At 71.6% G+C, this 57,137-nt stretch carries 46 protein-coding genes and 1 pseudogene (1 of these 47 cut by a window edge); 22 read left to right on the top strand and 25 right to left on the bottom strand.

Going from position 1 to position 57,137, the window contains the following annotated elements; all coding sequences use genetic code 11:
* Positions 1-2,956, bottom strand: a 2,956-nt coding sequence (locus tag ACFVYF_RS24885) for a tetratricopeptide repeat protein (RefSeq protein ID WP_389458704.1), incomplete at its 3' end; no start/stop codon positions are given.
* Between the two features lie 376 nt (positions 2,957-3,332).
* Here ACFVYF_RS24885 and cyc2 point away from each other — a divergent pair.
* From cyc2 to ACFVYF_RS24905, 4 genes are all read left to right on the top strand, one after another.
* Positions 3,333-5,516 (top strand): germacradienol/geosmin synthase Cyc2, encoded by a 2,184-nt coding sequence (gene cyc2, locus ACFVYF_RS24890; RefSeq protein WP_389458706.1) that lies wholly within the window; start codon positions 3,333-3,335, stop codon positions 5,514-5,516.
* Positions 5,517-5,709: 193 nt separating this feature from the next.
* Entirely contained in the window at positions 5,710-6,393 is a 684-nt protein-coding gene (locus ACFVYF_RS24895; RefSeq protein WP_389458708.1) for a PDZ domain-containing protein, read from the top strand.
* A 253-nt stretch (positions 6,394-6,646) separates the two neighbouring features.
* Positions 6,647-7,762, top strand: a complete 1,116-nt coding sequence (locus ACFVYF_RS24900) for an aminopeptidase P family protein (RefSeq protein ID WP_389458710.1) — start codon at positions 6,647-6,649, stop codon at positions 7,760-7,762.
* Positions 7,763-7,817: 55 nt separating this feature from the next.
* Entirely contained in the window at positions 7,818-8,759 is a 942-nt protein-coding gene (locus ACFVYF_RS24905; RefSeq protein ID WP_389458991.1) for an aminoglycoside phosphotransferase family protein, read from the top strand.
* Between the two features lie 151 nt (positions 8,760-8,910).
* On the opposite strand, the gene treZ is transcribed toward ACFVYF_RS24905, so the two are convergent.
* Positions 8,911-10,668: a malto-oligosyltrehalose trehalohydrolase gene (treZ, locus tag ACFVYF_RS24910; protein ID WP_389458712.1), complete on the bottom strand. Its 1,758-nt coding sequence runs from the start codon at positions 10,666-10,668 to the stop codon at positions 8,911-8,913.
* 170 nt (positions 10,669-10,838) lie between these two features.
* Here treZ and ACFVYF_RS24915 point away from each other — a divergent pair, with 170 nt between their 5' ends.
* The 3 genes from ACFVYF_RS24915 to ACFVYF_RS24925 all read left to right on the top strand — a co-directional run bounded on the left by ACFVYF_RS24915 (position 10,839) and on the right by ACFVYF_RS24925 (position 13,355).
* Positions 10,839-11,390: an FHA domain-containing protein gene (locus ACFVYF_RS24915; RefSeq protein WP_389458714.1), complete on the top strand. Its 552-nt coding sequence runs from the start codon at positions 10,839-10,841 to the stop codon at positions 11,388-11,390.
* A gap of 226 nt (positions 11,391-11,616) precedes the next feature.
* Positions 11,617-12,942, top strand: a complete 1,326-nt coding sequence (locus ACFVYF_RS24920) for a M14 family zinc carboxypeptidase (protein ID WP_389458993.1) — start codon at positions 11,617-11,619, stop codon at positions 12,940-12,942.
* Positions 12,939-13,355, top strand: coding sequence for an SSI family serine proteinase inhibitor (locus tag ACFVYF_RS24925; protein ID WP_389458716.1), 417 nt, complete (start codon positions 12,939-12,941; stop codon positions 13,353-13,355). Before ACFVYF_RS24920 ends, ACFVYF_RS24925 begins: the two co-directional genes overlap by 4 nt.
* A 446-nt stretch (positions 13,356-13,801) precedes the next feature.
* On the opposite strand, the gene ACFVYF_RS24930 is transcribed toward ACFVYF_RS24925, so the two are convergent.
* Both ACFVYF_RS24930 and ACFVYF_RS24935 read right to left on the bottom strand, forming a co-directional pair.
* Entirely contained in the window at positions 13,802-15,052 is a 1,251-nt protein-coding gene (locus ACFVYF_RS24930; RefSeq protein WP_389458995.1) for a M14 family zinc carboxypeptidase, read from the bottom strand.
* 264 nt (positions 15,053-15,316) lie between these two features.
* Positions 15,317-15,822 (bottom strand): annotated as a pseudogene (locus ACFVYF_RS24935) (dihydrolipoyl dehydrogenase); the annotation flags it as partial.
* 1,138 nt (positions 15,823-16,960) lie between these two features.
* Here ACFVYF_RS24935 and ACFVYF_RS24940 point away from each other — a divergent pair.
* On the top strand, positions 16,961-17,365 hold the full coding sequence (locus ACFVYF_RS24940) for a hypothetical protein (protein ID WP_389458718.1): 405 nt from the start codon (positions 16,961-16,963) through the stop codon (positions 17,363-17,365).
* On the opposite strand, the gene treY is transcribed toward ACFVYF_RS24940, so the two are convergent.
* Positions 17,325-19,715 carry a malto-oligosyltrehalose synthase gene (gene treY / locus ACFVYF_RS24945; RefSeq protein ID WP_389458719.1) on the bottom strand — a complete coding sequence of 797 codons (2,391 nt, stop codon included), beginning with the start codon at positions 19,713-19,715 and terminating at the stop codon, positions 17,325-17,327. The genes ACFVYF_RS24940 and treY overlap by 41 nt on opposite strands.
* Before the next feature lie 81 nt (positions 19,716-19,796).
* On the opposite strand from treY, the gene ACFVYF_RS24950 reads away from it, so the two are divergent.
* Positions 19,797-19,928 (top strand): hypothetical protein, encoded by a 132-nt coding sequence (locus ACFVYF_RS24950; protein WP_389458721.1) that lies wholly within the window; start codon positions 19,797-19,799, stop codon positions 19,926-19,928.
* Between the two features lie 328 nt (positions 19,929-20,256).
* Here the strand turns inward: ACFVYF_RS24950 and glgX are convergent, their stop codons facing one another.
* Positions 20,257-22,365, bottom strand: coding sequence for a glycogen debranching protein GlgX (glgX, locus tag ACFVYF_RS24955; RefSeq protein ID WP_389458723.1), 2,109 nt, complete (start codon positions 22,363-22,365; stop codon positions 20,257-20,259).
* A 180-nt stretch (positions 22,366-22,545) separates the two neighbouring features.
* On the opposite strand from glgX, the gene ACFVYF_RS24960 reads away from it, so the two are divergent.
* From ACFVYF_RS24960 to ACFVYF_RS24975, 4 genes are all read left to right on the top strand, one after another.
* Positions 22,546-23,352 (top strand): Tat pathway signal sequence domain protein, encoded by an 807-nt coding sequence (locus tag ACFVYF_RS24960; RefSeq protein ID WP_389458725.1) that lies wholly within the window; start codon positions 22,546-22,548, stop codon positions 23,350-23,352.
* A 107-nt stretch (positions 23,353-23,459) separates the two neighbouring features.
* A complete protein-coding gene (locus ACFVYF_RS24965; protein ID WP_389458727.1) occupies positions 23,460-24,779 on the top strand; it encodes a copper amine oxidase in 1,320 nt (439 codons plus the stop codon).
* A 115-nt stretch (positions 24,780-24,894) separates the two neighbouring features.
* Positions 24,895-26,133 (top strand): SAV2148 family HEPN domain-containing protein, encoded by a 1,239-nt coding sequence (locus ACFVYF_RS24970; protein ID WP_389458729.1) that lies wholly within the window; start codon positions 24,895-24,897, stop codon positions 26,131-26,133.
* Between the two features lie 168 nt (positions 26,134-26,301).
* The gene (locus tag ACFVYF_RS24975; RefSeq protein WP_389458731.1) at positions 26,302-27,024 is read left to right on the top strand and encodes a 3'-5' exonuclease; all 723 of its coding nucleotides are present in this window, start codon (positions 26,302-26,304) and stop codon (positions 27,022-27,024) included.
* 271 nt (positions 27,025-27,295) lie between these two features.
* Here ACFVYF_RS24975 and ACFVYF_RS24980 read toward each other — a convergent pair whose 3' ends face one another.
* The gene (locus tag ACFVYF_RS24980; protein ID WP_389458733.1) at positions 27,296-28,159 is read right to left on the bottom strand and encodes a phosphotransferase enzyme family protein; all 864 of its coding nucleotides are present in this window, start codon (positions 28,157-28,159) and stop codon (positions 27,296-27,298) included.
* A 372-nt stretch (positions 28,160-28,531) separates the two neighbouring features.
* On the opposite strand from ACFVYF_RS24980, the gene ACFVYF_RS24985 reads away from it, so the two are divergent.
* From ACFVYF_RS24985 to ACFVYF_RS25005, 5 genes are all read left to right on the top strand, one after another.
* Positions 28,532-29,467 (top strand): carbohydrate ABC transporter permease, encoded by a 936-nt coding sequence (locus ACFVYF_RS24985; RefSeq protein ID WP_389458735.1) that lies wholly within the window; start codon positions 28,532-28,534, stop codon positions 29,465-29,467.
* Between the two features lie 35 nt (positions 29,468-29,502).
* The gene (locus ACFVYF_RS24990) at positions 29,503-30,336 is read left to right on the top strand and encodes a carbohydrate ABC transporter permease (RefSeq protein WP_383285996.1); all 834 of its coding nucleotides are present in this window, start codon (positions 29,503-29,505) and stop codon (positions 30,334-30,336) included.
* Positions 30,336-31,619 carry an ABC transporter substrate-binding protein gene (locus tag ACFVYF_RS24995; RefSeq protein WP_389458737.1) on the top strand — a complete coding sequence of 428 codons (1,284 nt, stop codon included), beginning with the start codon at positions 30,336-30,338 and terminating at the stop codon, positions 31,617-31,619. Before ACFVYF_RS24990 ends, ACFVYF_RS24995 begins: the two co-directional genes overlap by 1 nt.
* Before the next feature lie 337 nt (positions 31,620-31,956).
* Complete coding sequence (gene mgt / locus ACFVYF_RS25000) at positions 31,957-33,165, top strand: macrolide-inactivating glycosyltransferase (RefSeq protein WP_389458739.1); 1,209 nt, start codon at positions 31,957-31,959, stop codon at positions 33,163-33,165.
* 525 nt (positions 33,166-33,690) lie between these two features.
* The gene (locus tag ACFVYF_RS25005) at positions 33,691-34,794 is read left to right on the top strand and encodes a CDP-alcohol phosphatidyltransferase family protein (protein ID WP_389458741.1); all 1,104 of its coding nucleotides are present in this window, start codon (positions 33,691-33,693) and stop codon (positions 34,792-34,794) included.
* A gap of 58 nt (positions 34,795-34,852) precedes the next feature.
* Here the strand turns inward: ACFVYF_RS25005 and ACFVYF_RS25010 are convergent, their stop codons facing one another.
* On the bottom strand, positions 34,853-37,126 hold the full coding sequence (locus ACFVYF_RS25010) for an MMPL family transporter (protein WP_389458743.1): 2,274 nt from the start codon (positions 37,124-37,126) through the stop codon (positions 34,853-34,855).
* Between the two features lie 338 nt (positions 37,127-37,464).
* Here ACFVYF_RS25010 and ACFVYF_RS25015 point away from each other — a divergent pair, with 338 nt between their 5' ends.
* Positions 37,465-38,010: a DUF1697 domain-containing protein gene (locus tag ACFVYF_RS25015; RefSeq protein ID WP_389458745.1), complete on the top strand. Its 546-nt coding sequence runs from the start codon at positions 37,465-37,467 to the stop codon at positions 38,008-38,010.
* Positions 38,003-38,386 carry a DUF4440 domain-containing protein gene (locus tag ACFVYF_RS25020; RefSeq protein ID WP_389458747.1) on the top strand — a complete coding sequence of 128 codons (384 nt, stop codon included), beginning with the start codon at positions 38,003-38,005 and terminating at the stop codon, positions 38,384-38,386. Before ACFVYF_RS25015 ends, ACFVYF_RS25020 begins: the two co-directional genes overlap by 8 nt.
* On the opposite strand, the gene ACFVYF_RS25025 is transcribed toward ACFVYF_RS25020, so the two are convergent.
* Positions 38,358-39,221, bottom strand: coding sequence for a transglutaminase-like domain-containing protein (locus ACFVYF_RS25025; RefSeq protein WP_389458748.1), 864 nt, complete (start codon positions 39,219-39,221; stop codon positions 38,358-38,360). The two genes, ACFVYF_RS25020 and ACFVYF_RS25025, sit on opposite strands and share 29 nt — an antisense overlap.
* Positions 39,222-39,254: 33 nt before the next feature.
* Positions 39,255-40,115, bottom strand: coding sequence for an aldo/keto reductase (locus ACFVYF_RS25030; protein ID WP_389458750.1), 861 nt, complete (start codon positions 40,113-40,115; stop codon positions 39,255-39,257).
* Between the two features lie 38 nt (positions 40,116-40,153).
* On the opposite strand from ACFVYF_RS25030, the gene ACFVYF_RS25035 reads away from it, so the two are divergent.
* Positions 40,154-41,167, top strand: a complete 1,014-nt coding sequence (locus ACFVYF_RS25035) for a ketopantoate reductase family protein (protein ID WP_389458752.1) — start codon at positions 40,154-40,156, stop codon at positions 41,165-41,167.
* A gap of 79 nt (positions 41,168-41,246) precedes the next feature.
* On the top strand, positions 41,247-41,855 hold the full coding sequence (locus tag ACFVYF_RS25040; protein ID WP_389458754.1) for a TIGR03086 family metal-binding protein: 609 nt from the start codon (positions 41,247-41,249) through the stop codon (positions 41,853-41,855).
* 109 nt (positions 41,856-41,964) lie between these two features.
* On the opposite strand, the gene ACFVYF_RS25045 is transcribed toward ACFVYF_RS25040, so the two are convergent.
* The 15 genes from ACFVYF_RS25045 to ACFVYF_RS25115 form a co-directional block, all read right to left on the bottom strand.
* Positions 41,965-42,714 carry a sirohydrochlorin chelatase gene (locus ACFVYF_RS25045; RefSeq protein ID WP_389458756.1) on the bottom strand — a complete coding sequence of 250 codons (750 nt, stop codon included), beginning with the start codon at positions 42,712-42,714 and terminating at the stop codon, positions 41,965-41,967.
* A gap of 6 nt (positions 42,715-42,720) precedes the next feature.
* Positions 42,721-43,635 (bottom strand): ABC transporter permease, encoded by a 915-nt coding sequence (locus ACFVYF_RS25050; protein ID WP_389458758.1) that lies wholly within the window; start codon positions 43,633-43,635, stop codon positions 42,721-42,723.
* A complete protein-coding gene (locus ACFVYF_RS25055; RefSeq protein WP_389458759.1) occupies positions 43,622-44,413 on the bottom strand; it encodes an ABC transporter ATP-binding protein in 792 nt (263 codons plus the stop codon). The genes ACFVYF_RS25050 and ACFVYF_RS25055 overlap by 14 nt, the downstream gene beginning before the upstream one ends.
* 41 nt (positions 44,414-44,454) lie before the next feature.
* On the bottom strand, positions 44,455-45,570 hold the full coding sequence (locus tag ACFVYF_RS25060; protein WP_389458761.1) for an aliphatic sulfonate ABC transporter substrate-binding protein: 1,116 nt from the start codon (positions 45,568-45,570) through the stop codon (positions 44,455-44,457).
* Positions 45,571-45,802: 232 nt separating this feature from the next.
* Positions 45,803-47,158 (bottom strand): sulfate adenylyltransferase subunit 1, encoded by a 1,356-nt coding sequence (locus ACFVYF_RS25065; RefSeq protein WP_389458763.1) that lies wholly within the window; start codon positions 47,156-47,158, stop codon positions 45,803-45,805.
* A gap of 2 nt (positions 47,159-47,160) precedes the next feature.
* Complete coding sequence (gene cysD, locus ACFVYF_RS25070) at positions 47,161-48,096, bottom strand: sulfate adenylyltransferase subunit CysD (RefSeq protein ID WP_389458765.1); 936 nt, start codon at positions 48,094-48,096, stop codon at positions 47,161-47,163.
* Entirely contained in the window at positions 48,093-48,692 is a 600-nt protein-coding gene (cysC, locus tag ACFVYF_RS25075) for an adenylyl-sulfate kinase (RefSeq protein ID WP_389458766.1), read from the bottom strand. Before cysC ends, cysD begins: the two co-directional genes overlap by 4 nt.
* Entirely contained in the window at positions 48,689-49,432 is a 744-nt protein-coding gene (locus tag ACFVYF_RS25080; protein ID WP_389458768.1) for a phosphoadenylyl-sulfate reductase, read from the bottom strand. The genes cysC and ACFVYF_RS25080 overlap by 4 nt, the downstream gene beginning before the upstream one ends.
* Entirely contained in the window at positions 49,429-49,608 is a 180-nt protein-coding gene (locus ACFVYF_RS25085) for a hypothetical protein (protein ID WP_383285858.1), read from the bottom strand. Before ACFVYF_RS25085 ends, ACFVYF_RS25080 begins: the two co-directional genes overlap by 4 nt.
* Complete coding sequence (locus ACFVYF_RS25090) at positions 49,605-51,296, bottom strand: nitrite/sulfite reductase (protein WP_389458770.1); 1,692 nt, start codon at positions 51,294-51,296, stop codon at positions 49,605-49,607. Before ACFVYF_RS25090 ends, ACFVYF_RS25085 begins: the two co-directional genes overlap by 4 nt.
* A 132-nt stretch (positions 51,297-51,428) precedes the next feature.
* Positions 51,429-51,512 carry a putative leader peptide gene (locus ACFVYF_RS25095; protein WP_316944184.1) on the bottom strand — a complete coding sequence of 28 codons (84 nt, stop codon included), beginning with the start codon at positions 51,510-51,512 and terminating at the stop codon, positions 51,429-51,431.
* 128 nt (positions 51,513-51,640) lie between these two features.
* On the bottom strand, positions 51,641-52,213 hold the full coding sequence (locus ACFVYF_RS25100; RefSeq protein WP_389458772.1) for a GNAT family N-acetyltransferase: 573 nt from the start codon (positions 52,211-52,213) through the stop codon (positions 51,641-51,643).
* A gap of 64 nt (positions 52,214-52,277) precedes the next feature.
* Entirely contained in the window at positions 52,278-53,681 is a 1,404-nt protein-coding gene (locus tag ACFVYF_RS25105) for a hypothetical protein (RefSeq protein WP_389458774.1), read from the bottom strand.
* A gap of 222 nt (positions 53,682-53,903) precedes the next feature.
* Positions 53,904-55,226, bottom strand: a complete 1,323-nt coding sequence (locus tag ACFVYF_RS25110; RefSeq protein WP_389458776.1) for a GAF domain-containing protein — start codon at positions 55,224-55,226, stop codon at positions 53,904-53,906.
* 287 nt (positions 55,227-55,513) lie between these two features.
* On the bottom strand, positions 55,514-57,137 hold the 3' portion of the coding sequence (locus ACFVYF_RS25115) for an acyl-CoA dehydrogenase family protein (RefSeq protein ID WP_389458778.1). It continues 11 nt past the right edge of the window; the window shows 1,624 of its 1,635 coding nt (coding positions 12-1,635); its start codon lies beyond the right edge, outside the window; its stop codon occupies positions 55,514-55,516.

Below are 57,137 nucleotides of genomic sequence, written 5' to 3' on the forward strand. Positions count from 1 at the left end.
GTACCTCGGTTTCGGCCTGGTCGGTGCGGCCGCGCAGGTGCAGGACGTGGGCGGCGCCGTGGCGTACGGAGAGGGTGAGCAGGTGCTGTTCGCCGAGCACGGTACGGCGGGCCTCGTACACCACCCTGAACTCCTGCTCGGCGGACTCCAGTCGGCCGCGGTCCATCAGCAGGTCGGCGAGGTTGTGGCGGACGGCGAGGGTACCGGGGTGGCGGGGGCCGAGCGTGTCGACGCAGTCGGCGAGGACGGTGCGGTACTCGGTTTCGGCCTGGTCGGTGCGGCCGCGCAGGTGCAGGACGTGGGCGGCGCCGTGGCGTACGGAGAGGGTGAGCAGGTGCTGTTCGCCGAGCACCTCGCGCCGCGCCTCGTACACCTCGCGGAACTCGTCCTCGGCGGCTTCGAGCTGGCCCCGCTCCTTCAGGAGGTCGGCCAGATTGTGGCGGACCACCAGGGTGTGCGGATGCATGTCCCCGAGCAGCCTGCGGCGGACCTCGAACACCTCGCGGAACTCCAGCTCGGCGTCGCCCGGCCAGCCCCGGTCGCGTAAGACGGTGGCGAGGCCGTAGCGCGCCGCGACCGTCTCCGGATGGTCCTCGCCGTAGGCGTCCCCGCGCAGCCGCAGCACCGTGCGGAACTCGTCCTCCGCCTCCGTGAGCAGGCCCCGGTCGCGCAGTACGTCGGCCAGGTCGTGGCGGACCGCGAGCGTGTCGGGATGGCGCTCGCCGAGCACCTCCACACAGATCCCGAGGGTGTCCCGCAGCTCCTCGTCCGCCCGGCGGAACATGCCCCGTTCGTGCCGGAGCCGGGCGAGGTCGTGGCGGGTGGCCAGGGTGTCGGGGTGCCGGTCGCCGAGCTCGTCCCGGTAGGCGTCGAGCAGCAGTCCGTACTCCTCCTCCGCCTCGGCGAGCAGCCCACGCTGCTGCTTCATCCGGGCCACGCCCTTGCGCGCGGCGAGGGTCAGCGGATCGCCCTCGCCGAGCAGCGTGCGGCGGGTCGCGTACACCGTGCGGTACTCCGCCTCCGCCTCCGCCGGCCGGCCCCGGTCGCACAGCAGCTCCGCCAGTGCGTACCGGGCGTCGGCGGTCTCACCGGCCGCGTCCCCGAAGAGGGACCGGGTGTCGTCGAGGACCGCCCGCACCGAGGTCTCGGCGGCCGCGAGACGGCCGCGCAGCTGGAGCAAGTGCGCTGCCGCGGAACGGACTTCGAGCGCGTCCGGGTCCCGGGGGCCGCAGGCGAGGACGACCGGCTCGCAGGCGTCGAGGACCGCTTCCGCCCGGTCCAGCCAGCCGACCTTGAACAGATGGCGCGCCCCGGCCGCCGTGGCCCGCAGCGCCTTGGAGACCAGCTCGTCGTCGGCCTCGTAGGGATCGTCGATGAGCGCCAGCGGGGCGTCGCAGTGCGGCAGCAGCAGTCGCCAGCGCGGCCAGTCCTGCGGGTCGCCCTCGCTCAGCTCGGCGGTGGCCGAGACCACCAGGTCGGCGACGACCGAGGCGTACTGCGCCAGGTGCTCGGTGAGATCCCGCTGGTGGCGGCCCGCGTCCCGGACCAGCGGATGCAGCAGCAGCGTGCGCGCGGCGTCCCCGCCCCCGCGCGGGGTGTGCAGCTCGATCAGACCGAAGTCCGCCAGTGAGGTGAGCGCGGTGAACACCTCCTGCGCGGTGACGCCCGGCAGCAGCGACGACTCGGCGAGCCGGTCGGGACGCAGCAGCCCGACGAGCGGGACCGGCGCCTCGCCCAGGCAGCACAGCAGCCGCATCAGCGGCCGGGCCTGGTCGATGCCACGCCGTTCCAGCAGGTCCAGCGAGAGCTCCCAGGTGCGGCTCACCTGGACGGCCGAGGTGGTGCCCGGCTGCCCGGGCGGCTCCTCGTCGAGGAGTTCCGTGAACCGTTCGTCGAGGGCGGCCCGGTACTCGGCGTACGTCCGGATCGTCTGCGTGCCCGGCCAGGCGGGGAACGCGGAGGCCGCCGCGAGGTGCGCGCCCGCGATCCGCAGCGCCAGGGGCAACCCGCCCAGCCTGCGGGCGAGTTGCTCCGCGTCCGCCCGCGGCCCCGACCGCTCACCGGCCAGATCCAGGAGTACGTCGGTGGCGTCGCCCTCGTCCAGGGCGTCCACGGGGTGCAGTGTCGCCCAGGGCCCCCAGGTCGCGGGGCTGCTGTCACGGCTGGTGATCAGCACCAGGCCCGGCAGCTCGGCGGCCGGCCGGATCCAGCCGGTGCCCTCCGCCAACCGGCCCTGCGGCGCGAGGTGTTCGGGCTCGTCGGCGTTGTCCACGATCAGCAGCCAGGGGTACGCGGTGTCGCGCAGCCGCCGCCACAGCAGATCCGTCGCGCTCGAACGCCCCGACCAGGCACGGTCGATGAGATCCGCAGGTGTGCCGAGCGCGGCGACCACCTCACGCATCCCGGCGCTCAGCGCGGCCGGGTTGCCGGCGGTCACCCACCACACGTCCACGCCCAGCGCGGCGGCGTACGCGGCGATCTCCAGCGCCACCGTCGTCTTGCCGCTGCCGCCCATGCCGTGCAGCACGCGCACGCCCGAGGTCGGCTTGCCCACCAACTGCTTGAGCGTGTCGAGGAGAACCTCCCGGCCACGGACGCGGCGGTCGAGGCGGCCCAGCGGCGGAGCCACGGTGAGGGCCCCGGGCGGACGCGGCGGAGCGGCGGCCGGGCCGAGCTGGAACCGCGCGTCGGGCGCGTGAATGACGGTCACGGACGGCACCGACGACCCGAACTCGGCGACGAACGCGCCGAGGTGATCGCCGAGCGACGGGTCACGCGCGAGCAGGTCGCGCAGCGTGGCGTGCCACTGGTCCTGCTGTTCGCGCAGCACCAGCTCCCGCCGGTCGGCGGGCGCCGCGTCGATCGCCGCACGGGCGCGGTCCAGCTCAGCCACGCTGCCCCGGCCCAGAATCCGTGTGAGTCTGCGCCGGGCGGCCGACCACGCGTCGGTGGTCATCAGCCCGACCATCGTGCCCGCGGCAGCGGCGGCGGTCTGAGCGAAGAGATCAGCCCCGAACAACGAGGACCCCCTGTCGGCACACCCCTCGACGGCTCTGTCCGAACTGTCTTCAGGTTCTCATGTCGCCTGCGGAAAAGGCGACTTGAGACCATTTTGGCCACTGGGCCGTTCCTCGCGACCGCGTGCGGGAACGCGGTGGGCCGTCGGTCCAGGCGCCGGCCGGCGTACGGCACCGGACCGGGGCCGGCGCGAGGTCGGCCCGGGAAGGACCTCTCCGGAGCCCGTGCAGGCCCTTTACGTCCGAATTCACGCGATGGTGTGATCATGTCCGGGCCCGCGGATGCCCCCGGGAGGCCCTGGGTAGGGCCCGGCCATGACGCAGCCGTTCGTACTCCCGCACTTCTACATGCCGTATCCCGCGCGGCTGAACCCCCATCTCGACGAGGCCCGCGCGCACACGACGGAGTGGGCGCGCGGGATGGGCATGCTGGAGGGCTCCGGCATCTGGGACCAGTCCGACCTCGAGGCGCACGACTACGGCCTGTTGTGCGCGTACACGCACCCCGACTGCGACGGGCCGGCGCTCTCGCTCATCACCGACTGGTACGTGTGGGTGTTCTTCTTCGACGACCACTTCCTGGAGACCTTCAAACGCAGCCAGGACCGCGAGGGCGGCAAGGCCTACCTGGACCGGCTCCCGCTCTTCATGCCGCTCGACCTCGCCACGCCCGTGCCGGAGCCGCAGAACCCCGTGGAGGCCGGCCTCGCCGACCTCTGGGCGCGCACGGTGCCGGCGATGTCCCTGGAGTGGCGCAGGCGCTTCGCCGTCTCCACCGAGCACCTGCTGAACGAGTCGCTGTGGGAGCTCTCGAACATCAACGAGGGACGGGTCTCCAACCCCGTCGAGTACATCGAGATGCGCCGCAAGGTGGGCGGCGCCCCCTGGTCCGCGGGGCTCGTCGAGTACGCGACCGCCGAAGTGCCCGCCTCCGTCGCCGAATCGCGGCCCCTGCGGGTGCTGATGGAGACGTTCTCCGACGGGGTGCATCTGCGCAACGACCTGTTCTCGTACCAGCGGGAGGTCGAGGACGAGGGCGAACTGAGCAACGGCGTCCTCGTCCTGGAGACGTTCTTCGGCTGTACGACGCAGGAGGCCGCGGAGACGGTCAACGACATCCTCACCTCACGGCTGCATCAGTTCGAGCACACGGCGCTCACCGAAGTGCCCGCGCTGGCCGTGGAGAAGGGGCTCACCCCGGACGAGGTGGGGGCGGTAGCCGCGTACACGAAGGGGCTCCAGGACTGGCAGTCCGGCGGCCATGAGTGGCACCTGCGGTCCAGCCGTTACATGAACGAGGGGGCCCTGTCGCAGGGAGAGCCCTTCGGCGCCGCCGGGTTCGGGACGTCCGCCGCCGACATCGGCGCGCTGCTCTCCGCGGCCGGGGCGGAGCGGCTGCGCTCGTACACCCATGTCCCCTTCCAGAAGGTCGGGCCCTCTCGACTCCCCGACTTCTACATGCCGTTCCAGGTGACGCTCAGCCCGCACCTGGACGGGGCCCGGCACCGTCTCACCGGCTGGATGCACGACATGGGCATGCTCCAGGAGGGCGTCTGGGACGAGGACAAACTCCTCGCCTACGACCTGCCGTTGTGCGCGGCGGGCATCCACCCGGACGCCGCGCCGGAGGCCCTCGACATGAGCTCCCAGTGGCTGGCCTGGGGCACCTACGGCGACGACTACTACCCGCTCGTCTTCGGCAACCGCCGCGACCTGGTCACCGCCAAGCTGGTCACCGCGCGGCTGTCGGCCTGCATGCCCATCGACGGCGAAGAGGTCCCCGTCCCGGTCAACGGCATGGAGCGCGGTCTCATCGACCTCTGGCAGCGCACCGCCGCGGACATGACCCCGGACGAGCGGCGCCAGTTCCGGGCCGCGGTCGACGTGATGACGGAGAGCTGGCTGTGGGAGCTGTCCAACCAGATCCAGCACCGCATCCCCGACCCGGTCGACTACCTGGAGATGCGCCGCGCCACCTTCGGCTCCGAACTCACCATGAGCCTGTGCCGCATCGGCCACGGCCGGAAGGTGCCGCCGGAGGTCTACCGCAGCGGCCCTGTCCGCTCGCTGGAGAACGCGGCCATGGACTACGCGATGCTCCTGAACGACGTCTTCTCGTACCAGAAGGAGATCGAGTACGAGGGGGAGGTGCACAACGGCATCCTGGTCGTGCAGAACTTCTTCGGCTGCGACTACCCGACCGCGCTGAACATCATCCACGACCTGATGACCCAGCGCATGCAGCAGTTCCAGCATGTCGCCGCCCATGAACTGCCCCTCCTCTACGAGGACTTCAAGCTCTCGGAGGAGCTGCGGGGAATCATGCAGGGCTATGTCCTGGAGCTGCAGAACTGGTTGGCGGGCATCCTGAAGTGGCACCAGGACTGCCGTCGTTACGGCGCTGCGGACCTGGCCCGCCGTGCCCACGGTTTCGTGCCGGACCAGGCACCGGCCCTGCCCTTCAGCCGGCCGGCGACCGCGCTGCCCGCGTCCGCCTGAGTGCCGCCCGGGCCGCCTCGGAGAGCTCCGCGAGGAGCCCCGAGGCGGCTTCGGCGACCCACGGGCCGTCCCTGGTGGTGGTGCGTGGACGGCCGATGTGGGGACAAACCTCTCGAACGTGGATAACAGTCTCACTCGTTAGGGAATCGTCGCGCGCCGGAGCGCCGGGTAGAGCATCTGCCGGAGGCGATCCATGGAACAGACTGCGTTGCGTCCCAAGCCGATGCCGGGCCGGGAGCCGGACGACGGCCGGAAGCCGGGCGGCGGCCCCCGGCGCCCCCATGCCGCGCGCCGGCGCGGCCGACGGCTCATGACCCTGCTCTTCGGCCTGTTCGTCGGGACGGTCCTGGTGCTGGCCGGGGTCGGACTCGGCACCGTGGGCGCCACGGTGATCGGGATGAGCAAACTGGCCGACCTGCAGAAGCAGGCCGGAGCGGGAGCGCCGGGACTGCCCGCGCCCCCCGGGAAGCCGGGAGCGTCCGGAAAGCCGGGGTCCTCCGGGCAGTCGGGGCGAACGGGGCGGCCGGGGCAGCCCTCCGGGCCGGTGCCGTCCACCGGCTCCAAGTCGGCTCCGGGCAGCGGGAGTCCGGTTCCCGGGAAGGACACGGCCCGGTCCACGCTCGGCATCGAGGCCGTCGACGCCCCCAAGGGCGCCGGAGCCGTCGTCGTCGGTGTCCACGTGCCCGGCCCGGGCTACACCGCCGGCCTGGTCCGCGGTGACGTCCTGGTCGCGCTCGGCGCGACCCGCGTCGGCTCGGCCGCCGACCTCGCGCGGGCGGTCGCGGTCGCGTCCCCGGGTACGGCCGTCACGCTCACCGTGCTGCACGCCGACGGCAGCCGGCAGCGGCTGTCCACGACCCCGGGCGTGGTCACGTAAGGGGCGGGCAGTCGGTGAGCGGCACCGACGGGACGGATCTCCGCGACCCCGTGGCGGGCTCTCGGCGCCGGACCTCCCCGGGAGCCGGCAACGGCACAAGGACCTGTCCTGCGGATCAGGCCGCGGACGCGGGGTCCGGCACCGGCCGGCCCGATCCGCCGGACAGGCCCCAACCGGCTCGCGTACGCCCCGGCGGAGGGGCAGGATGCTGCCCGGAGCCCCACCGGGGAAGTCCGGACCGACGGAGGTACGCATGACCGGCACACCCGAGCCTTTCACCGCAGGTGACTACGAGGCCCGGATGCGGCAGGCCGCGGAGGCCGCCGCGCACGCCGGACTCGACGGTGTACTGGTCGCGCCCGGGCCCGATCTGGTGTGGCTGACCGGGTACCGGCCCGTGGAGACCGAGCGGCTCACCGTGCTGGTGCTGCGGCGCGGGCAGGATCCCGTGCTGGTCGTGCCCACCCTGGAGGCCCCGGACGCGGCAGCGGCGGCCCCCACCCTGGCGCTCCGCGACTGGACCGACGGCCAGGACCCGTACGAGGCGACCGCGTCCCTCCTCGACGCGAGCGGTGGCTTCGGGGTCAGCGACAACGCCTGGGCCATGCACCTGCTCGCCCTCCAGAAGCGGCTGCCGGACACCCGGTACATCTCCCTCACCGAGGCCCTGCCGATGCTGCGCGCCGTCAAGGACCCGGCGGAACTCGAGCGTCTGGCGGCCGCCGGAGCGGCCGCGGACGCGACGTACGAGGAGATCGTGAAGGTTCCCTTCGCCGGCCGCCGGGAGACGGAGGTCGCCGCCGATCTCGCCGATCTGCTGCGCCAGTTCGGGCACTCCCAGGTCGACTTCACGGTCGTCGGCTCCGGTCCGAACGGCGCCAACCCGCACCACGAGGCCGGCGACCGCTTCATCGAGCGCGGAGACATGGTCGTCCTCGACTTCGGCGGTCTCAAGCACGGCTACGGCTCCGACACCTCCCGCACCGTCCACGTCGGCGAGCCCGACGACGAGGAGCGCAGGGTGCACGACATCGTGCGCGCGGCCCAGGAGGCCGGGGTCGCGGCGGTCACCCCGGGGATCCCCTGTCAGGAGGTCGACCGGGCGGCCCGCGCGGTCATCGAGGACGCCGGATACGGAGACCGCTTCATCCACCGCACCGGCCACGGCATCGGTGTCACCACCCACGAGCCGCCGTACATGATCGAGGGCGAGGAGCAGCCCCTGGTACCCGGAATGTGCTTCTCCGTGGAGCCGGGCATCTATCTTCCCGGCCGCTTCGGGGTACGGATCGAGGACATCGTGACGGTGACCGAGGACGGCGGGCGCCGTCTCAACACCACCTCCCGCGAACTGGTGGTCGTCGACTGACCGGCGGACCATGAGGAGAGGCACCCACCACGTCCCCGACGGCAACGGCGCGACCATGACCCAGGCATCGACACCGACCGCGGACACCGTCCGCCGACTGGTCCGCTCCCTGCTGGCCGAGGGCGGCCGGGCGGCCCCGGGACCGGACGTCCGGCCCGTCTCCGAGAGCGGCGGGCACACGACCTGGTGGGTCGGCACACACCATGTGCTGCGGCTCGCCCCCGACCGTGACGCCTCCCTGCGCCGGCGCCGCGAACTGCGCCTGCGCGACCTGCTGCGCCCGCACCTGCCCGTCGCGGTCCCGGCGAGCATCGCGCAGGGCGAGTGGACCACCGGCCTGGCCTACACGCTCGACACCAGGCTGCCCGGCGCCAGCGCCGAGGAGCAGACCGTCTCGGCCGCGGGTGAGGCGGATCTGGCGGGGCTGCTGACCGGGCTGCGCGAGGTTCCCGCGCGGCAGGCCGAGGCGCTCGGCGTCCCGGCCGTCGCGCCGCGCTCGCTGGAGACCCTGCGCGCGGCCGCCACCCAGGCGGCCCAACGCCTCGCCGCCGCCGACGAGTTCGACCCCGCCCGGCTCGGCCGGCTCACCGCGCCCGCGGCGGTGCAGCTCGCCGCGCAGGCGGCCACCCCGGTCCTCGTGCACCACGACCTCAGGGGCGAGCACCTCATCGTCAGCGCCGACGGCCGGGTGCGGGGTGTCCTCGACTGGACCGGCGCGGTGACGGGCGACCCGGCCGAGGACATCGCCGGGCTCGCCCTCGCCGTCGGGGCGCCCGCGGCCGCACGTGCGGCGACCCTCGCCGGGTACGGGGCACGCCCCTGCCTGCGCGGACTGTGGCTGGGCCGCTGCGACACCGTGATCCGTCTCGCGGACCGGCTCCGGGGCACCGACGACAGCTCCCTGCCGCTGCTGCGGACCCAGCTGCGCCGGGCCTGGGAGCCGATCCTGCTGGAACGCGTCACGGACCTGCGGGAGGAAGCGGACGAGACGCCTTGACGGCCTCTCGCACCCGGGACCTCACAGGGCTCGCCGTAAACGGCCCCTCACGGTGCGCCCGGGGCCCCCACAGGGCTCGCCGCAAACGGCCTCACGCCTGCGTCAGCTAACCGTGCGCCCCGGGCCCCCACAGGGCTCGCCGCAAACGGCCTCACGCCTGCGTCAGCACCACGCAGGACTCGCCCGGCAGGTTCAGCAGTCCGTCCGTGCCCGGCGCCTCCACGGGCTCCCACGCGGCGAGCACGCGCACGTGCTGGATGCCGAGGGGGATCACCGCCCGCTCCTTGCCGAGGTTGAGGGCCACGCGCACGTCACCGCGCCTGAGGGCGAGCCAGTGGCCCGCCTCGTCGTACGCCACCTTGACCGCGGCGAGGTCGGGGTCCGAGAGGTCGGCGTGACGGTGACGGAGAGCGATGAGATCGCGGTACCAGGCCAGCACGCGCGCGTGGAGCCCGTCGCCGTGCCCTGGGTCGGGCTCGGACCAGTCGAGGCACGAGCGGTCCCGGGTCGCCGGGTCCTGCGGATCGGGGACGTCCTCCTCGGCCCAGCCGTGCGCCGCGAACTCCCGCCGCCTGCCCCGGCGTACGGCCTCCGCCAGCTCCGGGTCCGTGTGGTCCGTGAAGAACTGCCAGGGCGTGCCCGCGGCCCACTCCTCGCCCATGAACAGCATCGGTGTGAAGGGGCCGGTGAGCGTCAGCGCGGCCGCGCAGGCCAGCAGCCCGGGGGAGAGGGACGCCGAAAGCCGGTCTCCCTGGGCGCGGTTGCCCACCTGGTCGTGGGTCTGGGTGTAGCCGAGCAGGCGGTGGGCCGACACGCGTGTGCGGTCCAGGGGGCGGCCGTGGTGGCGTCCCCGGAAGGTCGAATACGTCCCGTCGTGGAAGTAGCCCGACGTGAGCGTCTTCGCGAGCGCCGCGAGCGGGGCCCGCGCGAAGTCCTCGTAGTAGCCCTGCGACTCACCGGTCAGCACCGTGTGCGCACAGTGGTGGAAGTCGTCGTTCCACTGCGCGTGCAGGCCGAGGCCGCCCTCCTTGCGGGGGGTGATGAGCCGCGGGTCGTTCAGATCCGACTCCGCGATCAGGAAGAGGGGCCGGCCCAGGTCGGCGGCGAGCTCGTCCACGGCCGTCGACAGCTCCTCCAGGAAGTGGCACGCGCGCGTGTCCACCAGCGCGTGCACGGCGTCCAGACGCAGTCCGTCGAGCCGGTAGTCGCGCAGCCAGGCCAGCGCGCTGCCGATCAGGAACTCCCGCACGTCGTCCGAACCCGGGGCGTCCAGGTTCACGGCCGAGCCCCAGGGTGTCTGGTGCGTGTCCGTGAAGTACGGTCCGAAGGCGGGGAGATAGTTGCCCGAGGGGCCCAGGTGGTTGTGCACGACGTCGAGCACGACTCCCAGGCCGAGCTCGTGCGCCCGGTCGACGAAACGCTTCAGTGCCTCGGGACCGCCGTACGGCTCGTGCACGGCCCAGAGCGAGACCCCCTCGTACCCCCATCCGTGCCGCCCCGGGAACGGGCACAGGGGCATCAACTCGACGTGGGTGACGCCCAGTTCCGCGAGATGGCCGAGCCGCTCGGCGGCCGCGTCGAGGGTCCCCTCGCGTGTGTACGTGCCCACGTGCAGTTCGTACAGCACCGCACCCGGCAGCGCGCGCCCCGCCCATTCCCCGCGCCAGTTGTAGCGCTCCTGGTCGACGACCGCGCTCAGCCCGTCCGGGCCGTCCGGCTGGTGCCGGGAGCGCGGGTCGGGCAGCACGGGCCCGTCGTCCACCGCGAACCCGTACCGCGTCCCGTCCTGCGCGTCCGCGTCTCCCGCCCACCACCCCACGCGCTCGGGATCGCGCTCCAGCGCACGCGTGGCGTCGCCCCAGTGGAGCGTCACCCGGTCGGCCTGTGGTGCCCACACCTCGAACTGCACGGACGGTTCTCCCTCGTCTGCTCAGCGTGACGTAGCCCGTCCATCCTGCGGCATCCGAGATCAATTCGCTTTTGAATCCACCCTTTTGCCGCGCCGAAGAGCCCTGTCGCCCGTTTCCCCGTTGACCCGTTTTCTGGACACCCTGCCCCCGCTGTCCGACAATCACCACTGTGACGTCGTCTTTCGAGTTCCACACGTACCCCGCGCGGTTGTCGGACGCCGAGCGTGACAGGGCGCTGAAGGTGCTCCATGACGGCGTCGCCCTGGGGCGCCTCTCGCACGACACGTTCATCCGGCGCATGGAGCTGGCGCTCGCCGCCCGCCGGTCCGACGAACTCGCCGTGCTCACCGCCGACCTGCGACCCGAGAGCCGCTGGTCGCGGCTGGTGTTCGGCAGTGTCGAGGCCGTCTCCGGCTTCGGGGTACGGCTGCGCAGGGCCTGGTGGGTTGAGCGGCTGCCCAAGCTGCTGCTGCCGCACCCGGAGAGCGGTTATCCCCTGCGCATCGGCCGCGATCCCGCGAGCGGTCTGCGGCTCAACCACGAGACGGTCTCCCGCGTGCACGCGGAACTGCGCCGCCAGGGCGGCCTGTGGGTGCTGCGCGACCTCGGCTCCACCAACGGCACGACCGTGAACGGGCGGCGGGTGATCGGCGCCGCCGTCGTCCGGGACGGCGACCAGGTGAGCTTCGGGCGGATGGACTTCCGGCTCTCCTCGGACTGACGCGAGCGGTGGTACGGCGTCCGGGGTGAGCCGTCGTGCAAGCGTGCCCGCCGGCCGAGCTCTGGCCTGGGTTTTACGCTGCGAGGTTGCCAACTTCCGGGTCCTTCCACGGTGTTGACGTACCCCTGGAGCCGTGACTGACTGTGCGTACACCAGGCACACCAGGTGAACCGACGGCACCACCCAGGGGAGGTGTGCCCTGCCGCCACTCCTCCGCTATCCGACCCTGGACGAACTGAGCGCCCGCGCGGCCGCGCTCGTCGCCCGCCAGCCGAGGGACGCCAGGCTGCGCCGCGCGGGAACATCACGGGCAGGCAAGCCCCTGTGGCTGCTCTCCGTGGGACACGGCAGCCGGCAGGCCCTCGTCGTCGCCGGACCGCACGCCAACGAGCCGGTGGGCGGCGCCACCGTCCTGCGGCTCGCCGAGCGGGCCCTGGCCGATCCCCGGCTGTGCGAAGGCGCCGACGCCACCTGGAACCTGCTGCTCTGCCTCGACCCGGACGGCGCGCGCCACAACGAGCGCTGGCTGTCGGGCCCGTACACCCTCGGTCACTACTTCCGGCACTTCTTCCGCCCCGGCTTCATGGAACAGCCCGAGTGGCTGCCCGAAGGCGCGGAGGGCGCAGCCCTGCCGGAGACCCGCGCCCTCCTGGAGCTCCAGGACGAGCTGCGGCCCTTCTTCCAGTGCTCCCTGCACGGCGTCGACGTGGGCGGCGGCTTCGTCGAGCTGACGCGTGACCTGCCCGGCCTCCCGCAGCGCGTCGCCCACACCGCCGCCCGGCTCGGCATCCCGCGCGAACTCGGCCCGTACGACACCCTGTACTGGCCGACGCTCGGTCCCGCCGTCTACCGCATCCCGCCCCCGCGCCGGGGCGACCTCGCCGCCGCCATCACCGAGGCCGCGGTGGAGTCCACGTGGTTCCACCCGCATCCGTACGGCACGGTGACGGCCGTCGTCGAAGCGCCCATGTGGGGCGTGGCCGCCGTGGAGGACGCGCGGCCGGCCGCCGACGGCGACGCGGTGCTGCGCACCGTGAGCCGGGCACTGCGTCACGACACGGGGCTGCTGGAGGGCATACTCGCGCGGCTGCGGCCGTCGGTGGGCGCCGCGCCGGACGCGGCCCGCCTCCTCGCGCCGGTCGACGACTATTTACTGGTCGGCCCCGGGCTCGCCGACTCATGGGACCCCGACACGCACGCGGCCGGCACGCGGTCTCTGCCCCCGCTCAACACCGCCCGCCTCACGGCCCTGGGCATCTCGGGGCGCCGGGTCGCACTGCGTACCGCGGGACTGCTGCACCAGCTGGCGAGCGGCGCCGGGCCCGACGCGGCCGGTGTGCTGCCGGTGCTCGACCGGCTGATCGACGCCTGGTGCGCCGACTACCACGACGGTTACGGGGCGCGCTGGGTGCCGGTCGCCCGCCAGGTCGAGTTCCAGGCACGCGTGGTGCTCGCCGCCTTCGAACTGGCCGGGCGGTACGCGCCCGCGCACTCCCGTTCGGGTGAGCCCGAGTGGGGTTCGGGGGCCGCCGTGCCGATGCACCGGGAATGACAAAAAACACTCAGGCGGTACGTGGCGCACTGCTGGCGGCGACGGCCCTCCTCGCCGTGGGTCCCACTCCGGCCCATGCGGCGCCCCGGGAGGCGGTCCCGGGCAACTGGCTGTACCTCACGGTCACCACCGGCGACACCCGCTCCGGTGACACCCGCGGCACGCTGCTGCTCTGCGACCCGCCCCAGGGCCACGTCCGCGCGGCACAGGCCTGCGAGGAGCTCCGGGCGGTGCAGGGCGACATCTCCCGCATCCCGCTCAGCGCCGACGCCGTCTGCCCCATGGTCTACGCGCCGGTGACCGTCTCCGCACGCGGCGCGTGGTCCGGCCACCGCATCGAGTACGGCCGCACCTTCGCGAACTCCTGCGTGCTGAGGGCGGAGACGCGGGCGGTGTTCGCGTTGGCGGGGTGAAGGGTGCCCCGGGTGCGCGCCTGGCTCTGGGTGCGCGCCTGGTGTGTTCGATGAGCATGGGTTTTCGGTGTGCGTGCTTGGCGGGGTGAGGGGTGCCCCGGGTGCGCGCCTGGCTCTGGGTGCGCGCCTGGTGTGTTCGGTGAGCATGGGTTTCCGGCGTGCGTGCGGGGACGTGCGGGCGGGTGGTGCACGCGGGGCGTGTGTGCCGGTGTTTCGCGCCGGGCGTGATCATCGTGGTGTGCGCCGGGCGTGTGCTGCGGTGGCTGGCGCGGGGCGTGCAGGACGTGCAGGACGTGCAGGGCGTGCGGAGCTTGCGCGGGGCGCACCCCGACCGCCCCGCGCCCCCTACGGTCTCGTACGCCCCCTACCGGCCCCGTACGCCCCCGGCCCGCCCCTCACGCCGGCCCGTCACACTGCCTCCTCACGCCGGCCCGTCACACTGCTCCTCACGCCGCCCTGTCGCGGGCGTGGCGCGCCGCTGCGATCACTGTGCGGGACTGGTGCTCGACCTGGTTCTCCAGTGGCACCCAGCGGGCGCGGAAGCGTTCGGCGAAGGCCTCGCTCCAGAGGGCGACGAGCTCCTGGAGACGCGGGGCGGCGAGGTCGTCGGCCTCCTGAAGCACCCGCAGCAGCATCGCCGCGGCCCGCAGCGGCAGCCGTCGGCCGAACGCGTCGACGCTCCCGATGTACGCCATCGTGCTGTCCGGAGGCGGGCCGTGGACCCAGTCCCCGGCCAGCCCCGGGACCAGCTCCAGCGCCCACTTGGCGGCCCGCAGCAGCGGCCCCTCGGGACCTGGCAGCCGCGGCAGCGCCTCGGCGAGGATCCGCTCCACCTGCGTCGCGTCCCGCGTCAGCCGTCGCGCGAGGTGCCTGAGCGCGGCGGCTGGGGCGGGATGCGGGGCCGGATCGTCCACGAGGTCGCTCGCCCACATCGGCACCTCGACGACCGCCGTGAGACCGCCGTACCGGTGGGCGTGGTACCAGGTGCTGTGCCGGGCGTCGTCGGGCATGCTCGGGTACGCCGCGTCCGAGCCGGGCGCCGGCATCACATGCACCCCTGGCCCCGAGGCGGGCCAGCCGGCCGCGTCCGAGGCGCCCGTCTCCACGGGGATGTGCAACTCCGCCGCGGACTTGGCGAACGGCTCGGCGAGCCCGGGAATGTCCTTGGTCAACTGCACCCAGCTGCCGCCCAGGTCGGTCCCGTGCAGGGTCACCTGGAGGTAGGGCCGCAGCTCGTCGATGACCCGGGTGAGGGCGCGTGTCTCGGGCGGCAGCCGGTCGGGCGGCAGCACGGAGGGCGACCACTCCGGCTGCTCGGGCCCCGCCGGGCGGAAGAAGCCGAGGTGGTAGTCGAGCAGGGTGCGCGGCGCCGGCGTCACGTGCAGGCTCGCACCGTCCGGGTCCGCGCAGAGCAGGAAGTGCCACGACGTCTCGGCCCGTAACTCGCGCTCCTGGACGACTCGTTCGGCCAGCGCCAGCAGCGTCGAGCCGCCGGTGGGCTCATTGGCGTGCGCGCCGGCGACGACGAGCACGGCTCGGGACGCATGCCCTACGGACAGCAGATGCAGCGGCCGGCCCGCGCGGGAGACGCCGATCTGTTTCAGCCCGCACAGCGCGGGACGGTGAGCCGTCAGCGCCCGTGCGGACGCGACGAGTTCGGTCACACTGGGGTAGCGATGCTCCGGCAGGAGACTCACCCCCGACTTGTCCGCCCGACGTCGCATCCGCAGTACTCCATGCATTGGATGAACTGTCAAGGAGTCGCCGGGGCGGCTCCAGGGGGCGCCAGGGAGCATTTACCGCCAGCGGGGGGTACCGCACTGCCGCTACCGCTACTCCGCGCCCCGAACCACTGCCCAATGGAGCCCGGCGAGGTAGGGAGGCGCGGGTTCACCGCCGATGTAGGCATCCCCTCGCCGGGTTCCCGTTCAGGCCGACGCGGACGCGGCCCCCCGTACCGCTTACTGCTGGTGCAGACTGCGCCCCGCGAGCGTGAGGAAGGCCTCGCCGACCGCCTCGGACAGCGTGGGGTGCGCGTGGATGTGCCGGGCCACGTCGGACGGTTGCGCGTCCAGCCGACGATCAGCTGGCTCTCCGCGACCATCTCGGAGACGTTCGGACCCACCAGGTGCACCCCGAGCACCTGCCCGCCGCCCTGCTCCGCGATCACCTTCACCATGCCGCCCTGGCCGTGCACCATGCCCTTCGCGACGGCGGTCAGCGGCATCGTGTTGACATCGGCCTCATGCCCACGCGCGCGTGCCTCCGCCTCGGTCAGCCCCACCGACGCGGTCTGCGGAGACGAGTACGTGACCCGGGGCACCGCCGCGTAGTCGACCGGCGCGGACGGCACCCCGGCCAGTGTCTCCGCCACCAGCAGGCCCTCGGCGAACGAGGCGTGGGCCAGACCGAGCGACGGCGGGGGCAGCAGATCGCCCACCACATGGATGCCGGGTACGGCCGTCCTACGGGACGGTGCCGACGTCACCCGTACGGGGGTACGCGGACTGCGCTCCGCCGTCCGAGGTGGTCGGCTGAGCACAGCCGCGCGCGAATCTCCGCGCGCAGACACCGAGGCGGGAGGCCGGCGGTGCTGTGCCCTCACGGACTGCCTGGCGGTGCCACGCCCCTGGCCCCGGCGCTCGAGAAGCCGCCCCCGCGCCCGGCCCCGGCGAGTCTGCGGGCGCCCGGGACCGAGGCCGACCCGTACCCGCTCTACCGCAGGCTCCGTGAGAGTTCGCCGCTCGTGTACGACGCGGCCTTCGGCGCCTGGCTCATCAGCCGGTACGCGGATGTTCGCGCCGCTCTCGCGGACCCCCGGCTCGTCACGCCGGGGGAGCGGCCGCTCGCGCACGCCGAGGGCGCGGAAGCGCTGCTGTACTCGGCACTCCAGGAGGGTGCCCTCACCGCCGGGATCGGGCGCGTCGCCCATGTGCTCGCCAGCCGGCTGTCCGCGCGGCAGGAGGCCGACCTCGTCACCGAGTTCTGCCAGTGGCTGCCGGCCGCCGCGGTGGTCGTGGCGCTCGGTCTGCCGCGCGATGCCACCGCACGCGTCCGGGACTGGTGCCTGCGGGGTGGCGGCGCCCCGCACGTGACGGCTGCCGTGCACGGCGGTGCGAAGGGGACGGGGAGCCCCGGAGGGGACGGGCCCCGCCAAGCCCCCGGCGGCCCCTGGGACGCCCTGCTGCGCCCGCTGGTGGCCCGCCGCCGGACGCATCCGCGCGCCGATCTGCTCTCGGTGCTGTGCACCGCCCGGATCGACGGCCGTCCGCTGCCGGACGCGACCGTGACGGGCCTCGCCGGGACGCTGCTCGACGCGACCGCGGGGACCGCCCACGCCCTCGCGTCGTTCGTGGCCAACCTCCTTGATCATCCGGGGCAGTTGGAGCTGATCCGAGCGCATCCCGGGTTCATCTCGGGAGCCTGGACGGAGTCACTGCGCCGCGACCCGCCGCTGCACATCGTCCTGCGCCGGGCCGCCGAGCCGGTCGGCGCGATACCCGCGGGCGCGACCGTCGCCTGTCTGCCGGGTCGCGGCGGGCCGCGACCCGGCCCGCTTCACCGACCCGGACCGCTACGACGCCTTCCGGGCCGACGCCGCGGACTTGGCGTACGGCGCCTTCCGGGCATCCACCGAGGAACCGGCGTACGGCGCCTTCCGGACCGACGCCGAGGCGCCGGCGTACGGCGCCTTCCGGACCGACGCCGAGGCATCGGCGTACGGCGCCTTCCGGACCGACCCCGAAGACCTCGCGCACGGCGCCATCCCCGCCGACCCCAGGGCGTCGGCCGGCCCCAGGGCGTGGGCCGGCCCCAGGGCATCGGCGTACACCCCCCTCCTGACCCGCCCCGGCGACCCCGGCGCAGCATTGGCCCGCCGTACCGCCGAGCACGGGCTGTGTGCCCTGCTCGACGCGCTGCCGCAGCTGCGCTGGGCGCCGGGCTTCCGGCCCAGGCCCGAGGGTCTGGTCAGCCGCTCACCCCGGACCCTTCTGGTCCGCCTTCGCTGACGTCGGCGATCCGCTCCAGCAGGACCACCGGCAGTTGCGCGAAAAGCTCCTCCACGCGTGCGTGCCCGGTGAACTCCCGCCCCGGGACGAGCACATCGGCCCACCGGCCGTACGGCAGCTCCAGACGGGTGTCGCGCCAGCCACCCGCCTCCGCCAGCCGCAGTGACAGCCGCGTGACCGCCGTGATCACCTCCCCGGAGCGGACGAACGCCACACAGTGCCCCGCTCCCGGACCCGTGGCCGCCAGGGGCGTGTACGTCCCCGCGTCGCCGAAGACGTCGGGGCGCCGCCTGCGCAGCCGCAGGGCGGCCGTGGTGAGCGCGGCCTTCGCGGACGGCAGCTCCTGCGGCGCGAAGGGCTGTCGGTTGTCCGGGTCGACGAGGGCCCGGTACTCGCCCTCGGTGCCCTGGTAGAGGTCCGGTACGCCCGGCATCGTCAGGTGGAGCAGAGCGGCCCCCAGGACGTTGGCCCGGATCCACGGCTCCAGGGTGCCCCGGAAGTCGTGCACGCGTTGTCCTGGAGCCCCGCACGGGCCTTCCTCGACGAATGCCGCGACCTCCTCCTCGTACGTCTGGTTCTGTTCGGTCCACGAGGTGTGCAGCCCGGCCTCCCGGACGTGCTTCAGCAGGGCCCCCTGCACCCGGTCCCCGTCCGCGGGGCCGAGCCCGAAGACCGTCTGCCAGGCGGCCCACGCGAGCTGCGGGTCGGGCACTCCGGCCCCGACGCGGGTCACCTCGGCCAGTACGTCGGCCCACCGCTGCGGGCACTCGGTCAGCACGGAGAGGGCCGCGCGCACGTCGGCGCTGCGTTTCGTGTCGTGTGTCGACAGCACGGTGCCGGTGCCGGGCCAGTCGCGCTGCACGCGCGCGCAGTAGGCGTGGAAGTCCTCCGGGGACACGGCGGGACTCCCCGGGTCTCCGCCCACCTCGTTCGTCGACAGGAGCGGCACATAGCGGTAGAACGCCGTGTCCTCCACGGACTTGGCACGCAGCGCGGACGCGGTCTGCGCGAACCGGGCCCGGAACTCCGCGTGCCCCGGCTCGTCCCCGGCCCGCCCGAGCACCAGGTTCCGTACGACCTCCACGGCCTGTGCCTCCTCGGGGACCGTGAAGACCGTGCGGGCCTCGGCCGCGGCCTCCTCGGTGACGACGGACGCCGCGTCCCCGGAGGTGTACGGCCGGTACACCTCCAGGCGGACCAGGAGCTCGCGCAGCGCCGTGCGCAGGGCCCACGGGGCGCGGTCGCGCAGGACGGGGTCCGGCGAGGCCGCGCACAGCCGGCTCGCCGCACGGGTGAGGCGGTCGACCTCGGCGGCCAGCTCGTGCGTGACGACCTTGTACGCGGCGCGCCGCACCGTCGCTTCGTAGTGGCCGCCCCGGTCGGCCTGAGGCGCCGCGAACCGGCGGTACTGGCCGAGGAGTTCACCGGCGCCCGCCGGGTCCGTGAAGAGGCCGTCCAAGTGCCGCAGGGCGTCGTATCCGGTGGTGCCGGCGACGGGCCAGGCCGCGGGCAGCGGCTCCCCGTCGGCGAGGATCTTCTCGACCACCGTCCAGCGGCCGCTCGTCGCCTCGTGCAGCCGGCGCAGGTACGCGTCGGGGTCCGCGAGGCCGTCGGGGTGGTCGATGCGCAGCCCGTCGACGACGCCCTCGTCGAGGAGCTCCAGGATCTTCCCGTGGGTCGCGGTGAAGACGTCCGGGTCCTCCACCCGCACCCCGATGAGCTCCGAGATGGTGAAGAACCGCCGGTAGTTGAGCTCGGTGCGGGCCAGCCGCCACCACGCCGGGCGGTACCACTGCGCGTCGACGAGCTGCGGCAGCGGCAGCTTCTCGGTGCCGGCCCGCAGGGGAAAGACGTGGTCGTAGTAGCGCAGGACGTCGCCGTCGACCTCGAACTGCTCGATCTCCGTACCGAACGGCTGCCCGAGCACCGGGAGCAGTACCCGGCCGTCCTGGGCCTCCCAGTCGATGTCGAACCAGCGCGCGTACGGCGACTCGGGGCCCTCGCGCAGGACCTCCCACAGCGCGCGGTTGTGCCGCGGGGACATCGCCATGTGGTTCGGCACGATGTCGACCACCAGGCCCAGGCCGTGCTCCCGCGCGGTGCGGGCCAGAGAGCGCAGGCCCTCCTCGCCGCCCAGTTCCTCCCGCACGCGCGCGTGGTCCACGACGTCGTAGCCGTGCGTCGAACCGGGGACGGACTCCAGGACGGGGGAGAGGTGCAGATGAGAGACGCCGAGCGAGGCCACGTACGGCACGGCCGTCTCGGCGTCCCGGAAGGTGAACTCCGGCTGCAGCTGCAGCCGGTACGTCGCCGTGGGAACCACCATCGGGTCAGGACGCTCAGATGTCATGGGAACCTACGTACCCGCCCGGCCGCCTTTCGTGTCATCGACGCACGCGCGGGCACGCTCGCGGGTGGTTGGTTTCGACCGATGGGGACCTCCGGGCAGCACGGCGCGCTGAAGACGTACCGCACGGTGATCGGGCTGACGGGCCCGTCGCTGCCCGTCGTGTCCTTCCTCGGCCGGCATCCGACCGCCACCGTCCACGGCTCGCGGAGGTGACGGCCTTCGCGACGAGCGCGCTCGTCGGCGGCCCGGCACTCGCCGTCGCCGTCACCGGCCACTTGGCCGAGTCGTACGGACCCGCCGCGGCCTTCGCCCTGGGCAGTACGGCCGCGGCGTTCACCCGTGTGATCGCGCTGACGGCGCGTCCCGCGACGTACCCGCGACAGCCGCGCGGAGCGGGCGGTACGACGGAAGGGCACGCCACGGACAGGGCGACCACGGAAAACGCCCTCCACGCGCGCGTGCCCTCCGGCACCGATCACCTCCCCGGCCAGGCGGACCGCTCACTCACCGGCCGGGCGACCTCGTCCGGCAACGACCCCTGTCAGGCCGGCCGCTGCAGCACCGTCATGCTCCGGTCCACCAGGGTCAGCCGGTCCCCGGCCTGGATCTTCGGGCCGGTCTCCGGGGCACCCCCGTCCGCGCGTGCGGTGTCGACGACCACCTGCCACTGCCGCCCGTGATTGACCGGAATCACGAACTCCAGTGTCTTGGGCGAGGCGTTGAACATCAGCAGGAACGAGTCGTCGGAGATCCGCTCGCCGCGCGGACCCGGTTCGGAGATCGCGTTGCCGTTGAGGAAGACGGTCAGCGCCCGCGCCTGCGCGGAGTCCCAGTCGCGCTGGGTCATCTCCTTGCCTTCCGGTGTGAACCAGGCGATGTCCGACAGATCGTCGTGGGTGCCCTCCACCGGCCGCCCGTGGAAGAAGCGCCGGCGCCGGAGGACGGGATGGTCGCGCCGCAGCCACACCATCGCGCGCGTGAAGTCCAGCAGCTCGCTGCCGTCCTCGGGCCACGGCACCCAGGACAGGTCGCCGTCCTGGCAGTAACCGTTGTTGTTGCCGCGCTGGGTGCGCGCGAACTCGTCGCCGTGGCTGAGCATCGGCACACCCTGGGAGAGCATCAGCGTCGCCAGGAAGTTGCGCATCTGCCGCGCTCGCAGCTCCAGCACGGCCGGATCGTCCGTCTCGCCCTCGACTCCGCAGTTCCAGGACCGGTTGTGGCTCTCGCCGTCGCGGTTGTCCTCTCCGTTGGCGTCGTTGTGCTTCTCGTTGTAGGAGACGAGGTCGTGCAGGGTGAAGCCGTCGTGACAGGTCACGAAGTTGATGGAGGCCAGCGGGCGACGGCCGTCGTCCTGGTAGAGGTCGGAGGAACCGGTGAGCCGGGACGCGAACTCCGCGAGCGTGCGCGGCTCGCCGCGCCACATGTCCCGCACGGTGTCCCGGTACTTGCCGTTCCACTCGGTCCACAGCGGCGGGAAGTTGCCCACCTGGTAGCCGCCCTCACCGACGTCCCAGGGCTCGGCGATCAGCTTCACCTGGGAGACCACCGGGTCCTGCTGCACCAGGTCGAAGAACGACGACAGCCGGTCCACCTCGTGGAACTGCCGGGCCAGCGTCGCCGCGAGGTCGAAGCGGAACCCGTCGACGTGCATGTCGGTCACCCAGTAGCGCAGCGAGTCCATGATCATCTGCAAGACGTGCGGGGAGCGCATGAGGAGGGAGTTGCCGGTTCCCGTCGTGTCCATGTAGTAGCGCGGATCGTCGGTGAGCCGGTAGTACGACGGGTTGTCGAGCCCCTTGAAGGACAGCGTCGGGCCCAGGTGGTTGCCCTCGGCCGTGTGGTTGTAGACGACGTCCAGGATGACCTCGATGCCGGCCTCGTGCAGCGCACGGACCGCCGACTTGAACTCCAGGACCTGCTGTCCGCGGTCGCCCCAGGAGGCGTACGCGTTGTGCGGGGCGAAGAAGCCGATGGTGTTGTAGCCCCAGTAGTTGTTCAGGCCCATCTCCACCAGACGGTGGTCGTTCACGAACTGGTGAACGGGCATCAGTTCCAGCGCGGTGACGCCCAGTTTGGTCAGGTGTTCGATGATGGCGGGGTGGGCCAGCGCCGCGTAGGTGCCGCGCAGCTCGTCGGGCAGCGCCGGGTGCTTCATCGTGAGGCCCTTCACATGGGCCTCGTACAGCACGGTGTGGTGGTACTCGGTGCGCGGCCGCCGGTCGTCGCCCCAGTCGAAGTACGGGTTGACCACGACCGACGCCATCGCGTGCGGCGCCGAGTCCAGGTCGTTGCGCTTGTCGGGCGCCCCGAAGTGGTAGCCGTAGACCTCCTCGCCCCACTTGATCTCGCCGCTGATCGCCTTCGCATACGGATCGAGCAGCAGCTTCGCCGAGTTGCAGCGCAGCCCGCGCGCCGGCGCGAACGGACCGTGCGCACGGAAGCCGTACCGCTGCCCGGGCATGATCCCCGGCAGATACGCATGCCGTACGAACGCGTCGGTCTCCCGCAGCTCCACCGCTGTCTCCGAGCCGTCGTCGTCCAGCAGACACAGCTCGATCCGGTCGGCGGCCTCCGAGAAGACCGCGAAATTGGTTCCGGCGCCGTCGTACGTCGCGCCGAGTGGATACGCCTCTCCAGGCCAGACCTGCATGGATACGACTCTTCCAGTAGTGCCTTGCCCCTGGGGGCGACTCCGGGCCGAGTCTCCCCGAAAGTAAGGGAACCTCGTAGGACTTACGTCCCTCTTACCCAGTGACCGGGGCATACGCGGTATGCCGAACCAGTGGGGCTCCAAGGACCACAAGCGACACAGGGGGAGTAGGGGGAGAATGTGCGCAAGATAGCGCAGCGCCATCTCGGCAAGGTGGTGGCGGGAGCGGCCATCGCGGTGGCCGGGACGGCGGCGATGGTCGCGGTCACGCTGCCGGGAGCGGCGGGGGCCGACGACTCCGGGGGCACCAAGGGGGCGGGCCGGACCTCCCAGGGGGCGGGGCAGGAGCAGGGGGCCGCGCAGCCGGGCGTCGTGGAACAGGCGCCGGCCGAGGGCGACAAGGGCAAGGGCCGCGACCCGCTGACCGACGACGAGTTGAAGCGGGTCGAACAGATCGCGCTGAACCGGCAGCTGTTCTCCTCCAGTGAGAACGTCGAGGGCGACCGCGGTCCGCAGCGCATCGGCGCCGACCTCGCCGAGCCCGAAGCGGACGAACTGGACAATCCGAACGCGCCGCGCCGCGCCGACGTCCGGTTCTACGACTACAAGGACGACACGCTCGTCACCAAGACCGTCAACCTCGACACCGGGAAGGTCGAGCAGACGGACACCCAGCGCGACGTCCAGCCGCCCATCAGCCACGACGAGATGGTCGAGGCCGCCCAGCTGCTGATCGCCGAACCGCTCGGCGCCGGTCTGAAGGCGGACTACAAGGACGCCACCGGCAAGCAACTGACCTCGCCCGACCAGCTGATGCTCAACAGCATGGTCTACCGGGCGACTTCGGGTGCGCAGCCCGCCGTGCTGGCCGACTGCGGCAAGCACCGCTGCGTACGGCTGTTCCCCAAGGTCAAGAACGGGCCCTGGATCGACAGCCGTGACCTCGTGATCGATCTGAGCGCCCGCAAGGTCGGCAAGCTCGGCTGAGCCGCGGCGCGGCTGACCCCCGCCCGCCGGCACGCCGGCCCGTCTTTCCGGCTCCGTCCGTCTTTCGTGCTCTTCTTTCGTGCTTTCTGCAAGGGAGTCCCTTCTTCATGCGCGTCAACAGAATCAGCCGTGCCCGCAGCCGGACGGCGGTGGGCCTCTCGGTGGCCGCGCTCGCCGTCGGCGCGACGACCGCCGCGGGGCCGGCCGTGGCCCAGCCCAAGGCCGCCCCCACGGCGGCCGCCGACTGCAGCGCGGCGTACAAGATCGAGCAGACGCTCTCCACCGGCACCACCTGGCGGATGTGCTGGCACTACGAGAGCGAGGCCGGGCTCGTCCTGGAGAACATCTCGTACCAGCCCAAGGGCGAGGCCCAGCCGATCAAGGTCCTCACCAGCGCCAAGCTCGCGCAGATCCACGTGCCCTATGACGACGGCAAGGCCGAGTACAGCGACCTCACCGGCGCCGGCTTCGGCCAGGGCCTGATGAACATGGCCCCGGGCGAGTGCCCCGGCGGCTCCATCAAGACCGTCAAGGTCCCCGAGGCCTGGGACCCGGCGCACGCCAACGTCAAGGGCCTGTGCGCCACGACGCGTTCGCGCGGCCACGCCTACCGCATGCAGGGCGACACGGCGAACAAGGTCTGGCAGACCCAGGGCAAGGACCTGCTCGTCTACACCGTCAACCAGGTCGGCTGGTACGAGTACATCACCGAGTGGCGCTTCCAGGACGACGGCACCCTCCACATGAACGTCGGCGCCACCGGCAGCCTCTCGCCGGGTGACTACAACGCCGGTGACGGCCGTGGCTGGCCCATCGGCAAGAACGCCACGTCGTACGCCACCAGCCACAGTCACAATGTCTTCTGGCGGCTCAACTTCGGCCTGGACGGCTCCTCCAAGAGCAAGGTCGAGCAGTACGACTCCACGGTCAGCCCGCCCGCCAACGGCAACGAGGGCCCGACCAACAAGACCACCCGCACCAAGGTCACCAAGGAACTCGCCGGCGACGCCAAGAACATGCGCTGGTGGCGCGTGGTCAGCAACTCCGGCAAGAACAAGGACAATCACGCGCGTTCGTACGAGATCGTCCCGGGTGCCACCACCAAGTACCTCGGCCGTCCGTACACCAAGCACGACATCTACTTCACCGAGTACAAGAAGTGCGAGCAGTTCGCCAGCGACAACCTGCGCAACTGCGGTACCGGTGGCGGAAAGTCCGTCGACAAGTGGGTCAACGGGCAGACCCTCACCCACCCCATTGTGTGGATGAACGTGGGCTTCCACCACGTCGCCCGTGACGAGGACCAGCAGCCCATGCCGGTCCACTGGCAGGGATTCTCGATCGCCCCGCGCGATGTCACCGCTATGAATCCGCTCACTCCCGCCGACCTCGCGGACCAGAACGGACAACCCAGAGAAGGTAGTTGAGAAACGACCTGTCCATCGGGCTGCACCGCCGACCGGTCCCGGAGTACCCTTCCTTGATCGTTGATTGGGGCCTGGCCCCTGGGGAGAGCTCGGGGGAGCGGAAGGCGGTGCGCGGGTGGGCTCGGGAGGGCTGGAGTTGCCTCCTGGTGACGAGGGTCACGAGGGGAACTCCACAGATGTCCCGCCCGGCGCGGTGTCCCTGGCACGGCCGATGGAAATGGGATCCATTGGACCGGAACTGGACTGGGGCGCCGACGCCTGGCGCGAGGTGCGCACACGCGCCCAGCGCGCCGGCCGGGCGTACATCTGGCTGAATCTGGTCGAACAGCGGCTGCGCGCGGTCGTGGCCGCCGTTCTCCGCCCCATCTACGAACCAGTCCACGGCGACGAGTGGGTGGTCGCCGCGGCCGGACCCGCCGGACAGGAGTGGGTGCAGCGCGCTGTCGCCGTACGCGAAGTGAGCCGCCGCAAGGGCTACTTGCTCGACCCGGCCGACGACAACGTCCTCAGCTTCCTCACGCTGCCCCAGCTGCGCGAGCTGATGGTGCAGCACTGGCCGTGCTTCGAGCCCTACTTCGACGAGCGCCGGGACGTCGAACTCGCCCTGGACGAGCTCGAAGTCACCCGGAACGTGGTCTCCCGCAACCGCGCCCTGTCCGAGGCCGTACTGGCCCAGGCGGAGCGCGCCTCGGCCCGGCTCCTGGAGATCCTCGGCGCGGGCAGCGACGTCCCGTCCGCCCGCCGGCTGCCCGTCGACGCGGTCGAGAATCTGGTGGGCGACCGGTACGCGGACGTCGTCGCCGTCCACTCGGACCGGGTGCGGCTGCTGCGGCAGTTCCCCGCGGAGGACCTCTTCGGCGGCGCCCGCCGGCTCGACGCCATCGGCATCGGCCTGAACCTGCTGGTGCAGAACTTCTCCGGGCGGCGCCTCGTGCGGCTGGCCGAATCGGGCTGCCGGGTACGGCTGCTCTTCCTGAACCCCGCCTCCAGCGCGATCAAACGGCGCGAGCGCGAACTGGGCATCAAGCGTGGCGAATTGGGCCGGGCGGTCGAGATGAACATCCTGCACATGCGCCGGGTCAGGGCACGGCTGCGCGATCCCGACGCCTTCGAAATCCAGGTCTTCGACGAGACGCCGCGCTTCACCGCCTACCTCGTCGACGGCGACGGCTCGGACGGTGTCGCCGTCGTGCAGTCCTATCTGCGCCGGACGCGCGGGATGGAGGCGCCGGTGCTGGTACTGCGGGGCGGCGGCCGAGTGGTCAAACCGGATGAGACCGGCGAAGAGGGTCTTTTCCCGACATACCGCGAGGAGTTCGAGGTCGCCTGGGCGGACTCGCGGCCGGTGTCCTGAAGCGGGTGTCCTGCGGCCGGTGGCCCGGAGCGCCAGGCTTCCGCATGTCAGGGGCCGGGGCGGGCGGCCGTGGTCCGGGTGAAGCGGAACGCGCTCCTCGGATTGTCAGTGGTGCATGGGATCGTGGAGACCACTGGGGGAAAGCACCACAAAGAAGGGGGGCCGCCCATGGGCTGGCACCGGGAGCTGCTGATCGGCTTCGACCTGGAGACGACCGGCACGGACCCGCGCGAGGCGCGCATCGTCACCGGGGCGGTGATCGAGCTCAGAGACGGGGAGCCGGTCGGACGCCGTGAGTGGCTGGCCGATCCGGGCGTGGAGATTCCGGCGGACGCCGTGGCGGTGCACGGGATCAGCAATGAGCGGGCGGCGGCCGAGGGCCGGCCGGCCGACCAGGTTGCCGACGCCATCGCCGCCGTCCTCGTGGGCTACTGGCAGTCGGGCGTTCCGGTCGTCGCGTACAACGCGGCCTTCGACCTGACCCTGCTCTCCGCCGAGCTGCGGCGCTACGGACTGCCCTCGCTGCGCGACCGCCTGGGGGGCATGGACCCGGCCCCGGTCATCGATCCGTACACCATCGACCGTTCTGTGGACCGCTATCGCCGCGGCAAGCGGAATCTGGAGGCGGTCTGCACGGAATACGGGATCGCGCTCGATTCCGCCCATGACGCCATGGCCGACGCGCTGGCCGCGGCCCGGCTGGCCAGTGCCATAGCCGGCCGCCACCCGAAGGTCGCGTCCCTCGGCCCGGCGGAGCTGCACCGCCGTCAGATCGAGTGGTACGCGGAATGGGCGGCGGACTTCCAGAGCTTTCTGCGCCGCAAGGGGGACCCGGCGGCGGTGGTGGACGGGGTGTGGCCACTGCGGGACCTGGCGGACGAGACGGTCTGAGAGCCGCCTCTCGCCTACGCGTTCCTCGGCAGAGACGACCGTCGGGAGACGCGACTGCCCGGAGCTGGTCGCCTCGACCAGGCCGCGCACCCCCACCGGGCCGGTCATCTCGACCAGGCCGCGCATCCCCACCGGGCCAGGTCATCTCGTCCAGGCCGCGCACCCCCACCGGGCCGGTCATCTCGACCAGGCCGCTCGCCCCGGACACGCCCGTGCCCGGCGCGGAAGGGGTGTCTCCGGAGCAGTGCGTGCTCTCCGGAGAACCCCGTCCTCAGAACGGATACCAGCGCACGGTCTCGTCCCCGTCCCGCAGGGACGCCACCCGGCGCTCGAACTCGGCAAGGGCCTTCGGATTGGCCGGCGCGTGCTGGGCGACCCAGGCGCAGCTGGCCGTCTCGCGGGCGCCGCGCAGCACACCGCAGCCCTCCCACTCGCGTACGTCCCAGCCATAGGTCCCCGTGAAGGAGTCGTACGCCTCGGCGGGAAGTCCGTAGCGGTCGCGGGAGAGGGCCATCACCACCAGGTCGTGCTCGCGCAGATCGGCCGAGAAGGTCTCCAGGTCGACCAGGACCGGTCCGTCGGGTCCGGCGTGGACATTGCGGGGCAGCGCGTCGCCGTGGATGGGGCCCGGCGGCAGATGCGGGCGGAGTGCGGCCGCGGCGGTCGCGAAGCCGTCGCGCCGCTCCCGCAGATACGCCGCGTCCGCGGGGTCGATCGCGTCGCCCGCCAGGCGCAGCCAGCGCTCGACACCGTCCAGCAGGTCGCGCGGCGGCAGGGTGAAGGGAGGGGAGGGCAGCGCATGGACCACCCGCAGCAGTTCCGCCAGGTCCCGCGGTTCGGCGGGGCGTACGGGATCGGGCAGCCGGTGCCACACCGTCACCGGATGGCCGTCCACCAGCAGCGCCTTCGGCTCGGCGGCCCGCACCGCGGGTACGCCTTCCTCGGCGAGCCAGGCCGCGATGCCCAGCTCCCGGCGGGCGCGGTCGAGGAGTTCGGCGTCGCGTCCGACCTTGACCACCAGGTCTCCGGCGGCGAAGACCGCGTTCTCGCCCAGGGCGAGGAGCTCCGCGTCCCGTGCCGGACCGGGCAGCACCCCCGCGGCGGCCAGCACGTCCCGCGCCCCTGCCTCGTCCATCCTTCGCCTCCGTGTCGTCGTGCTCATGGCGTATCGATCGCGCCGTGTCGTCGTGTGTACGGCGTGTCGATCGCGCCGTGTCGTCGTGTGTACGGCGTGTCGATCGCGCCGTGTCGTCGTGTGTACGGCGTGTCGATCGCGCCGTGTCGTCGGGCGGGCGGCGTCGCGCTCACGCCGTGTCTCCGGACGTGCCGGAGTGCGTCCGCGTACGGCGGCGCGTTCCGGCCATCCGTCGGCCAGTGTCGCATTTGCACTGGTCGGACCGGTCACAAGGGTGTGCGCGCTGCCTTGACGCCGTGTCAGTCCGTCAGGACCATGACGGGGGCCGCCGGGTCGGCCGGATCCGCACGAGCCGCCCAAGGAGCCGAATCCGTGACAGTGGCGACCGCGACGAAGCGGTCAACGAAGCGCGCGCCGCGAGACGGCGGGAGTCCGCCGCCCGCCGACCACGGCGCCTGGTTCCTCGTACTGCCCGCGCTGATCCCCATCCTGGTGCTCAGTGTGGGGCCGCTGCTTTACGGGATCGCGCTGGCGTTCACCGACTCACAGTCGGGCCGGACCGTGCCCACGCGGTGGATCGGCGCGCTCAACTTCCGGGATCTGGCGCACGACACGCTGTTCTGGGACTCGTTCCGGATCGGCCTGGTCTGGGCGTTCGGGGTGACGGTGCCGCAGTTCCTGCTCGCGCTGGGGCTGGCCCTGCTGCTCAACCAGGACCTGAGACTGCGCTGGCTGGCCCGGGCGCTGGCGATCGTTCCGTGGGCGATGCCCGAGGTCGTGGTCGGCATCATGTGGCGGCTCGTCTACAACCCGGACGCGGGCATCCTCAACGAGACCCTGCGCGATCTGAGCCTCGGCGACGGGCGTGACTGGCTGTCCGGACTGGGCACGGCCCTGTCGGCAGTGATCGTCGTCGGCATCTGGGCCGGGATGCCGCAGACGACGGTCGCTCTGCTCGCCGGTCTGCAGAACACCCCGCGCGAGCTGCACGAGGCGGCCGCGATGGACGGGGCGGGTGCCTGGCGCCGCTTCCTGACGGTCACCTGGCCGGCTCTGCGACCGGTGGCGCTCGCGATCACGGCCCTCAACTTCATCTGGAACTTCAATTCCTTCGCCCTGGTCTACGTGCTCACCAACGGCGGGCCGGGCGGCCGGACGCGGCTGCCGATGCTGTTCGCGTACGAAGAGGCGTTCCGTTACGGGCAGTTCGGCTACGCGGCGGCGATGGGATGCGTGATGGTCGCGGTGATCTCGGTGATCCTCGCCCTCCAGTTGGTGGGCCGGCTGAGGGGAGGCGACGACCAGTGAGCGCCGTGCCGCGGGCGAGCAGGCGTGCCTCGGGTCTGCGTACCAGCGGACAGGCCCGCGCGGGGCAGTACCTCGCGCTGCTCGCGTATCTCGTCTTCCTCGCCTTCCCCTTCCTGTGGCTGATCTCCACGGCCTTCAAACCGCCGCGCGAGCTGGCCGGCCTGCACCCGACGTGGATCCCCAAGGACCCCACCCTCGCCAACTTCCGGCAGGCCTTCGACGAGCAGCCGCTGCTGCACGCCGCCCTCAACTCCCTGATCGCGGCGCTCGGGGCGGCGGTGATCGCCGTCCTGATCGCGACCCCGATGGCCTATGTGATGGCCCGCCGCCGGACGTTGCTCGCGAAGGCGGCCACGGGGTGGGTGGTGGTCAGTCAGGCGTTCCCGTTCGTGCTGGTGATCATCCCGCTGTTCCTGGTGCTGAAGAACCTGCGGCTGATCAACTCGGTGCCCGGACTGATCATGGTGTACGTGGTGTGGGCGCTGCCGTTCGCGCTGTGGATGCTGGTCGGGTACGTACGGGCCGTGCCCACCGAGCTGGAGGAGGCGGCGGCGGTCGACGGGGCGGGGAAGGTGCGCACGCTGGTCTCGATCACCGCGCCGCTGCTGGCGCCGGGGATCGTGGCCACGGCACTGTTCGCCTTCATCAGCGCGTGGAACGAGTTCTTCTTCGCGCTCGTGCTGCTCAAGACGCCGGAGAAGCAGACGCTGCCGGTCGTGCTCACGCACTTCATCGGCGCGGAGGGTGTCGCGGACCTCGGCCCGCTGGCCGCGGCGGCGTTCCTCGCGACGCTGCCTTCCCTCGTCATCTTCGCGGTCATCCAGAAGCGGATCACGGGCGGCATGTTCGCCGGGGCGGTGAAGAGCTGATGCGGCGCAGGCGCTGGATCCCGGTCCTGGCCGCGTTCGGGCTGCTGCTCGCCGGCTGCTCAGGCGACGGGTCGAAGAGCGGTGGCCCGGTCACTCTCCACTTCCAGTCGCTGGCCTGGCAGCAGGAGTCCGTCACCGCCAACAAGGAGCTGGTGAGGGAATGGAACGCCACACATCCGGACGTCAAGGTCGAGTACGTGCAGGGGAGTTGGGACAGCGTCCATGACCAGCTGCTCACCTCCTTCGAGGGCGGCGAGGCGCCGGACATCATCCACGACGCCTCGGACGACCTCGCGGACTTCGCGTACGGCGGCTATCTCGCCGACCTGAGCGAGCTGCTGCCCGACCGCCTGAAGTCCGACATCCCGCAGCGCAGTTGGGCCACGACGACGTTCGGGAGCGGGATCTACGGCGTGCCGTTCCTCCAGGAGCCGCGGGTACTGATCGCCAACGCCAAGTGGCTCAAGGAGTCGGGTGTGCGGATTCCGACGCCCGAGAAGCCGTGGACCTGGGAGGAGTTCCGGGAGATCGCGAAGCAGCTGAGCGGCAAGGGGACCTACGGGGTCGCCTGGCCGCTCAAGGAACCGGTCTCGGCGACACTCAACCTCTCCTTGTCGGCGGGCGGCCAGTTGTTCCACCGGGGTGCGGACGGCAAGGTCACGGTCCGCTTCGGGGCCGCCGACGCGGTGGTGCCCCGGACCGTCCGCGACGAGGTCAACACGGACAAGAGCGCGTCGGGCACCACGCTGGGCATGGGCGGCTCCGACACCCTGCCCGGGTTCTTCGGCGGCAAGTACGCGATGGTCCCGCTCGGCTTCTCCTACCGGCAGCAGCTCGCCCAGCAGGCGCCCAAGGGCTTCGACTGGCAGGTGCTGCCCGCCCCCGCCGGCGACGAGGGACTCGCCCAGGGGGTCAGCCCGCAGACGCTCTCCGTCGCCGAGGACAGCCCGCACAAGAAGGAGGCCGCCGAGTTCATCGACTTCCTGCTGCGGCCCGCGAACATGGTCCGGCTCGCGCTCGGCGACTGGATGCTGCCGACGGGCACGGAGGCCCTCAAGGACCCGGCCCTGCACACCACCAAGGACGACTGGGCGACCGGCACGGCGCTGACCGCGCAGCTGCGCTCGGCGCCCGCCCAGTCCGTCCGCGGCTACGCCGAGTGGAAGGACAAGGTCGCGACGCCCGCCTTCCAGGAGTACTACAGCGGAGCGATCGGCCTGGACGAGCTGAGACACCGGCTGGAGAAGGACGGAAACCTGGTGCTGGCGCGCTATCAGCGGTGAGTTGATCCGGGGTGGGGGGCGGAGTCGTACGGCGCACGCAGCCGCACGGCACGGGCGGAGCCGTACGGCGCACGCAGCCGTACGGCGCACGCAGCCGCACGGCACGGGCGGCGACACGGCACGCGCAGTCGAACCGCACGCGCGGCGATATCGCACACCCAGACGCACGGCGCACAGCAGCCGCATGGCGTACGCAGCCGTACGGCGCACGCAGCCGCGCACCCCCTCTGGACCGGGCCGGGGCGGGACGGCCGACGTGCGGGTGGCCCGGGTAGAAACCCGTGGGGCACCCTCAAATAAGTTGCACGAGACGTATCGTCTCGCCTAGCCTCGCGTCATGACCACTCCACGCGCCCATATCGCCATGTTCTCCATCGCCGCCCACGGTCATGTGAACCCGAGCCTCGACGTCGTGCGGGAGCTCGTGGCCCGCGGGCACCGCGTGACCTACGCGATTCCGCCCTCCTTCGCCGAGAAGGTCGCCGAGACCGGGGCCGAGCCCAGGCTCTGGAACTCCACGCTGCCCACGGACGAGGATCCGGACGCATGGGGGACCGAGCTGATCGACAACATCGAGCCGTTCCTGGCGGACGCCCTCCAGGCCGAGCCGCAGCTGGCCGCGGCGTACGCGGGGGACGAACCGGACCTCGTGCTGTACGACATCACGGCGTACCCGGCCCGGGTCCTCGCCCACCGCTGGGGCGTCCCGATCATCCAGCTCTCCCCGAACCTGGTCGCCTGGGAGGGATACGCGGAGGAGGTCGGCAAGCCGATGTTCGAGCCGCTGAAGCAGACCCCGCGCGGCAAGGTCTTCTACGACACCTTCGGCCGCTGGATCGCCGACCACGGCATGGAGCTGAGTGTCGAGGACTTCATGGGCCGGCCGGACCGCTGTCTCGTCCTGATTCCCAAGGCGCTCCAGCCGAACGCCGACCGGGTCGACGAGACGCGCTACACGTTCGTCGGCGCCTGCCAGGGCGACCGGTCCGAGCAGGGCGACTGGCAGCGCCCCGCCGGCGCCGAGAAGGTTCTCCTCGTGTCGCTCGGGTCCAGCTTCACCAAGCGGCCGGACTTCTACCGCGCCTGTGTGCAGGCCTTCGGAGACCTTCCGGGCTGGCATGTGGTGCTCCAGATCGGGCGGTTCGTCGATCCGGCGGAGCTCGGAGTGGTCCCCGCCAACATCGAGGTCCGCTCGTGGGTACCGCAGGTGGCGGTCCTTCGTGAAGCCGACGTGTTCATCACCCACGCCGGCGCGGGCGGCAGTCAGGAGGGACTCGTCAGCGGCACGCCCATGGTCGCCGTACCGCAGGCCGTCGACCAGTTCGGGAACGCGGACATGCTCCAGTCCCTCGGGGTGGCCCGCCATGTGCCGATGGAGGAGGCGACGGCGGAGAAGCTGCGCGCGGCGGTGCTGGCGCTCGTCGACGATCCCGAGGTGCACCGGCGCCTGAAGGAGGTTCAGGAGGAGATGGCGGCGGAGGGCGGAACGCGCCGGGCCGCGGACCTGATCGAGGCGGAACTGCGCGCGGCGCGGCACCCTGCGTGAGGGACGGGGCTCGACGCCGCGGCTCGTGAGGGCCGCAGTGCCGCCACCCGCTCTTCGTGAGGGCCGTAGCGCCGCCGGCTCTTCCTCAGGGTCGTAGCGCCGCCCGTTCTTCGTGACGGTCGCAGCGCCGCCCGCTCTTCCCCAGGGTCGTAGCGCCGCCCGTTCTTCCTCAGGGTCGCAGCGCCGCCCGTTCTTCCTCAGGGCCGTAGCGCCGCCGCCCCGCTCCCCGTGCGATTCGCCCCGTATAAGAGCCCCGTATGCGATGGAATGTCACCGTCCGCGCGGCTCGGGGCTCCGGCGCGTCACGGTTGCACAGGAACTGTGAAGTCCTGGCGCCCTTTGGATAACGGACGGGTCATTCGATAACGCTCGGGTAACGCAGGTGTCGCCCAGGAAGTGCACGGACTCGTCCGAGCAGTTGGACCGATACCCCCCGGGGAAGGTTGCACAGGCGGGATCTTGTGACTCGGGTCAACGGCTTCTTAGCGTGAGATGAATTCCAGTCGAACGCCAGGAAGTTGACCCATGCGATCCCCACGCCGAGACATTCCGCCGCTCATCGAGGTCCGACGTATCACGGAGAAGAAGCGCGACGCATGGTGGACCGTGCTGCTCGTCGACCCGGTCGCCACGCCGCTGGTCCGCCAAGTCGCGCTGCGCACCCGGATCACGCCCAACCAGATCACCTGGGGCGCGTTCCTGCTGGGGCTGGTGTCGGCGGTCTGTTTCGCCTTCGGTGACTGGCGCTGGCTCATCGCCGGCGCCGTCGTCTACCACCTGAGCTTCATCCTCGACTGCATGGACGGCAAGGTCGCCCGGCTCACCGGTCAGAGCTCGGTGTTCGGGGCCTGGCTGGACTTCGTCTTCGACCGCATCCGGGTGCTGGTGTGCGGGGTGGCGCTGATGGCCGGGCAGTACCAGCGCAACGGCGAGACGGTCTACATCTGGCTGGCCCTGGCCGTCGTCGGCCTGGACACGCTCCGGTACATCAACTCCCTGGAGATCTTCAAGATCCGTCACTCGATGCGCAAGCAGATCAAGGCCCGTCTGCGGGAGGCGCGCCGCGCGGAGAACCAGACCGAACTCGCCTTCATGGAAGACCTGTTGCGGGACAACCCCGAGGCGGACATCGAGCAGGACCTCCGCACGGCTGCGGCAGCGCAGGAAACCGCCGTCACCGCCACCGCCGCTACGGCCGAGGCCGGCACGCCCGTCATCGCCGGGACCGGAACCCCCGCCACCGCCGACAAGACCGACGCGACCGACGCGACCGACGCGACCCAAGGGAGCGAAGAGACCGACGGACCCGACGCCCCGGCCCACCTCCCGCCCTCCCGAGTCATCGACCTGCACCAGGAGTTCCGCCACCGCTTCCCCGCGTATCTGCGCGCCCGCAGCTTCCTGCTGCGTCACCGCATCCGCACGCATCTGATCAGCGGAATCGAGTTCCAGATGGGTGTGTTCATCGTGGGACCGCTGCTCGACTCGGTGATCGAGGCGACCATCGTCTCCGGCGCCCTGCTGCTGGTCTTCGAACTCGCCATCATCTACAAGCTGTTGCTGTCCACCCGCGACTTCACCCGCACCATCGACTCCTTCGACCGCGACCACGTGACGACGGCGGCCTAAGCGGGCAGCACTGTGGCCGGGGTGCGTGCACCCCGGCCACGTACAGCAGGTGGTGCGATCAGACCCCGACCCGTTCGCCCTCGACGGCCGGCGGGTGCGGCGGTTCGGCGACCGGCTCCGGCGCCTCGTCGTGGGTGAGGTCGGGCAGGCGGTGCAGCCACTTCGGGAGGTACCAGTTGTGCTCGCCGAGCAGCGCCATGACCGCCGGGAGCAGCACTCCGCGGATGATCGTCGCGTCGATCAGCACGGCGGCGGCGAGGCCGACGCCCATCTGTTTCATGGACTGCATGGACAGCGTGCCGAAGATCGCGAAGACGGCGACCATGATGACGGCGGCGCTCGTGACGACACCGGCCGTGGTGACCACACCGTGCTGGATGGCGTCCTTGGTGCTGCGCCCCCGCATCCGGGCCTCACGGATCCGCGAGACGACGAACACGTGGTAGTCCATCGAGAGCCCGAACAGGATCACGAAGAGGAACAGCGGCAGCCAGGTGATGATGGCTCCCACCCCCTCCGCGCCCACCAGCGAGGCGCCCCACCCGTGCTGGAAGACGGCGACCAGGATGCCGTAGGCGGCGCCCACCGACAGCAGGTTGAGGACGATCGACGTGATCGCGATGGTCAGGGAGCGGAAGGACAGCAGCATCAGCAGGAGGGCGAAGACCACCACGAAGGCGAAGACCGGGACCACCGAGCCGATCAGCTGGTCGTTGAAGTCCTGGTTCCCCGCGACCTGTCCGGTGATCGGCGCCTGGACACCGTCGACCTTCCCGAGCGTGTCGGGCCGCACCTTGTCGCGCAGCAGCTCCAGGCTCTTGCCGGCCTTGTCCTGATCGGAGCCGCCGACCAGCGGGACGTACACGAAGGCGACGTTCTGCCCGTCGTGCACCTTGATCTCGACCGGGCCGCGGGTGGCACCGGAACTGATCGCCTCCGCACGGAAGTCGGCGAGCGCGGTCTTCACCTCGGCGGCGTTGATGTCCTCGGCCTTGACGATCACCTCGGCCGGCTCGGAGCCGCCGGGGAAGGCGTCGTTGATCCGGTTGTACGTGCCCACGATCGGCAGTGAGTTGCCGAACTCCTGGTCCAGAGTGAGGTTCTGCGTCTTCATCCCGAGTGCGGGTGCGGCGATCGCCAGCAGGGCACCCGCCGCGACGACCAGTGAGATCGCGGGCTTGGCGAGCACGACCCGGAGCACGGCGCCCCAGAACCGGCTCTCGCCGTTGCCCTTGCGGGCGCCACCGTTCCTGCGTCGCTTGGCCCGGTGCAGGAACGGGATGCGGCCCTTCTCCACGCGCTCGCCGAGCAGCGAGAGCAGCGCCGGCAGCACCGTCACGGAACCGACCATGGCGACCGCCACGACCATCAGCGAGGCCAGGCCCATCGCCTCGAACTCGGCGAGTCCGGTGAAGAGCATGCCGGCCATCGCGACGCAGACCGTGACGCCGGAGACGATGATGGCCCGGCCGCTGGTCGCGGCGGCGATCCGCAGCGCGGTCCCCGCGTCCCGGCCGGCCTCGCGCTCCTCACGCTCGCGCCGCAGATAGAAGAGGCAGTAGTCGACACCGACGGCCAGACCGACCAGGAGCATCACGGAGTTGGCCGTGTCGCTCATCGGCATCACATGGCTGACGATGCCCATCAGGCCCATCGTCGCCATGATCGCGGTGACCGCGAGCGCCACCGGGAGCAGCGCCGCCACCAGCGCGCCGAACGCGATCAGCAGGATGCCGAGGGCCACGGGTACGGCCGACAGCTCGGCCTTCTTGAAGTCGTCACCGAAGGCGTCGGCGAACGTCTTCATCATGCTGGCGCCGCCGATCTCCTCGATCCGCAGCTCCGTGTGGTCCTTCTGCACCCCCTCGACGGCCTTCAGCACCGGCTCGACGCGATCGCCCGCGGTGTCCGAGTCGCCGCGCATGTCGAACTGCACCAGCGCGCTGCGGCCGTCCTTCGAGATGGTCTTCGTGTCGTACGGCGAGGTGACGTCCGTGACCTTGCCGGTTGCGTCGACGGCCTCGACGACGGCGCTGACGGCGCTGCGGAACTCGGCGTCGGTGGCCTTGATTCCCGCGTCCTTCGCCTGGATCAGGACGCTCTCACTGGCCGGCTCCTCGATCCCGGCGTCGTCGATGATCTGGGCGGCGGTGTGGGTCTCGCCCTTGAGCTGGTCGCTGTCCTTGACGTCGACGCGTCCGGCGGCCGAGCCGAGACCCATCGCCAGGACGACGAACAGCACCCATATACCGACGGCCGCCCATCGATGCCGGGCGCTCCAGCCGCCCGCCCGGGCGGCGATCCCCCGCACCCTTGTGTCTCCGCTCCCCATGACGGGCCTGCCCCCTCGTATGCCGGCGCCGGCCCCCTGCCGTCACCTTCCGCTTCGAAGGTATGGGCCGGATAAGGCCATCTCCTCGTGCTGTTCGATGAACCGGCGGGGGTCGGACTCCTCCCCTCGGACCCCGTTACCTCAGCAATTCGGACGACAGAAGCCCCTTACACGTAACCGGGGATCTCGGGGCCGTGGATCAGGGGCCGAAGTCTCCGACGCCTCCGACGGCACGCCGAGCAAGCTCCTGAAGAGCGTCGAACAACCCGCTCGGTCCCACCGGCCGCGGCCGTCGTGCCCACCCGCACGGGGCACGACGGCCGCTTTATGGTGTGCGGATGACGATGTATGCGGCGCTGCTGCGCGGGATCAATGTGGGCGGCAGCAAGAAGGTTCCGATGGGTGAGCTGCGCACCCTGATGCAGGGCCTCGGGTACGCGGATGTCGCCACGTATCTGCAGAGCGGCAACGCCGTGTTCGGCAGCGGCCACGGCGACGAGGAATCGCTCGCCGGCGAACTCGCCGCGGCCCTCGAGAAGCACTTCGGTTTCACCGTCGGCGTGCTGGTGCGCGACCACGCCTATCTGCGGGCCGTGCGCGAGGCCTGCCCGTTCCCGGCCGCCGAGCTGGAGGGCAAGCAGCTGCACGTCACCTACTTCTCCGAGGCGGTCGACGCGGAACGCTTCGCCGCGGTCACCCCGGCCGACTTCCTGCCGGAGGAGTTCCGCCTCGGCGACCGCGCCCTGTACCTGTACGCCCCCGACGGTCTCGGCCGCTCCAAGCTGGCCCCGGTCCTGGCCAGGCCCGGGCTGCTGAAGGGCCTCACCGCCACCACCCGCAACTGGAACACGGTCGTCAAGCTCGAGGAGCTCACGGGTGTCTGACCACAACCCCGCCGTCGAGGCCGCGATCCAGGGCGAACTGCGGCTGCTCGACCCGGAGATCCGCCGCTCGCCCGAACAGGTCGGTGCGCTGCTCCACCCCGAGTTCCACGAGTTCGGCGCCTCGGGCCGGCGCTGGGACCGGTCCTCGGTCATCGCCATGCTGGCCGCGTCGGCCGAACCGGGAGTGCGGGCGAGTGTCACCTCGGGCATGAGGGGCGTCCAGCTCGCGGCGGACCTCGTCCATCTCACGTTCGACACCGAGCACAACGGCGCCCGCGTCCACCGGAGTTCGCTGTGGCGCAGGATCGGTGAGGAGTGGCTCCTCTACTTCCACCAGGGGACGCCGCTCAGCGCCGGTCCCGCGCGCGCAGGGTGACCTTCCGGACGCCGCCGTGGGTCGTGTACGAGACGATCTCGTCCGGGACCGTGAGGCGGGGGTCCTGGTAGAGGCGCCGCAGCTCCTCCTGCGAGCCGGCTCCGGCGACCGCGTCGGCCAGGACCAGGTCCGCCTCGGTGAGCGCCCCGTCGTCGAGGATCTCCCGGCCCCAGCCGTCCCAGGGGAGCACCTCGACGCCGTTCAGCGCGGCCAGGTCGTGCAGGACGTTGCTCCGCACGAACCACAGCCCCTGGAGACCTCCGAGGTGGCTCACCCCGAAGGTCGCCGCGTCGGCCCGGCCCGCCCGGCACAGCCGCCAGGCGTCACCCGCCACCAGGAACTGGTCCCTCGGCACGTCCAGCGGATCGAACGGCACCTGGTACGACGGGTCGAGGATCTGCGCGTCGGCCAGCCGCCAACTCCCGTCCGGCAGGCGGTACTCGGCGACCCAGTGATCGTCGTGGAAGCCCGCCGCGAAGTACCGGGCGAAACCGCACCGGATCCGGGCCGCTGTGCCCGTGGCCCGCAGCAGCGAGCACAGCAGCAGCGCGAAGTCCCGGCAGGTGCCGACGAATCGCTCTTCCGGCGGGCGGGGCTGGGTGAGCGGGGCGTCGGACCGTTCGCGCAGCAGCCGCAGGATCTCGTCGGCGTAGCGGGACTCGGCGTCCTCGCGCAGCCGCTCCTCGGGGACGGCGTACCCGACGTGCGCGCACTCCAGCCGATGGATGATCAGCTGCCGTACGACGGCGGCCAGTTCGGCCGGATCGCCGGGCAGCGCGTCCGTGTCGAGTCCGCCGGGATCGCTGAACACGCTCTGCGTCTCATGGAGGTCCATGGCGGGAGTCTTGGCTCTGCCCCAGGGTCAAGGTCAAGCCGGGGGCGCCGAGTCGCTCGGGGACGCGTCCAGGCGGGCCAGGTCCGTCGCGGTGAGACGGATGCCGGCCGCGTCCAGATTCTCCTCCAGGTGGGCCCGCGAGCCCGTGCCCGGGGTCGGGCACAGGACGGGGGAGCGGTGCAGCAGCCAGGCCAGCGCGATCTGCCCCGGCGTCGCCCCGTGCGCGGCGGCGATCTCGGAGCACACCGGGTCGGAGGTCAGCGAGCCGTTGCCCAGCGGGAACCACGGCAGGAACGCGATCCCGCGCGCCTCGCACAGCTTCAGCAGCGGCTCCGACGCACGGTCCAGGACGTTGTAGCGGTTCTGCACCGAGGCGATGCCGGTCAACTCCAGTGCGGCCTCCAGCTGTTCGGCGTCGACCGTGTCGAGCCCGATGTGCCGGATCTTTCCCTCGTCCCGCAACTCGCCCAATGCGCCGAGCTGTTCGGCCATCGGCACCGCCGGGTCGAGCCGGTGCAGCTGATACAGGCCGATGGTGTCGAGCCGCAGCCGCCGCAGGCTCGCCTCGCACATCGCCCGCAACTGCTCGGGCCGCCCCGCGATGTGCCAGGCGCGGTCACTTGTCCGGACCACCCCGCCCTTGGTGGCGATCACCAGCCCCTCGGCGTACGGATGCAGCGCCTCGGCCACCAGCTCCTCGGCGACCGAAGGGCCGTAGTTGTCGGCCGTGTCGATCAGCGTGACCCCGCGCTCCACGGCGCGGCGCAGCACGCCCACCGCGTCGCGGACGTCCCCGCGCGGGCCCCAGTAGCCGGGGCCGGTCAGTTGCGCGGTGCCGTACCCGAGCCGTCGTACTGCCGTGTCGTCGCCGAGTAGGAGACTTTCCGAGACCATTTCATGGAGGGTACATACAGCTGTGCGAGGCTCGTCCCATGCGCTACATCATCATCGGAGCTGGAGCCGTCGGCGGAGCCATCGGCGGCCGGCTGGCGGGCGCGGGCCACGAGGTGGTCCTGGTCGCGCGGGGTGCGCACTACGAGGCGCTGCGGGCCGACGGGCTGCGGTTCCTGGCCCCGGACGGGTCGTACACGTACCGGCTGCCCACGGTCGACGGGCCCGAGGCGCTCGGCGAGCTGCGCCCGGACGACGTGCTGGTGCTGGCGGTCAAGACCCAGGACAGCGAGGCGGCCCTGCGGGCGTGGGGTGCGGCCCCCGTGACGGGCGGCGGCACGGGGGAGGAGCGGCTGCCGCTGCTCTGCGCGCAGAACGGGGTGGAGAGCCAGCGGCTGGCGCTGCGCCGCTTTTGGCGGGTGTACGGCGTCTGCGTCTGGCTGCCCGCCACCTTCGCCGAGCCGGGCGTCGTGTCCGCCCCGGGCGCCCCGCTCACCGGCATCCTGCATCTCGGCCGCTATCCGCACGGCAGGGACGAGACGGCCCACCGGATCGCCGCGGACCTGGCCCGCTCCCGCTTCGAGGCGCCCGTCGTGCCCGATGTGCAGCGGTGGCAGTACGCCAAACTCCTGGGCAATCTCGCCAACGCGATCGAGGCGGTCAGCGGGCGGCTCACCGGCGACGAGGGCCGGGCGCTGCAGGAGCGGGTGCGGGCGGAGGGCGAGGCGGTCCTCGCCGCCGCCAAAATCGCGTACGCCGGCGAGGAGGAGCAGAAGACGGTTCGCGCCGACAAGATCCGTATCGAGCCGGTCGACGGCGCCGAGCGCGGCGGCGGTTCCTCCTGGCAGTCCCTCAGCCGCGGCACCGGCACCATCGAGGCCGACTACCTCAACGGCGAGATCGCGCTCCTGGGCCGGCTGCACGGCGTGCCGACCCCGCTGAACGACCTGCTCCAGCGGCTCGCGAACACCTTCGCGCGCGAGCGCAGGGAGGCAGGCTCGATGCCGGTCCCGGAGCTCGTGCGCCTCGCCGACGAAGCCGTCGCGCCAGTCTGACCAGGCCTTCCGCGCGGCGGTCGCGGGGCTGTCGCGTTTGTTCAAGAGCGCCGCGCGCTGCGCTTCTAGCGTGGCGGGCATGAGCAATCCGTACAAGAACGTGCACCCGTCCATGGTGGAATGCGCCGCCGAGGCGGCCCGGGTGGCCCGCGGGGTCACACCGGCGCGGCTCGCCGAGCCCACGCACTGCCCCGGCTGGGACGTGCGCACCCTGGTGAACCACTGGGTCCTCTACACCTCGCACGGCCTGGAGCACCGCGCCCTGCGCAAGGAGTTGCCCGAGGAGCTGACCGGCCGTGACTTCACCGCCGATCAGGACTGGGCCGAGGCGTACGCCGCCCAGCTCGACCGGGCCGTCGCCGCCTGGGACGACCCGGAGGTGTGGGAGGGGGAGGTCGACCTCGGTATGGCGGCGATGCCCGCGGCCGAGCTGGCCTCGATGATCGTGAAGGAGACGGCGGTCCACGGCTGGGACGTCGCCGTCTCCACCGGCCAGGAGTTCCGCATCTCCGACGGGGCGGCCCGGCTCGTCCTGGAGGTGGTCGAGAAGCACGGCGAGCTCTACCGCCAGTACGACGGCTTCGCCGACCCGGTCGCCGTACCCGACGACGCGCCCGTCTTCGAGCGCGCGCTCGCGTCGAGCGGACGGGACCCCCGGCGGACGGCGAGGGGAACGACGGCCCACTGAGACGGCGGCCTCTCCTTCACCCGAGCCGACCGAGCCGCCCGAGCCGACCGAGCCGCTTGAGCCGACCGAGCTGCCTGAGCCGACCGAAGCCGGCGGTGACCCGTCCGCGCTACGCGCCCAGCGCCGCCAGCGTCGGCAGCCGCGCCTGGTCGTACCGCTCCAGGAGGACGCGGGCCACCTCCGGCGCGGGACCGAGCACCTCGGCGAGGACATCGGCCTCGGCGGCGCCGCGCGCGATGCGGTCCGGCAGGAAACCGGGCGCCAGGACGTACGGCGCCACCGCCACGCGCGCACACCCGAGGGCCCGCAGTTCGCGCACGGCGTCCTGCGTGCGCGGAAGGGATGCGGAGGCGAACGCAGGCCGCACGGCGCACCAACCGGTGTGCCGCCACTCCCGCGCGATATCAGCGATCACTGCGATCGCCTCCGGGTCGGAGGACCCCGCCGAGGCCAGCACGACCCCGGTCGAGGACTTGTCGGCGGGGCCAAGACCCGCCTCGTACAGCCGGCGTTCCAGCGCGGCGGTCAGCAGCGGTGACGGGCCGAGCACCTCCGCCTGCCGGATGCGCAGCCGCGCCGGTGCCTCGCGCAGCACCGCCGGGATGTCCGACTTCGCATGGAACGCGCGGGTCAGCAGCAGGGGCTGCGCCACCACGTCCTGGACACCCTCCGCCGCCAGGGACTCCAACACCCCGTTCACGGACGGGATGTTGAAGTCCAGGAAGCCGGTCTCCACGCGCAGCCCCGGCCGCAGCGACCGCAGCCGCCGGACGAGGGCGTGCACCGTCGCGGCATGACGCGGGTCGCGGCTGCCGTGGGCGATGACGACGAGGACGGGGTGAACCGACTGGTGGCGCATAGGAGTTCAGCTCTTGACGAGGAGACCGCGGCTGCGCAGCACCCACCGCTCCAGTGGACTGAAGAACAGCAGGTCGATGGCGATACCGACGAACAGGATGAGGAAGATGGCCAGGAAGACCGTCGACATGGAACTGGCGTTGCGCCCGTTCTCCAGGAGCTGGCCGAGGCCCACTCCCAGGTCCGGGGAGGAGGCGATGATCTCCGCCGCCATCAGCGAACGCCACGAGAACGCCCAGCCCTGCTTCAGACCCGCCAGATAACCGGGCAGCGCGGCGGGCATCACGATGTGCCAGGTGCCGCGCAGGCCGGTGGCGCCGAGGGTGCGGCCCGCCCGCAGATACAGCGGCGGCACCTGGTCGACGCCCGACACGAGACCGTTGGCGATGGACGGGACGGCGCCGAGCAGGATCACCGCGTACATCATCTTGTTGTCCAGGCCCAGCCAGATCACGGCCGGCGGCACCCACGCCACCGACGGCAGGGACTGGAGGCCCGAGAGGACCGGACCGATGGCCGCGCGCACGAACCGTACGCGCGCCACCACCAGACCCAGCGGGGTGCCGATCACCAGCGCCAGCAGGAAGCCGAGCAGGCCGCGCGAGACGCTGGTCCAGATGTAGCCGAGCAGGGTGCCCTGCAGCCAGGCGTCCTCGACCTCGCCCCACACCGCGCCCGGCGAGGGCAGCTTGGACGGGTCGGTGACGACCTCGAACGAGATCAGCCCCTGCCAGACGACGAGGACCAGCGCCACGGCGATCAGTGGCGGCAGGGTCTTCTGGATGAGTGTCTCCCGCAGCGGAGTGCGCCGGCCGACCGTGGTCTCCAGGGCGTCGAGACCCGCCTCGAGGCCGCCGAGACCGTAACCGTCCTTGCTGTCCTCGGGGGGCGCCTGCGGCGTCTTCGTCTCAGTGCTGGCCATGGCGGCGGATCTCCCCACGCAGTTCTTCGGTGATCTCGACGGACAGCTCCGCCACGGCGGCATCCTCGATCCGGCGCGGCTGCGGAATGTCCACGGTCCACTCGCGCGCGATCCGGCCGGGACGGGAGGAGAGGAGGACGACGCGCTGGGCGAGCCGTACCGCCTCGCGCACGTTGTGCGTGACGAACAGCACCGACACGTTCGTCTCGCTCCAGATCCGGGTCAGCTCGTCGTGCAGCACGTCCCGCGTGATGGCGTCCAGTGCCGCGAACGGCTCGTCCATCAGCAGCAGTTGGCTGTCCTGCGCGAGCGCGCGGGCCATCGCCACCCGCTGCCGCATACCGCCCGACAGCTCGTGCACCCGCTTGCCGTACGCGCCCTTCAGCCGTACGAGTTCGAGCAGCTCCTCCGCCCGGTCGCGCCGCTCCGCCTTGGCGACGCCCCGGAGCTTCAGGGCGAGTTCGATGTTCTTGCCCGCGGTCAGCCACGGGAACAGGGCGTGCTCCTGGAACATCAGGGCAGGGCGCCCGTTCGTCTCGATGCTGCCCGCGGTCGGGGCGTCGAGGCCCGCGGCCAGATTGAGCAGCGTCGACTTGCCACACCCGGAGGCTCCCAGGAGGGTGACGAACTCGCCCGGCGCGACATCGAGAGTGATGTCGTCGAGGACGAGCTGCCGCCCGGCGGGCCCGGAGAAGGACTTCGAGACGTGCTCGATCCGGGCGGCGTGCGTCGCCACCTCGGGTGTGCCGTCGGCGGCCTTGGCGAGGGTAGTGGCCATGGTCGTCACCTCCTGGGAACTCAACGTGTCTGTGGACGGAGTTACTTGACGCCGAGACGGGCGTCGTCGACCGCACTCTCGCCCTGGGCCTTGAGGACCTTGTTCAGGAGCGTGAGGTCGTAGATCCCGTTCAGATCGGGCTTCTCCAGGAGACCGGCCTTGACCGCGTGATCCGCCTCGGTGCTGAGGGTGGAGGCCAGCGGGTCATTGGTGATCTGGATCGACTTCCAGGCCGGGTCGAGGACGTCGGCCGGGAGTTCCTTGCCGGAGTCGGTCTTCAGCTGGGCGTTCGCCGCGGCCTTCGCCTTGTCCGGGTTGGCGGTGATCCACGCGTTGGTCTCGACCGAGCCCTTCAGCACGGCCTCGACGACCTTCGGGTGCTCCTTCAGGAACTTCTGCGACACGATGATGTTCGTGATCACGAACTTCTTGTCGGGCCACAGCGACGACTCGTCGAGGAGCACCTTGCCGCCCTCGGCGACCAGCTTGGACGCGGTCGGCTCCGGCACCCAGGCGCCGTCGATGGAGCCGGACTTGTAGGCGTCCGGGGTGATCTTGTTGTCCGTGCGGACGACCGAGACATCGCCCTTGCCGCTCTGCGCGTCGACCTTCCAGCCCTGCTCCGCGATCCAGTTGAGGAACGCGACGTCCTGTGTGTTGCCGAGCTGCGGGGTCGCGATCTTCTTGCCCTTGACGTCCTTCAGGGACTTGATCTTCTCCGGGTTGACCACGAGCTTCACACCGCCGGACGCCGAGCCGCCGATGATGCGCAGGCTCTTGCCGTTGGACTTGGTGTAGCCGTTGATCGACGGCGAGGGGCCGATCCAGCCGATGTCGATCGAGCCCGAGTTCAGGGCCTCGATCTCGGAGGGGCCGGCGTTGAAGGTGGAGTACTTCGCCTTGGTGGCACCCAGTTCCTTCTGGAACAGGCCCTCCTGGCGCCCCACGAGCGCGGTGGCGTGGGTGAGGTTGCCGAAGTAGCCGATCTTCACGGTGTCGAGACCGTCGATCTTCTTGGCACCGGCGGCGACGTTCTCCTTCGAGGAGGAGTCGTCCTTGGCATCGGAGCCGTAGCTGCAGGCGGCGAGCGCGAGCAGGGGAAGTGCCACGGCGGCGGCGATGCCGCGACGGACAAGCACTGAGCGGTAGGCAGGCACGGGAGGTGTTCCTCTCGTTGGCCCGGCGGGTCACGGTCTCTCAGGTCGTGGCCGGGAAGTCGGCAGGTCTTCGTCCTGTCCGGGACGACGGGTGGGGGGACGGGGCGCGCAAGCGGTGCGCGTACGTCATCGCGCACATCGCGCGACTCCGCCCTGCCCGCTGCCGAGGGCGCCGCTGCCGACGCGGCCGCCCTCCTTCGCGAACGTGGAGTAGAAGTCGATGGACGTCATGTCAGAAGTCCCACCCGTCGTCGTCGCCCTCGTCCTTGACCGGCTCCGGCGCGGCGAAGGACTCGCCGACCATGCCCGCGGTCAGGGTGGTGCCGTCCGCCGGGTCGATCAGGATGAACGAGCCGGTACGACGGGAGTCGGCGTACGCGTCGAGCGGCAGCGGCTCCGCGGTACGGATCTTGACCCGGCCGATGTCGTTGGCGACCAGCCGGCCCGGGTGCGGGTGCAGCGAGAGGTCGTCCAGGGTCAGCCGGGACGGGATGTCCTTGACGATCGCCTTGACCGTGCGGGTGCCGTGCTTGAGCAGCACCCGGTGGCCGATGGTGAGCGGCTGGTCGGCGACGTGGCAGACGGTCGCCTCCACGTCCTGGGTGGTCGCCGGGGCGTCCTTGCTCGGCACGAGCAGATCGCCGCGCGAGATGTCGATGTCGTCCTCCAGCAGGAGGGTCACCGACTGCGGGGTCCAGGCGACGTCGACGCGCTTGCCGAGCAGGTCGATCCCGGCGAGCCGCGTCGTGCGGCCGGACGGCAGGACGGTCACGCTCTCGCCGACGCGGAACGTGCCGGCCGCGATCTGACCCGCGTAGCCGCGGTAGTCGGGGTGCTCGGCGGTCTGCGGGCGGATCACGTACTGCACGGGCAGCCGGGCGTGGCAGTGGGCCAGATCGTGGCTGACCGGCACGGTCTCCAGGTGCTCCAGGACCGTCGGACCGCCGTACCAGTCCATGTTCGCGGACGGCTCCACCACGTTGTCGCCGGCGAGCGCCGAGATCGGGATCGCGGTGATCTCGGGGACGCCCAGTTCGGACGCGTACGCCGTGAACTCCTCGGCTATCGCGGCGAACACGGACTCCTTGTACTCGACGAGGTCCATCTTGTTGACGGCGAGGACGACGTGGGGGACACGCAGGAGGGCGGCGACGGCGGCGTGCCGGCGGGTCTGCTCGATGACGCCGTTGCGGGCGTCGACGAGGACGACGGCGAGGTCGGCCGTGGAGGCGCCGGTGACCATGTTGCGGGTGTACTGCACATGGCCGGGGGTGTCGGCGAGGATGAAGCGGCGGCGCGCGGTGGCGAAGTAGCGGTAGGCGACGTCGATGGTGATGCCCTGTTCGCGTTCGGCGCGCAGGCCGTCGGTGAGCAGGGCGAGGTCGGGTGCCTCCTGGCCGCGGCTGTGCGAGACGCGCTGGACGGCTTCGAGCTGGTCGGTGAGGACCGACTTGGAGTCGTGCAGCAGCCGGCCGACCAGCGTGGACTTGCCGTCGTCGACGGAGCCCGCGGTCGCGAAGCGCAGCAGGGTCGTCGCCGACAACTGCTCGACCGACAGCGGCTGCGTGGGTTCGGTGGTGCTGGTCATGACTAGAAGTACCCCTCGCGCTTGCGGTCTTCCATCGCGGCCTCGGACATCTTGTCGTCGGCGCGGGTCGCGCCCCGCTCGGTGAGCCGGGAGGCGGCGATCTCGGCGATCACGGCGTCCAGCGTGGTGGCGTCGGAGTCGACGGCACCGGTGCAGGACATGTCACCGACGGTCCGGTAGCGGACCAGCCGCTTCTCGACCGTCTCGCCGCCCTTCGGGCCACCCCACTCGCCGGCGGTCAGCCACATGCCGGCCCGCTGGAAGACCTCACGCTCGTGCGCGAAGTAGATCTCGGGCAGCTCGATCTCCTCGCGGGCGATGTACTGCCACACGTCCAGCTCGGTCCAGTTGCTGAGCGGGAAGACCCGGACGTGCTCGCCGGGGGCGTGCCGGCCGTTGTAGAGCTGCCACAGCTCGGGACGCTGGCGGCGCGGGTCCCACTGCGAGAACTCGTCGCGCAGCGAGAAGACCCGCTCCTTGGCCCGCGCCTTCTCCTCGTCCCGGCGACCGCCGCCGAAGACCGCGTCGAAACGCTCGGCCTGGATCTTCTCCGTCAACGGCACCGTCTGCAACGGGTTGCGGGTGCCGTCCGGGCGCTCCTTGAGGACACCGCGGTCGATGTAGTCCTGCACGGAGGCGACATGCAGCCGCAGACCGTGCTGCTCCACCGTGCGGTCGCGGTACTCGAGGACCTCGGGGAAGTTGTGTCCCGTGTCGACGTGCAGCAGCGAGAACGGGACCGCCGCGGGGGCGAACGCCTTCAGCGCCAGATGCAGCATGACGATGGAGTCCTTGCCGCCGGAGAACAGGACCACCGGCCGCTCGAACTCCCCCGCGACCTCGCGGAAGATGTGCACCGCCTCGGACTCCAGAGCGTCCAGGTGGCTCAGCGCGTACGGGCTGCCCGTCTCTTCGGTGACACCGGCGACGGTCGTCATGCGAGGCCCCTCTCGGTGAGCAGCTGGTGCAGCGCGGCCGCGGACTCCGGCACGGTCTGGGTGTGGGACTCGATGCGCAGATCGGGCGCCACCGGCTCCTCGTACGGGTCGTCGACACCGGTGAGCCCGGATATCTCGCCCGCCGCCTGCTTGGCGTACAGCCCCTTCACATCACGCACGGAGCACACCTCGACCGGTGTCGCCACATGCACTTCCAAGTACGCCGCGCCGCTGGCCTGATGCCGCTTGCGCACCGCCTCCCGGCTGTCCGCGTACGGCGCGATCACCGGGACGAGCGCCTTCACGCCGTTGCGGGCGAGCAGGTCGGCGAGGAAGCCGATGCGCTGCACGTTCGTGTGGCGGTCCTCGCGGGAGAAGCCGAGACCCGACGAGAGGAACTCGCGGATCTCGTCACCGTCGAGCACCTCGACACGGTGGCCCTCCTCGCGCAGCCGGCCGGCCAGCTCGTACGCGATCGTGGTCTTGCCGGCGCTCGGCAGACCCGTGAGCCAGATGGTGGCTCCGGTCGTCACTTGCTTCTCCTGGGAGTTCTCGGCGTTCTCGGTGGTCTCGGTGTGCTGCCTCGACGTCGTCATCCGTGCAGCCCGCACTCGGTCTTGGAGCTGCCCGACCAGCGGCCGGCGCGTGCGTCCTCGCCCTCGGCCACCCGTCGGGTGCAGGGCGCGCAGCCCACCGAGGGGTAACCGTCCATCAGCAGCGGGTTGGTGAGCACCCCGTGCTCGGCCACGTACGCGTCCACGTCGTCCTGCGTCCAGCGGGCGATCGGCGAGACCTTGACCTTGCGGCGCTTCTCGTCCCAGCCGACCACCGGGGTGTTCGCCCGGGTCGGGGACTCGTCGCGGCGCAGCCCGGTCGCCCATGCCTCGTACGCGGTCAGGCCCTGCTCCAGCGGCTGGACCTTGCGCAGCTTGCAGCACAGGTCGGGGTCGCGGTCGTGCAGCTTCGCGCCGTACTCCGCGTCCTGCTCGGCCACCGTCTGCCGGGGGGTGAGCGTGATGACGTTGACGTCCATCACGGCCTCCACCGCGTCGCGGGTGCCGATGGTCTCCGGGAAGTGGTAGCCGGTGTCGAGGAACACGACGTCCACACCGGGGAACGCGCGGGAGGCGAGGTGGGCCACCACCGCGTCCTCCATCGAGGAGGTCACGCAGAACTTCCTGCCGAAGGTGTCCGCCGCCCACTGGAGGATCTCCAGGGCGGAGGCGTCCTCCAGGTCCCGGCCGGCCTGCTCCGCGAGCGCCTTGAGCTGCGCGGCGCGCGCCGTCTCGGGGTCCGTCTCCGTGCCCGTCCGGGCGTCTGCCTGAACAGTCGTCATGTCTCGTCCCCTCCAAGGTCGTTGTGCTGAAGTCCCCGGGCCAGCAGCCCGAGGAACTTCAGCTGGAAGGCTCGATTGCACGCCGCGCATTCCCACGCCCCGTGGCCCTGCTCGCTCGGACGCAGGTCCTCGTCGCCGCAGTAGGGGCAGTAGAAGGGGGCCGCACGCTCGCTCATGACAGGGCCTCCTCGGAGGCGCGCGCCGCCCAGGCGGCGAAGCGCTCGCCGTCCTCGCGCTCCGCCTGGAAACGCTTGAGGACCCGCTCGACGTAGTCGGGCAGCTCGTCCGAAGTGACCTTCAGGCCACGGACCTTGCGCCCGAATCCGGCCTCCAGACCGAGTGCGCCGCCCAGGTGCACCTGAAAGCCCTCGACCTGGTTGCCCTGGTCGTCGAGGACCAGCTGGCCCTTGAGACCGATGTCCGCGACCTGGATACGGGCGCAGGCGTTCGGGCAGCCGTTGACGTTGATGGTGATCGGCTCGTCGAACTCGGGGATGCGGCGCTCGAGTTCGTCGATCAGGGAGGCACCCCGCGCCTTGGTCTCGACGATGGCCAGCTTGCAGTACTCGATGCCCGTGCAGGCCATCGTGCCGCGCCGGAAGGACGAGGGCTTCACCCTCAGGTCGAGCGCTTCCAGGCCCTCCACCAGCGAGGCGACCTGGTCCTCCGTCACATCGAGCACGATCATCTTCTGCTCGACGGTGGTGCGCAGCCGGCCCGAGCCGTGGGCCGCGGCCACCTCGGCGATCTTTGTGAGCGTGGTGCCGTCGACGCGGCCGACGCGCGGCGCGAAACCGACGTAGAAGCGGCCGTCCTGCTGCCGGTGCACACCGACGTGGTCGCGCCAGCGGGCGACCGGCTCGGCCGGCGCCGGGCCGTCGACCAGCTTCCGCTTGAGGTACTCGTCCTCCAGGATCTGGCGGAACTTCTCGATGCCCCAGTCGGCGACCAGGAACTTCAGCCGGGCGCGGGTGCGCAGCCGCCGGTAGCCGTAGTCGCGGAAGATGGAGATGACGCCCTCCCAGGCGTCCGCGACCTCGTCGAGCGGGACCCAGGCGCCCAGGCGCTGGCCGATCTTCGGGTTGGTGGAGAGGCCACCGCCGACCCAGAGGTCGAAGCCGGGGCCGTGCTCCGGGTGGTGCACGCCGACGAAGGCGATGTCGTTGATCTCGTGGGCCACGTCGAGCAGCGGGGAGCCCGAGATCGCCGTCTTGAACTTGCGCGGCAGGTTGGAGAAGGCCTTGTCGCCGATGAAACGGCGGTGGATCTCGTCGATGGCCGGGGTGCCGTCGATGATCTCGTCCTCCGCGATGCCGGCGACCGGCGAGCCGAGGATGGTGCGGGGCGTGTCACCGCAGGCCTCGGTCGTCGACAGTCCGACGGCTTCGAGGCGGTTCCAGATCTCCGGGACGTCCTCGATGCGGATCCAGTGCAGCTGGATGTTCTGCCGGTCGGTGATGTCGGCGCTGCCGCGCGCGAACTCCTGCGAGATCTCCCCGATGACCTGCAGCTGTTCGGTCGTCAGCCGGCCGCCGTCGATCCGGACGCGCAGCATGAAGTACTTGTCGTCCAGCTCCTCCGGCTCCAGGATCGCGGTCTTGCCGCCGTCGATCCCGGGCTTGCGCTGGGTGTACAGACCCCACCAGCGCATCCGGCCGCGCAGGTCATTGGGGTCGATCGAGTCGAAACCCCGCTTGGAGTAGATCGTCTCAATGCGTGTCCGCACGTTGAGACCGTCGTCGTCCTTCTTGAACTGTTCGTTGCCGTTGAGCGGGGTGAAGTGACCCACGGCCCACTGACCCTCACCGCGGTGACGGCTCACCTTGCGGCGGGGCGCGGCGGGATTCTGCGGGGTGGCGGCCATGGCTGATACGTCCTTCGGGACTACGGGACAGGCAGGAGAGCGGCTCTGACCTGCACATATGGGCGCATACAAAAATATGGGCGCGCCATTGCGCAGGACTCATGCAAGGGGATCTCGGCGGCGCTGTGCTGTTCAGCTCGCCGGACAGATGGCGCTGGACATGCGGCAGAGATCGACGTGTCGCCGACTCACCAAGGCAATCCCAGTTCCAGACATGACGGAAGCGTGTCACGGGGATCTCGGGGGAGTCCACCATAGTCCGCAATGTGGACACCCTTGTCCCGAATGGCGAGACAAGGGTGTCGTCGGTCACAAGATCGGGCGCGCGTCCCGGTCATCGCAGGTCAGACGGCCTGCGCTCCCGGCCAGGGGCCGGGCGCGGCCACCTCCCTCTCCTGCTCCACCTTGGTGTCGAAGAGCTGGAATCCGCGCCGCAGGTAGTTGTCCATCGCGTGCTCGCCGTCCTTGCTGCAGGTATGCAGCCAGACCCGCTTGGTCTCGGCCCGTCCCGGCAGGCGCTCGGCCAGATCCCACGCCCGCGCGACCCCGTACGAGAGCAGATGGCCGCCGATCCGCCGGCCCCGGAAGGCGGGGATCAGCCCGAAGTGGACGATCTCCACGACCCCGTCGTCCTGCGGATCCAACTCGACGTACCCCGCCGGTGTGCCCCTGTCGTAGGCGACCCAGGTCTCCACGCCGGGCCGGTCCAGGGCCTCCCGCCACTGCGCGTAGGTCCAGCCGAGCCGGTCGGTCCAGCGGATGTCCCCGCCGACCGACGCGTACAGGAAGCGGCTGAACTCCGGCGAGGGGATCTCGGCGCGCACGATCCGGACGTCCCCGTCGGGCGCGGCCGCGGGCAGCAGGTCGGTCGGGGCCGTCTGCTCCAGGGACCAGGTGGTCACAGTGACGTTGCTCATGCGGGCCAGGGAACCACGGTGCCGGGGCCGCCTCCAAACGCCGCCGCCCGGGCCCCGGGTGCCGCTATTCCAGCGCGTCGTCGACCGAGAACAGCGGGACCGCGTACAGCACCCGCTCGGGGATCGCGTCGGGCTCCCACTGGTTGTCCTGGTTCGCCGCCCACTCGGTGAGCGTCCACAGCTCACCCGTCTCCGCCCAGTACGACATGGACTCGGTGTGCTGGCCCCAGCACGCGTACGACTGGTCGGCGGTGCACTTGGCGGCCTCGGTGCCGTCGGTGTTCTGCCGCCACAGGGTGCCGTGCCTGCCGCGGGTGCCCGGGGCGTAGTCGACGTACCAGTCGGCCTTGTCCGCGCCGCTCCGCTTGTGGGAGATCACGCCCTGGAGCCCGACGGCCTTGGTCTCGTATGCCTCGTCGGCGTTGACGGTGTCGCTGGAGTTGCTGCCGAGCAGGCCGGTGCGGTCGCTCGCGGTGCTGTAGTAGTAGCGCCAGACGCGGGCCGGCTCGGTGCCGCCGGAGCTGAACCACTCACCCGCGACCAGACTGTCCGGCGTCGAGGTGCGGTCCAGCGAGATGGACCCGAAGCAGGGAACGGCGTTGTCGTTGGTCGCCGTACAGGCGCCGCCGGTCAGGTCGTACGAGCCGATGGCGGGCAGTACGTACTGATAGCCGTGGGCCGAGTAGCCGCCGCTGACCTTGCCGACCGCGTCGCTGTTCACGTTCGCCTGCAGGATGCGGTGCATGTCGAAGACGAAGAGGGCGTTGTTGTGGTCGGCGCCGTTCTTCGCGGTGACGATCAGCTTGTCCTGGTACCAGACCATGCCGCCGATGTGGGAGCGGACGGCGCCGAAGTCGGTGCCCCCGCTCAGCGGGGCGACCAGCAGGACCCAGCGGTACTTGAGGTTGCCGGGGTCGTTCGCGTCGATGAAGGCGATCCGGGCCAGGCCCTGGTCGTCGGCCGGCTCGCCCGCCTTGTGGTCGTTGTGCGTCCAGCCGGAGAGGATGACCCGGTCCTCGCCCCACTTGCCGTCGTTGTCGGCGTCACCGGAGGTGGTGACGGACTGCGGCAGCCACTTCTGGGTCGTGGCGTCCCCGCTGTCCCAGCAGTACGCGCGCGAGGCGGTCGGTTCCACGGGAAGCGCGGCGGCCTCGGTGCCGGAGCAGGCTGACTTGTTCCGCATCGGGTGGTTGGCGCTCTGCAGCACGCCGTGGACGCCGACGTTGCCGCCCATGTTGCCGGTGAGGGTGGTGAGGCTGCTCGGGCTGACCAGGTTCTCGTGGAGCTGGAGCTTGCCGATCTCGGCGGAGGACTCGAGCTGTACGAGCTTCCCCGGGTCGTCGCCGCCCGCGGCCTGCGACGTACTGATCAGGGTGGCGGCGGCGGTGAGCCCGAGCGCCGTGCCGGTCAGCACGGCCCGCAGCGCCTGCCCCCTCCGCTTGCGACGGTGTCTGCCGCGGTACGTCATACGTCCTCCCGAGGACCAACTGCCCCTCATGATCCAGACGTTGAGCGAGGAGCGGGTGGGGTGGCCCGTGGGAGGGATGCTACGGCAGAGAGGGCACGAGAAGGTCGAAGACGCCGGAAGTGGGGCAGCGCAGACCCCGGCCGGCCCTGCCCGGGCGGAGATCCCCGGTCCCACCGGCCGGCCTTTCTCCGCGGAGTCACGGCCGCGCTGCCGCCCTCGGAGTCATCCTGGGTCCGCCGACGGCCCCGCGTCCGGGAGCCGTTCCGTGCGTGCCTTCAGGACGGCCGGAGCCGTGGAGTGCGGCAGCACGTCGGCCGGGTGGTCCGGGAGCACGATGTCGACCTCCACCTCGTCGCGGAAGCGGTACGGGCGGTGGTCGAGCAGCCCCGTGAGACGCCGGCGCAGCCGGGACAGCTCGGCGCGGACGGTCACCGTGCGCGTCGGGTCGCCGAAGAGGTCGACGGCGAGCTGGGCGGCGGTACGGCCCTGCCGGTGCACGGCCAGCACGTACAGCAGCTCCGCGTGGCGCGGACTCAGGTCCTGGGCCCAGCTGCCCGCCGCCCCGGTGACGGTGGCGCGCGGCCGCCGGGGCTCGCTCAGGTCCAGCACCGTACGGCTCGCGCCGGCGGAACTGCCGGCGCTCTCGGTCTCCGTGATCCGCAGCAGCCAGCCGCCGGGCATCGGCTCCGCGACGCAGGTCCCGAGGGACGGCAGCCAGACCCGGCCGGCCCCCAGCGGGTCGGGCAGCGGCACCCGGTCGACCGGCGGCATCCCGGTGACCGCCGCGAGCCAGCCGTGGGTGTCCACCACCAGCGCCTTGCCGCCCAGCCGGCACAGCAGGGGCGCGGCCACCGCCCGCAGCCGCTCGATGGCCGCCAGATGCCGGCCGCGCAACTCGCTCTCGGCCAGCCGGGACACGGAGTCGACCAGGGCGAGGGTGGCCGGATGGAAGCTGCTCTCCGGCCCGCTCACGTCGATGACGCCCAGCAGCCGTCCGTCCCGCGGGTCGTGCACCGGGGAGGCGGCACAGGTCCACTGGTGCAGGGTGCGGACGAAATGTTCGGCCGAGTGCACCTGGACGGGGGCGCCGGCGGTCAGCGCGGTCCCGATCGCGTTGGTGCCCGTCGCGTCCTCGCTCCAGGCGGCGCCCTCCTCCAGACAGATGGAGTCGGCCCGGCGCAGCACTCCCGGGTGGCCCTCCCGCCAGAGCACCCGTCCCTCCGGGTCCGTGACCACCATGATCTGCAGCGATGCGTCGGCGACCGACCCAAGGCCCCGGCTGAGCAACGGCATCACCTCGGCGAGCGCGGTCGAGGTGCGGCGGTGCTCCAGCTCGTCCGTCGGCAACAGGACGCTGCCGGTGCCCTGTTCGGGGGAGACGCCGAAACGTTTCGCTCGACGCCATGACTCGCCGATGACCGGCCGCGGTACGGCCGCCGACCGATCGCCCCTGAGCGCCGCGGCCCACGTCTGCTCCAGGCGCCGGGCCGTGACGGACGGGTCCAGCGGCGCGAAACGGGCTGGGTTGAACGATGTGATCTTCACAGAGCACTCCCCACACACCGGTGCCGCGTACGAGCTGTGACGTCGTCGTCTCTCATCGTGCCTGCTCTCGGCTCGGAGCGCCGGTGGTTCGGCTAGGAATGCAACGGTCTGCAACTCTCGCCAACGCTCACCGGGTTCATTGAAACTGAGACGGACGCCGCCCGTGCGGCGTCACGTGCTCCCGAGCGGGGCCGGTGGGCGGGGGTGGTGCCGTGTCGGCGCAGCACCACCCCCGTTTCGCAGACAGCCCCGGGCCCCCTCTGCGCGCACCGGAACTGAACCGCCAGTCAGCTCACCGGCCGGGCCCGTTCCACCACCGACGCCAGATCGAGGCTGTGCGGAAGGGTGCCGAAGGCCGCACCCCAGTCACCGCCCAGGCGCGAGGCGCAGAAGGCGTCGGCGACCTCCGGCGGCGCGTGCCGCACCAGCAGCGAACCCTGGAGCACCAGCGCGACGCGCTCCACCAGCCGTCGCGCGCGGCCCTCGATGCCGTCCAGATCGGCGAGTTCGGTCAGCAGGTTCTTGATCGCCCCGTCCAGGCGGTGGTCGGCGCCCCGGGCCAGCCCCACCTCCCGCAGATACGCGTCCAGCGCCCCCGGCTCCCGCTGGAGCGCGCGCAGGACGTCGAGCGCCTGCACATTGCCCGCGCCCTCCCAGATGGAGTTCAGCGGCGACTCGCGCAGCAGCCGGGGCATGCCGGACTCCTCGACGTACCCGTTGCCGCCCAGGCACTCCAGCGCCTCGACCGCCACCGGCGTACACCGCTTGGTCACCCAGTACTTGGCGGCCGGCACCGCCAGCCGCAAAAACGCCCGCTCCTGCTCGCTGCCGTCGTCGTACGCGGCCGCCAGTCGCAGCGCGAGCGTCGTCGCCGCCTCCGACTCCAGGGCCAGGTCCGCCAGTACGTTCCTCATCAGCGGCTTGTCGATCAGCGTGCCGCCGAACGCCTCGCGGTACGTGCTGTGATGGATGGCCTGCGCGACGGACTGGCGCATCAGCGAGGCCGAACCGAGCACACAGTCCAGCCGGGTCGCCGCGACCATCTCGATGATGGTGCGCACCCCGCGCCCCTCGTCCCCGACCCGGCGCGCCCAGGTCCCGTCGAACTCCACCTCGCTCGACGCGTTCGACCGGTTGCCGAGCTTGTCCTTGAGCCGCTGGATGCGGAACACGTTGCGCGTGCCGTCCGCCAGGACCCGCGGCACGAGAAAACACGTGAGGCCCCCCGGTGCCTGCGCCAGCACCAGGAAACCGTCCGACATCGGCGCCGAGCAGAACCACTTGTGGCCCGTCAGCTCGTACGTCCCGTCCTCGGCGAGAGGTCGCGCGGACGTCGTATTCGCCCGTACGTCGCTGCCGCCCTGCTTCTCCGTCATGCCCATCCCGAAGAGGGCGCCGGCCTTCTGTGAGGCGGGCCGCAGCCCTTCGTCGTAGACGGTGGACGTCAGCCGCGGCTCCCACTCGGCGGCGAGCGCGGGGTCGGTACGCAGGGCGGGCACCGCCGCGTGGGTCATCGACAGCGGGCAGCCGTTGCCCGCCTCGACCTGCGTCCAGACCACGAAACCGGCGGCGCGCCGGACATGCCCGCCGGGCCGCGCCCAGGCCGCGGTCAGACCGGCCGACACGCCCTTGCCCAGCAGCCGGTGCCAGGACGGATGGAACTCGACCTCGTCGACCCGGTTGCCGTAGCGGTCGTGGGTGCGCAGCTTGGGCGGGTTCTCGTTGGCCAGCACCCCCCACTCCTGTACCTGCGCGGAACCGGCCGACCGCCCGAGCCGCGACAGCTCGTCGCGGGCCTCGTCGAGAAGGGGTGGTTCGAGATGCCGTTCGACCGCCTCCACGAGGGCCCGGTCGGCGGCAAAGACGTCATATGCGACCAGGGGCGGAGCCTGGTTGGTCACGGTGTGGGTG

Source organism: Streptomyces sp. NPDC058274 (assembly GCF_042881375.1).
Taxonomy (GTDB): Bacteria; Actinomycetota; Actinomycetes; order Streptomycetales; family Streptomycetaceae; genus Streptomyces.

Excerpts from the sequence above, each read along its gene's own strand:
- ACFVYF_RS25105 (WP_389458774.1), bottom strand. The coding sequence starts at position 53,681 with ATGACGTACCGCGGCAGACACCGTCGCAAGCGGAGGGGGCAGGCGCTG.
- ACFVYF_RS25055 (WP_389458759.1), bottom strand. The coding sequence starts at position 44,413 with ATGGCCACTACCCTCGCCAAGGCCGCCGACGGCACACCCGAGGTGGCG.
- cysD (WP_389458765.1), bottom strand. The coding sequence starts at position 48,096 with ATGACGACCGTCGCCGGTGTCACCGAAGAGACGGGCAGCCCGTACGCG.
- ACFVYF_RS25045 (WP_389458756.1), bottom strand. The coding sequence starts at position 42,714 with ATGCGCCACCAGTCGGTTCACCCCGTCCTCGTCGTCATCGCCCACGGC.
- ACFVYF_RS24975 (WP_389458731.1), top strand. The coding sequence starts at position 26,302 with ATGGGCTGGCACCGGGAGCTGCTGATCGGCTTCGACCTGGAGACGACC.
- ACFVYF_RS24905 (WP_389458991.1), top strand. The coding sequence starts at position 7,818 with ATGACCCAGGCATCGACACCGACCGCGGACACCGTCCGCCGACTGGTC.
- ACFVYF_RS25065 (WP_389458763.1), bottom strand. The coding sequence starts at position 47,158 with ATGACCAGCACCACCGAACCCACGCAGCCGCTGTCGGTCGAGCAGTTG.
- cysC (WP_389458766.1), bottom strand. The coding sequence starts at position 48,692 with ATGACGACGTCGAGGCAGCACACCGAGACCACCGAGAACGCCGAGAAC.
- ACFVYF_RS24950 (WP_389458721.1), top strand. The coding sequence starts at position 19,797 with ATGGGGACCTCCGGGCAGCACGGCGCGCTGAAGACGTACCGCACGGTG.
- ACFVYF_RS25015 (WP_389458745.1), top strand. The coding sequence starts at position 37,465 with ATGACGATGTATGCGGCGCTGCTGCGCGGGATCAATGTGGGCGGCAGC.
- ACFVYF_RS24965 (WP_389458727.1), top strand. The coding sequence starts at position 23,460 with ATGCGCGTCAACAGAATCAGCCGTGCCCGCAGCCGGACGGCGGTGGGC.
- ACFVYF_RS25040 (WP_389458754.1), top strand. The coding sequence starts at position 41,247 with ATGAGCAATCCGTACAAGAACGTGCACCCGTCCATGGTGGAATGCGCC.
- ACFVYF_RS24980 (WP_389458733.1), bottom strand. The coding sequence starts at position 28,159 with ATGGACGAGGCAGGGGCGCGGGACGTGCTGGCCGCCGCGGGGGTGCTG.
- ACFVYF_RS25085 (WP_383285858.1), bottom strand. The coding sequence starts at position 49,608 with ATGAGCGAGCGTGCGGCCCCCTTCTACTGCCCCTACTGCGGCGACGAG.
- glgX (WP_389458723.1), bottom strand. The coding sequence starts at position 22,365 with ATGCAGGTCTGGCCTGGAGAGGCGTATCCACTCGGCGCGACGTACGAC.
- ACFVYF_RS25095 (WP_316944184.1), bottom strand. The coding sequence starts at position 51,512 with ATGTCTGGAACTGGGATTGCCTTGGTGAGTCGGCGACACGTCGATCTC.
- ACFVYF_RS24925 (WP_389458716.1), top strand. The coding sequence starts at position 12,939 with ATGACAAAAAACACTCAGGCGGTACGTGGCGCACTGCTGGCGGCGACG.
- ACFVYF_RS25030 (WP_389458750.1), bottom strand. The coding sequence starts at position 40,115 with ATGGTCTCGGAAAGTCTCCTACTCGGCGACGACACGGCAGTACGACGG.
- ACFVYF_RS25035 (WP_389458752.1), top strand. The coding sequence starts at position 40,154 with ATGCGCTACATCATCATCGGAGCTGGAGCCGTCGGCGGAGCCATCGGC.
- ACFVYF_RS25100 (WP_389458772.1), bottom strand. The coding sequence starts at position 52,213 with ATGAGCAACGTCACTGTGACCACCTGGTCCCTGGAGCAGACGGCCCCG.
- ACFVYF_RS25005 (WP_389458741.1), top strand. The coding sequence starts at position 33,691 with ATGCGATCCCCACGCCGAGACATTCCGCCGCTCATCGAGGTCCGACGT.
- ACFVYF_RS25050 (WP_389458758.1), bottom strand. The coding sequence starts at position 43,635 with ATGGCCAGCACTGAGACGAAGACGCCGCAGGCGCCCCCCGAGGACAGC.
- treY (WP_389458719.1), bottom strand. The coding sequence starts at position 19,715 with ATGACATCTGAGCGTCCTGACCCGATGGTGGTTCCCACGGCGACGTAC.
- mgt (WP_389458739.1), top strand. The coding sequence starts at position 31,957 with ATGACCACTCCACGCGCCCATATCGCCATGTTCTCCATCGCCGCCCAC.
- ACFVYF_RS24895 (WP_389458708.1), top strand. The coding sequence starts at position 5,710 with ATGGAACAGACTGCGTTGCGTCCCAAGCCGATGCCGGGCCGGGAGCCG.
- ACFVYF_RS25090 (WP_389458770.1), bottom strand. The coding sequence starts at position 51,296 with ATGGCCGCCACCCCGCAGAATCCCGCCGCGCCCCGCCGCAAGGTGAGC.
- ACFVYF_RS25080 (WP_389458768.1), bottom strand. The coding sequence starts at position 49,432 with ATGACGACTGTTCAGGCAGACGCCCGGACGGGCACGGAGACGGACCCC.
- ACFVYF_RS25010 (WP_389458743.1), bottom strand. The coding sequence starts at position 37,126 with ATGGGGAGCGGAGACACAAGGGTGCGGGGGATCGCCGCCCGGGCGGGC.
- ACFVYF_RS25025 (WP_389458748.1), bottom strand. The coding sequence starts at position 39,221 with ATGGACCTCCATGAGACGCAGAGCGTGTTCAGCGATCCCGGCGGACTC.
- ACFVYF_RS24995 (WP_389458737.1), top strand. The coding sequence starts at position 30,336 with ATGCGGCGCAGGCGCTGGATCCCGGTCCTGGCCGCGTTCGGGCTGCTG.
- ACFVYF_RS24900 (WP_389458710.1), top strand. The coding sequence starts at position 6,647 with ATGACCGGCACACCCGAGCCTTTCACCGCAGGTGACTACGAGGCCCGG.
- cyc2 (WP_389458706.1), top strand. The coding sequence starts at position 3,333 with ATGACGCAGCCGTTCGTACTCCCGCACTTCTACATGCCGTATCCCGCG.